This window comes from Kitasatospora sp. NPDC059673 (assembly GCF_042734215.1).
Classification (GTDB): domain Bacteria; phylum Actinomycetota; class Actinomycetes; order Streptomycetales; family Streptomycetaceae; genus Kitasatospora.
Genome location: NZ_JBHWEN010000004.1, coordinates 257,750 through 314,238, shown reverse-complemented (window position 1 = coordinate 314,238; position 56,489 = coordinate 257,750). Strand labels below are relative to the sequence as shown.

Below are 56,489 nucleotides of genomic sequence, written 5' to 3'. Positions count from 1 at the left end.
TCCGGAGCGTCGAGCAGCTTGATGCCGATGGTCCGCTGCTCCGGGCCCGGCTCCGGGGTCCGTTCCCCGTGCTGCTCGTGTTCGGCCGTGCCCACCGCCGGGGAGGGCATCCCGTCGGCCATGGCCGGCGTCATCGCGGCCGCCTGCACGACGGCCGCCAGCATCAGCGGCACCAGGTACCCGCGCGCACCTTTCATCGCGTCAGGCAACGGACTGGGTCAGCACGCCGGTGTACACCCCGCCGACGGCCGAGGCGGGTACGTGGACGCTGACGGTCGGATCCCAGGTCGCGGTGTTGTCCCCGACCCCGGCGGTCCCGGTGAGCACCGTCTGCGCGGAGTTGCTCAGCGTCACGTTGGTCGGGGTGACGGTGATGGTGCCGGTCGTCGTCACCGATCCGACCGCATAGGTGGAGTCGGTGGCGGGAATCGTCGACGGACCGTTCACGAAGTCTGTCTCCGACGCGGTCACCGTCCAGCTCGCCGAGGCCAGGGCGCGGTCGTCGACGACGGTGCAGGGGCCGATCTGTGCGCCGATCGTGGTGCCGGGCGCTCCCGAGCCGAGGGTGGCGGCCGCCGGTACCGACAGCGTCAGCGCGCCGGAGGTGACCGTGAAGGTGAGGGTGGTGCTGGGGTCGGCGTCCTCGACGACGGCGCCGGCAAGGCCGGGCTGGGTCATGGCGAGGGCGGCGGCCACGGCCGCGATGGACAGAATTCGTGCACGCACAGTAGCTCCTGGAGTAGTCCCCCGAGGACAGAGTTGCCGGGTTGGAACGCCTCTTGACGCGTGATCAGCCAATCCAGCGCGACCTGCCCCCGCAACCCGGATTGCGCCGATCCGCGCACCGGCGGGACCACCGTCCATGCCCCGCGTGTGCTTGTCCGCGGCCTGCGGCCGTCGCAGGATTGGCCGAACACAACCTGCGAGGAGCCGCAATGGGTGCAAGGCCGCTGCTGAACCGCCGGCTGGCGGGCATGGGAACGACGATCTTCGCGGAGATGTCCGCCCTGGCCACCGCCACCGGCGCGATCAACCTGGGGCAGGGGTTCCCGGACACCGACGGCCCCGAGGAAGTCCGGGAGGCGGCGGTGCGGGCACTGCGCGACGGCCGCGGCAACCAGTACCCGCCGGGCCCGGGGGTGCCGGAGCTGCGGCAGTCGATCGCCGAACACCAGTACCGCTTCTACGGATTGACGGTCGATCCGGACACCGAGGTACTGGTCACCGCCGGCGCCACCGAGGCCATCGCCGCCGCCCTGCTCGCCCTGCTGGAGCCCGGCGACGAGGTGATCGCCTTCGAACCGTTCTACGACTCCTACGCGGCCTGCATCGCGATGGCCGGCGCGGTACGGGTGCCGCTCACCCTTCGTCAGCCCGCGTTCCGCCCCGACCTGGACGAGCTGCGCTCGCTCATCACCCCGCGCACCCGGCTGCTGCTGATCAACACCCCGCACAACCCGACCGGCACCGTGCTGACCCCTGAGGAACTCGCCGCGATCGCCGAACTGGCCGTCGAGCACGACCTGTTGGTGATCACCGACGAGGTCTACGAACACCTGGTCTTCGCCGGCGCCCACCACCCCCTCGCCGCCCTCCCCGGCATGCGCGAACGCACCGTCACCATCTCCTCGGCCGGCAAGACCTTCTCCTTCACCGGCTGGAAGGTCGGCTGGGTCACCGCCGCACCCGAACTGGTCGCCGCCGTCCGCACCGCCAAGCAGTACCTGACGTACGTCTCGGCCGGCCCGTTCCAGTACGCCGTCGCCGAGGCGCTGCGCCTGCCCGACACGTACTACGCCGACTTCCGCGCCGAGTTGCGCCGCAAGCGCGACCTGCTGGCGGCCGGCCTGGCCGAGGTGGGCTTCCGGGTGTTCGAACCGCAGGGGACGTACTTCATCACCACCGACATCACCCCGCTCGGCGAGAAGGACGGCATCGAGTTCTGCCGCACCCTCCCCGAGCGCTGCGGCGTCGTGGCCATCCCCAACGTGGTCTTCTACGACAACACCGAGGCTGGCCGCTCGCTGGTGCGCTTCGCCTTCTGCAAGGGGGATGGGGTCCTGGCCGGAGCCGTCGAGCGACTGCAGCGCCTGAAGGTCTGAGCCCCTACGGGCAGGAGCCGGGCTACGGCTGTGCATTGCCCGGCCGACCGCCGGCCGGGGTGGCTGAACGGGTGATTTGGCCAAGGGGACGGCTGCGGCCATGGCAGGGCCCGGGAATTGGGGACTCGCGGTTCGAAGCCGCGTCTCTCCGCTCTCGCGGACAGCCATCGAACAGGAGTCTCATATGAAGCGACTCACCGCGGGTCTGGTCACGGTCCTTCTGGCCTCAGGCGCATCCGTGTTCGGCCCTGCTTCCCCGGCGCAAGCCGCCACTGTCCAGGTCACCCCCGCCGATCTCGGCCCCCAGGGTCCCTGGTTCCGTCTCCAGGATCAGCCTGGCAACGCGGGACGGCCCCACGGCGTCCAGGAGGTGTCGCCGTTCGCCGCGCCCGACAGCTTCAACGGCAGCCTCCACCTGGCTGTCGGGCCGGGTGAGCAGTCCCAGGCCGCCCACTACTTCGCGCCGGTGACGCTGAGTGAGATCGCCTCCTCCCCGCTGTCGTACGACACGTACGTCGACAGCGCCCACTCGACCGCCGCCGACACCGGCCCCAGCCTCCAGCTGCCGATCTACTGCCTGGGCACGTTCACCACGATGAGCTTCCAGCCGCAGCTGGCCACCGACGCGCAGGGCAACCACGGCATCGTGCCGGACACCTGGCAGCACTTCACCTCCGGCCCGGAAGGCGTCTGGCGCAGCTCGCAGACCATCCCGGGCACGCCGATCACGGCGGGCGGCGACTACCCGCTCAGCACCTACGTGGACACCTGCACCGGTGCCAACAGCGGGGCCCTCGGTGTCATCGCCAACGTCGGCAGGCTCGGCGACCCGAACGCCACCCTCGACACCTACGTCGACAACATCACGGCGGACGGCACCACCTACGACTTCGCCGTGGACGGCAGGGCCACCGGCGACGTCACGCTGCGGGGCGGCCAGAACTCACGGTTCGAGCGCACGGTGGACGGCACCGTGACCTTCGAGAGCCCCGCGGACGGCCCGCACTTCCAGCACATCGGCACCCGGATCACCCTCGATTCCCGGCGGCGCCTCGACCCGGCGGCCGTGGAACTGACCGCGAACGGAGTCCCGGTCCCGCTGACCCAGGGCGCCCGCGGCGAACTGACCGGCATCGTGACGGGCAGCAGCCCCACCGACCTGCTCCCCGGCCAGTCGGTGTCCACGGACATCCAGCTCACGTTCCTCGGCGAGACCGGGAGGCCAGGAGCTCGGGTCGGCAGGGTGACCGTGACCGCCGAACTCCTCGCCCAGGGCTTCACTCCGCTCCAGCCCACCGGCGTCACCGGGAGTGCCACCACCCGCAGCTGACCCAGCAACCCGCCCATCAGCTCCGGGCGACACCGTACGGGCGCCCTTCCGCACCGGGAAGGGCGCCCGTCGCGCCGTACACACCGGGCGTCCTGGCATGTCCGAATGCCCTTCGCTCCGAGCGCACTCCAGGAGTGCACGGCGCACGAGACCGGCGTAGCGGCACTCCGCGAACAGAGTGCAACCCGGGACCGATCACACCCAGTCGGGCACAGGCCTCAGAACAGTGAATGAGTGCCAAACATGGGTAAATCCCCGACGGACCCGGAGAATTCGTGCTTCTCTGCTGCTGAATCTCCAGCCGGAATTCCTCCTTCCACGGTCGGCCGCGCCCCGGATCGGACAGCCTCGAACAGCCTCACGCACTGAGGAGTGGACTCCGGCCGATGGGGCGCGTACGGAGCTGAAACGCGGAGCCGAGCATGCTCACCACCTTGCAGACCTCCTACACGGACACCCGCGCCGGCGACCTGGCCTGGCAGCTGGGCGGCGAACCGCTTCCCGCGCTGGCCGTCCGCGACATCGGACTCGACGACGGGACCGGCCGGTCCGGCGCCCCCGGCGGCACCCTCCAGCTGCGGCTGCTGGGCGCCTCCCACCAGGTCGTCCTGGCGGCCGGCCCGGGCGACTGCCTGGAGACGGTGGCCTGCCTGCCCGGCCGCCGCACCCCGCTGCCGGCCCGGGTCGCCGAGCAGGTGGCCGGCTGGGAGTACGAGTTCGCCGCCCGGATCGAGGAACTCCCGCCGCACGTGTTCGAGGCCCGCGCCCAGGAGTTGCTGGCCCTGGTCGAGGGGCACCCGCGGGCGCTGGCCGGGGTCTTCCCCGGCGACCCGAACGCCTTCACCGCCCTGGTCGCCCACTGCGGGGACCGCCGGGTGCACTGGCGCACCTGGCACGCCTACCCGCAGGAGGGCCGCCTGGTGTGCACCCGTTCCTCGCTCTCGCTGCGCCGCCCGGTCGGCGTCCCGGCCACCCCGGCCGCCCCGGGCGAGCTGGGCGGTCAGGGCGGGCACCGTAGCCCCGGGAGCGGCCCGGAACCGCAGGCCCGGTGGTGACCGGACGTCAACCGGACGCCGCCCGCTGTCCCCCGATTGGGCGCAGCCATTCACCCGGGCTCTCGCCTAGCGTTCATTCATGATCAACCATCCGGTCGGACGGTCCGCGCAGCCGGGTCCGGACGCCCCCGCTCCCCCGTTGGCGGCCGAGTCCCGCCCCACCGCCCCCCGCCCCGCGGGCCTCGGCGGCGCGATCCGGGCAGCGGGCGCCATACCGCTCGCCCTGCCCGCCCGGCCGGCCCGGATCCTGGTGCTGCTGGCCGCGTTCGTCTGCGCGGCCTGCGGCCTGGTGTACGAACTCGAACTGGTCGCGCTCGGCGGCTACTTGCTGGGCGACTCGGTCACCCAGACCTCCGTGGTGCTCTCCGTGATGGTCTTCGCGATGGGCATCGGCTCGCTGCTCGCCAAGAGCCTCACCCGCCGCCCGGCCACCTCCTTCGCGCTGGTCGAGTACGCGCTGTCGCTGACCGGCGGCCTGTCCGCGCTCGCCCTGTACTGCGGCTGGGCGTGGCTGCGCCAGCCGCACGCCACGCTGGTCGCGCTGGTCACCGCCACCGTGCTGATCGGGCTGCTGATCGGCGCCGAGATCCCGCTGCTGATGACGCTGATCCAGCGGATCCGGCGGGAGCACGCCGGCCGGGCCGTCGCCGACCTGTTCGCCGCCGACTACGTGGGCGCGCTGATCGGCGGCCTGGCCTTCCCGTTCGTGCTGCTGCCCGCGCTCGGGCAGACCGCCGGCGCGCTGGTGACGGGCGCCGTCAACGCGGTCGCCGGGGCGGTGGTGGTGCTCTGGCTGTTCCGCGCCGAACCCACCCGGCGGGCCCGCCTGCTGCTGTGGACCGGCTGCGGCCTGGTGCTCGCCGCCCTCGGGCTGGCCGCCGCCTGCACCGGAGCGATCGAGCGCGCCGCCCGGCACGCCCTGTACGGCGGTCCGATCCGGTTCGCGGCGCAGAGCCGCTACCAGGAGATCGTCCTCACCGGCGGCCCGGCGGAAGCGGTCGCCGGGCAGCGCACCCCACCGCCGCTGAAGCTCTTCCTGGACGGCCGGCTCGCCGTCTGCGGCCCCGACGAGTACCGCGAGCACGAGGCGCTGGTCCGCCCCGCGCTGGCCGGCGGCCCCAGCGGCCGGGTGCTGGTGCTCGGCGGCGACGGCCTGGCGCTGCGCGAGGTGCTGCGGCACCCGGCGGTGCGCAGCGTGCTGGTGGTCGAACGCGACCCGGAGCTGCCCGCGCTGGCCCGCCGGGACGACGCCTACGACACGCTGACCGAGCACGCCTGGGACGACCCGCGGGTGCGGCTGGTGACCGCCGAGCCGATGGGCTGGCTGCGCAAGACCCCCGGGCAGTTCGACGTGATCGTCTCCGACCTGGACGACGAGGCCGCGCACGGCAAGTACCGCTCGCGCGAGTTCTACGGCCTGGCCGCGCGGCGGCTGGCCCCGGACGGCCGGCTGGCGGTGCGCGGCGGCGCCCCGGACGGCGTGCTGTGGAGCTCCGAGGCGGGGCTGGCCGCCGCCGGGCTGGACGCCGTCCCCTACCAGGGCCTCGCGCCGGTCGCCGGGGACTGCGGGCCGGCCGGGCCCGCCCCGGCGTTCCTGCTGGCCGGTCACGCCGTCCCCGCGCTGGCGCTGGACCCGGCCGCGCCCGCGCCGCGTTCGCTCACCGTCGAGGGGCTGCGCGGCACGGCGGCCCGGCTGTCCGCGCACCGGCCGTCGCCGCTGCCGCCGCCGCACGCGCTGATCGGGCCCTGACGGGATCGCCGCCCGGCCGGGCCCGCGGCGGTCGAACCGCCGTTCGCCGTGCGCCCGTTCGCGGCACGCCCGGCCCGGCTTCGGGTGCGGGGCTCGGCACGGCGGCGGCCGGTCGGTAGGCTCGCCGGTATGGAGCATGAGGTTGTCGTCCCGGTGCCCGCCGAGGTGGTCCGGGAGGCGCTGGTGGACCGCGAGCTGGTGGCCCGCTGCGTGCCGGGGCTGAGCGCGGTCGCGTCCACGTCCGCGCCCTCGGCGGCGGACAGCCGGCTCAGGGTCCGGATCGCCGGCTCCACCATCACCTTCGCCGGCCGGCTGTCCGTGGGCGGCTGGCAGGACGGCGCGCTGGAGCTGCGGCTGACCGGCGAGGAGATCCGCGGCGCGGCTCCGGTGACCGCCGAGCTGCGGGTCACCCTGCGGGAGCGGCCGGGCGAGACCGTGGTGTGCTTCGCGACCTCGCTGACCGCCTCCGGCCGGCTGGCGGGCTTCGACGGCCCGGCGCTGGAGACGGCCGGCCGTCGGCTGATCGACCGGGCGGTGGCGGCTCTGGTGGCCGAGCTGTCCGGTCCCGGCGAGGACGCCGAGGACGACCCGGCGGACGGCGCGACCGTGGTGTTCCTGGACGAGCGGGCACAGGGCCCGGACTTGGACGACGACCTCTCGGACCTGATCGCGTTCAGCGAGGACGACCTGCCCGAGCCGGCGCCCTCGGCCCGCCCGGAGCCGGTGTTCGAGCAGGAGAGCGCCCCGGTGCGGCGCAGCATCGTCGGCCGCTCGGCGGAGGAGGTGGACCACGCCCCGCCGCACGGCCGGTACGCGCCCGCCCCGCCGGCGCACAGCGCGCGGGCCCGGGCGGCCACCCGCTGGGGCGGCGCGGAGCCGGCCCTGCTGCCGGGCGCGGGCGGCGAGCGCAGCGCGCTGCCGTGGGTGATCGGCGGCGGTGTGGCGCTGCTCGGCGGCGCGGTGGTGCTGGTCCGGGCCCTGCGGCGGCGCTGACGGGTCCGTTTCTGCACCTAAACTGGCTGTCCATGAGCAACGACCGGGACGCCCTGCTGGCGCAGATCAAGGACAAGGCCGTCGTGCACGGCAAGGTCACCCTCTCCTCGGGCCGGGAGGCCGACTACTACGTCGACCTCCGCCGGATCACCCTGGACGCGGAGGCGGCCCCGCTGGTCGGCAAGGTGATGCTGGACGCGGCCGCGGACCTGGAGTTCGACGCGGTGGGCGGCCTGACCCTGGGCGCCGACCCGGTGGCCGCGGCGATGCTGCACGCGGCGGCGGCCCGCGGCCGCAAGCTGGACGCCTTCGTGGTCCGCAAGGCGGGCAAGGCGCACGGCCTGCAGCGCCGGATCGAGGGCCCGGACGTGAAGGGCCGCCGGGTGCTGGCGGTGGAGGACACCTCGACCACCGGCGGTTCGGTGCTGACCGCCGTGGAGGCGCTGCGCGAGGCGGGCGCCGAGGTGGTGGGCGTCGCGGTTATCGTGGAGCGCGGCGCGGCCCCGGCGATCGCGGAGACCGGCCTGCCGTACATCACCGCGTACACCCTGGACGACCTGGGCCTGTGAGCCCCCGAGCCGGCGCCGTCCGCGCCGGTTCCACGTGGAACAAGCGCGAGGCCCCGGCCACCCGAAGGTGGCCGGGGCCTCGCGCGGTGCGTGCTCAGTGCTTGCGGTGACGGCCGCTGCCGACCACCTCGGCGGCCTCGGCCTCGGCGCCGCCGGCCTTCTTCTTCTTCCGCTCGCGCATCACCTCGACGATGATCGGCGAGACCGAGACCAGGATGATCAGCGCCATCGCGGGCAGCAGGTACTTGTCGATCACCGGGGCGAGCTGGTCGCCGGTGAAGTAGCCGATCAGCAGCATGGACTCGGTCCACAGCACACCGCCGACCACGTTCCAGACCAGGAAGGTCTTGGCGGGCATCTGCAGGGTGCCGGCCACCGGGTTGAGGAAGGTCCGCACGATCGGGATGAAGCGGGCCAGCACCACGGCCTTGGCCGGGCCGAACTTCTCGAAGTACTCCTCGGCCTTCTCCACGTACTCGGGCCGGAAGATCTTCGAGTTCGGCTTGTCGAACATCCTCGGGCCGACCTTGCGGCCGAGCAGGTGACCGAGCTGGGCTCCGGCGATCGCGCAGAGCGGGGCGCCGACCAGCAGCAGACCGATGTTCATCTGGGCGCCGTCGCCGAGCACCGCGGGAGCGGCACTGGAGGCGGCGACACCGGCCAGGATGAGCATCGAGTCACCGGGGAAGAAGAACCCGACCAGCAGGCCGGTCTCGGCGAAGATGATCGCCAGGATCCCGATGGCGCCGACGGAGGCGACGAGCGATTTGGCGTCAAGGACGTTGACGGCGAGCTGGATGTGTTCCACGCGCGCAGGATAGCCCGACTCGATTCGCGAAGGCTCGGCCGGAGGCCCGCGAAGCCCTTGCCCGAGGGCCCGCCGAAGCGGCTGTCCCAACCTGCGGGCCCTTGGGTGTGTCCGCCGGGCGAGTCTGGGAAGATGACCGAGGTGTCCGGCCCGCGGTCGAGCAACCACCCTCAGCTCGTACCGCATCCGTCGTGAACCACAGGCGTATCGAGCCTTCGGACAGCGTCGTCCGATCGCCCCACACCGACAGGAGCGGATTCGCATGCCCATCGCAACTCCCGAGGCCTACAACGAGATGCTCGACCGGGCCAAGGCGGGCAAGTTCGCCTACCCGGCCATCAACGTCACCTCGTCGCAGACTCTGCACGCCGCCCTGCGCGGTTTCGCCGAGGCCGAGAGCGACGGCATCATCCAGATCTCCACCGGTGGTGCGGAGTTCCTGGGTGGCCAGCACAACAAGGACATGGTGACCGGCGCCGTCGCGCTGGCCGAGTTCGCGCACGTCGTCGCGGCCAAGTACGACGTCACCGTCGCCCTGCACACCGACCACTGCCCGAAGGACAAGCTGGACGGCTACGTCCGTCCGCTGCTGGCGATCTCCGCCGAGCGCGTCGCCCGCGGCGAGAACCCGCTGTTCCAGTCGCACATGTGGGACGGCTCGGCCGAGACCCTGGCCGACAACCTGTCCATCGCGCAGGAGCTGCTGGCCCAGGCCGCCGCCGCCAGGATCATCCTCGAGGTCGAGATCACCCCGACCGGTGGCGAGGAGGACGGCGTCTCGCACGAGATCAACGACGAGCTGTACACCACCGTGAACGACGCGGTGCGCACCGCCGAGGCGCTCGGCCTGGGCGAGAAGGGCCGCTACCTGCTGGCCGCCTCGTTCGGCAACGTGCACGGCGTGTACAAGCCGGGCAACGTGGTGCTGCGTCCGGAGCTGCTGGCCGACCTGCAGGCCGAGATCGGCAAGCAGTACGGCAAGCAGAACCCGTTCGACTTCGTCTTCCACGGCGGCTCCGGCTCCACCGCGGAGGAGATCCGCACCGCGCTGGAGAACGGCGTGGTCAAGATGAACCTCGACACCGACACCCAGTACGCCTTCACCCGCCCCGTCGCGGACCACATGTTCCGCAACTACGACGGCGTGCTGAAGGTCGACGGCGAGGTCGGCAAGAAGAGCACCTACGACCCGCGCACCTGGGGCAAGCTGGCCGAGGCCGGCATGGCCGCCCGCGTGCTGGAGGCCGCGCAGCAGCTGCGCTCGGCCGGCAAGCGGATGAAGTAGGCACGGCGCGAACGGTGCCCCGTACCCGCCCGGGTACGGGGCACCGTCGTTTTCCCGCGCGCGGCGACCACGGGCGGCCCGAGTGGCAGACTGGCACACCATGGAGATGCACAAGAACCTGCTCGACGGACCGGAGCCGACCCTCCTGCCCGAGGAGGAGCAGCCCTACCGGATGCTGGCCGAGGAATCCGCCTCCCCGACCCAGGTGGCGGCCGAGTACCCGGCGTTCTGCCTGGCCTGGGCGATGCTGGCGGACGACTCCTTCGCGGCCGGCCGGACCGTCGAGTCCTACGCGTACGCCCGCACCGGCTACCACCGCGGCCTGGACCAGCTGCGCCGCGCCGGCTGGCGCGGCCACGGCCCCGTCCCGTGGGAGCACCGCGGCAACCGCGGCTTCCTGCGCTGCCTGGCCGCGCTCGCCCGGGCCGCCGGCTCGATCGGCGAGAGCGAGGAGGAGACCCGCTGCTGGCAGTTCCTGAAGGACAGCAGCGCCGAGGCGTACGCCGAACTCAAGCAGTAACGGCAACACCGAACGGGCCGTCCCCCACCGCGGGGGGCGGCCCGTCGCACCTCCGTCAACTCCCGTTCGCAGCAAGGGCATAGCCTGGCCCGGTGACCGCTGACCGCATATCCGGCCCGGCCGCCCGCCGGCTGCTCGTCCTGCCCGTCGCCGTGACCGTCGCCCTCGGGGCGACCGCCTGCTCGGGCGACAGCTCGGGCGACAGCTCCGGCACCGGCCTCTCGTACGCCAAGGTGCGCTCCACCGCCGAGCAGCTCCGCCAACAGCCTTCCACCGCCTGCCCGTTCGGCCTGGACGGGCTGGCAACCGCGCTCCGGGACGCCGGGATCGACCGGCCCGTCACCCCGGGCGCCAAGGACGCGAAGGCGGTCGAGGGCGAGCTCGGCGACGGCACCCCGCCCTACCCGTGGCCGTCCGGCATCAGCCCGTCGCCGACCACCGCCTCCGCGCCCGGCCTTCCGCCGCACGCCTGGGTGACCTGCACCTGGACGGCCGGCACCGCGACCGTCCGGCTCGACCTGGAGGCCGTGCCGCTGAGCGACGTCGGGGTGAGCGTGATGCTGCCGACCCTCCAGCGGACCGGGCAGCTGACCGCCGACCAACTCGGCGAGGTGGTTACCGGCCGGCCGAAGCCCGGCGGCAAGCCGGTGCTGCTGCCCGGCGCCGGGCTCGGAGCGATCGCCCGGGTCCCGCTCAAGGACGACGGCGACCTGGTGCTGCTGCTCTCCCAGGGCGACGCGGACCCGGCCGATCCGGCCCTGACCGGGGAGCCGCTGGCCAAGGTGCTGGAGCAGCTCCAGGGCCGGATCCACGGCTGAGACCCGGGCCGAGGGAACCAACCGCAGCCATACCGCGTATGTTCACGATGCAGCACAAGCGTGCGAAACGGGCCACCGGAGCGCACACCCGCCATGTCGTCGTCCCGAGGGAAACCAGATGCCCGCAGCCCGCAGGTCACCCGGCAGGTCCGCCCGGCGCCGCGCCCGCTCGCGCCGCCGACGGCTGACCCTGGCGCTGGGCGGCACCGCGGCGCTGGTCGTGCTCGGCGCGGCCGGATTCAGCCAGCTCGGCCCGGCCGACGGGCAGCCGCAGGACGCCGGATCCACCACCCAGGCCCGGCCCGTCCCCCCGGTCAGCGACTCCCCCGAGCCCGTCAAGTCCGCGGAGAGCAGCGCCCCCTCGCAGAGCGGGCCCCCGAAGAACGACCCGTCCAAGAACGACGCGCAGGTCGTCCAGCACGGCAACGGCACCTTCACCACCGCCGCCGCCAGCAGCGGCGCGGTCGGCACCGGCGGCACCGTGCGCCGCTACCAGGTCCAGGTCGAGGACGGCATCAACATCGATCCGAAGGCCGCCGCCGACGCGATCCACAAGGTGCTGGGCGACAAGCGCAGTTGGATCTCCAACAAGCGCGACAGCTTCAAGCTGGTCTCCTCCGGCCCCTACGACTTCACCGTCCTGATCGCCTCGCCCGACACCACCGACAAGATCTGCGGCGCCGGCGGCCTGGACACCAAAGGCGAGGTGAACTGCGACGTCGGCAAGCAGGTGGTGGTCAACTCCAAGCGCTGGCTGACCGGTTCACCCCAGTTCGACGGCAGCCTGGACGACTACCGGGCACTGATCGTCAACCACGAGGTCGGCCACCGGATAGGCCACGGCCACGAGGGCTGCCCCGGCCCGGGCAAGCCCGCCCCCGCGATGATGCAGCAGATCTACGGCCTGAACGGCTGCACCGCCAACGCCTGGCCGTACGACGCCAACGGCAGCTACCTCAAGGGCCCGTCGGTGCCCTGACGCCCGACCGGCCGGCTCACCCCGGCAGCAGGTCGACCGCGAGCAGACCGTCGGTGAGGCCGACCAGCAGGGCGCCGTTCGCGAAGCCGAGCGTTCGCACGTCCGATCCGAGCCGCAACTCGACCGGCCGACCGGGGAGTTCGAGTCGGCGGACCCGGATCAGACCGTCGGACCAGGCGGTCGCGAGCAGCAGACCGGCCGAGCCGTCCGAGGCCAGGGCGAGGGCGGTGACGGGAGCAGGCCGGCGGTCGGCCGGGCCGGGCATCGGATCGTCGTCCGGCCCCCAGAGACGCACCGCCCCGTCGTAGCCGCCGCTGGCGAGCAGGGGGAAGGCGTCCTGGCCCGTGCCGAGGGCGTGCGCGGCCAGGGCGGTGACCGGCCCGGTGTGCAGGGGAACGCTGCGCACCTCGCCGCCCTCGTACCAGTGGACGGCTCCGGCCGCGTCACCCACCGCGGGCGCGGCGGCGGGCAGTTGCGGCTCGGCGGCAAGGGCGGTGAGCGGGCCGGCGGCGGAGCGGAGCCGGGCCAGTGCCTCGTCCAGGTCGAACGGTTCGAGACCGGGGGCGGGACTGGTGGGGGCGAGGAGTTCGGTGCCCGACCAGGTGTCGAGCATGACGAGACTGCCACCCGCCGTGACGGTGATCGCCTGCAGCGGGCGTGGTTCGCCGACGGGAACCACGCCCACCATCGAGCCGTCAAAGGCCGCCAGTCTGCGGATGGTGCCGTTGCGGTCGGCGACCAGCCAGTGTCCGCCCTGAACCGCCGCGGCAACCGCGCCGGGCTCCCAGCGGGCCCAGCGCACGGCCCATGGGCTCGGGGCGTCGGCGAGCCTGGCGGCGGCGGCCGGGTCGGTGCCGAGCAGCCTGGCGCGCAGCAGGTGGGCGCGGCCCGGTGCATCGGGGATGTCGACCAGCGCGGGCCCGACCGCCGACCACGCGGTGGCGAGCGGATCGGTGCGCCCGGCAAGAGCGGTGGTGACACTGGTCGGCCGGGCGAGGGCGTAGAGCAGCGGGTCGGTGGCGAGCGGGCCGAGGTCGCCCGCTCGGGCGGCGGCCAGCCACAGGTCGCTGAGCAGGTCCTCGCCCGCGGCGGCCAGATCGAGTGCCCCGTCGGCGCCGCGCGGTACCCGGGCGATCAGTTCGGGTGCGCTCTGCGGGGTCGGCAGGGCGGAACCGGCGGCCCGGCCGGGGCTGGGGTAGCCGTTCGGGTCATGACCCTCCTTCGCGCACCAGGCCTCGAACCGGCCCCGGTCGGTCCAGGCCGGGTCGTCGAGGTCCAGGACAGCAGGGGCCGTGACGTTCGCGAACGCCACTTCCGGGGCGGCCTCCACGACCAGTCTCAGGTGCGGCAGTTCGAGCATCGGGTCCAGGAGTTCGGCGACCAGCCGGCCGGGGTCGGCGGCCCGGTCGAGCTCGGGCACGCAGATGACGGTGCGCCGATCGTCCCCGGCGAGCGCGGCCAGCAGTTCCGGAACCGTCCGAGCGGTGATTCCGAGCTGGCTGCCGAGCAACCACAGTGCCCCGCGCACGTCGATTCCGGCGGACGGCAGAGCCGCGTGGACGCGCCGCTCGACCGGAGCGCCGGGAGCGGTGCCGTGGGCGAGCAGCCAGCCGAGCAGGTGGCTCTTCCCGGCACCCGGCCCACCGGAGACCAGGCACAGCCGTGGTGCCCGCGGGTCCGCGAGCCAGCCGAGGAGTGCCGCACCGGCCGGCCGCCGTCCGGCATCCAGCGGCGGTGTCCACGGTCCCGTCCCCATACCCTGCCCCCCGCTTTCCGAACTGTCGCCCCGCAGGCGCCCAACGATCGCACACCGGGGCGATGCCGAGAGTTGACCCACCCTCACCGATCAATCGATAGTCATACAAGCATTATTCGGGGGAGGGATGTGCGACATGGGAGTGGTGCTGCCCGGGGAGCTGGTCTGGGTCCTGGACCTGATCGGCATCAACTGGCCGAACGTCGACGAGGACGAATACCGCGAGATGGCGGACGAACTCCGCGACCTCGCCGGCAGCCTGGTCGCCGACCGTGACTACATCTCCGCCGCCGCCCAGGACTTCCTCGGCATCAGCGCAGGCGCCGGAGCCGAGGCGTTCCAGGCGCACTGGGACAAGGTGGCCGGCACCCACATGCCCCAGGTCGCCGAGGCCATCCGGCTGTTCGCCACCGGGCTCGACGGCGCCGCCCTGGTGATCACCGGAGCGAAGCTCGCCGCCGTGGCCCAACTCGTGATCCTGGCCACCGAAGTGATCGCCGCCCAGGCCGCCGCCCCGTTCACCTTCGGCCTCTCCGAGGCCGGCGCGCTCGGCGCCACCCAGGCCACCCGAATGATCGTCAAACGCCTGCTCAAGGAAGCCGAGCAGCAGCTGCTGTCCGAACTGCTCTCGCTCGTCGAGGGCCCGGTCTTCGCCGCACTCGGCAACATGGCCCAGGACCTGGTCGTCCAGCTCACCCGCAACGCCCTCGGCGCGCAGCAGGGCATCGACTGGGGCGAGGCCGCGAACGCCGGCAAGGACGGCTTCAAGGACGGCGTCCAGCAGTCCGTCACCCAGGTCAAGGGCTACGCCGACAACCCGCTCGGCACGGCGAAGCAGTTCGCCGAGAACACCGTCACCGGTGCCGCACAGAACGGCGGCCGGCCGTCCACGACCCAGCGGAGCGGACGATGAGCGACACCGTCAAGCACGACTACGACGCCGCCGAGACCCTGGCCCGCCAGTTCGACAAGCACTTCGACACCATGCGGGAACACCACACCCGCACCACCCGCAACCGCACCCGCGCCGTCAGCGGACGCGGCGGCGACAAAATGGGCCAGATCGTCTCCAACATGGCGGACAAGGCACTCGGCGCGATCGAAACCGCCCTGGACGGCCTCGCCCAACACGCCAAGGACGTCTCCGGCGGCATCCGCAAGATGAGCGAGAACCACCGCCAGCTGGAGAAGAAGCTCGCCGACGACTACAAAAAGATCACCAAGGACCACGACACCACCCCGGTGTACCTGCTGGATCACAAGGGCGACCTGCACCGCCTGCACGCGGACGGCACCAAGACCAAGGTCGACCACACGGACGACAGTGGGATCAACGACTTCATCAAGAACGGCAACTACCCGCGGTTCCGCCCTGACCAGTCGAAGATCCCGCCGGTGGGCTCGCCCGCGGTGCACTCCCGCAAGGTCCGCGACGGTGGCACCGAGCTGGCCAGAGCCACCCAGCGGGCCAGGTACGCGGAGAAGGACTTCGGCACCCCGGTCTCCCCCAAGAACCCCGTCAACCGGGCTCGGAGCAACTACGCAGCACTCCATTACCAGGACGAGCAGCGGAGTTTCATCCTGGTCTCCCGCAGCGACTTCCTGATGAACGCGCACTCCGAACAGCGGATCGCCGCCCCCATCCTGGACAAGCTCAAGGGGCCCAACATCCGTGCCCTGTACACCGAACGGGCCCCCTGCGACCAGCCGAGGTCCAACTGCGGCTCCTGGCTCCACAAGACGTTCCCGCACCTCACGGACGTCAGTCACAGCTTCGACTACTCGAACGACCACACGCCGCACACGGAATACCTCGGCCGCCTCAAACAGCGCCGTAAGCAGATCTTCTAGGCCTGGCACTCCCGGCAACTGCCACCCAGCCCTGACGCGACACCGTCGCTACCCTGCGGCGGAGCTGCCCTCCGTCGTCACCGACCCCGGTGCCCGTGACTTCCGCACGGGGATCGGACTGCCCGACACACCAGGCCTGGTCGTCTTTCCCGAGGAGAAACTACGCGGCTTGCCCGAGACCTGCGCGCCGCACAGCCCCGCCGAGCTCTGGCCGGCCTGCCGGAGGACGGCGCGAACCTGGTGATGGTCGGCCGCTCCGGCTCGGGCGTCCTCGCGCTCGACGGGGCCACCGGCGAGGTGTACGCCCTGGCCGCGAACCGGCCCCTGAGCGTGGACGGCCGCCCCGCCCACCGCAGCCTGCACTCGCTGGCCCGCTGCCAACTCGCCTTCGCCGGACGGGCGATGTGGGCCGTGGTCGGCCTGCTCGACCCGGACGCCATCGAATAATGGTGCTGCGCCCACCTGCCGGAGTTCGCCACGCTGTACGCCTCCGTCGACGAGGAGCAGCAGCAGGAGAGCGAGGAGCAGACCGCGTTCCTGGACTGGCTGGCCGACGAGGAGGACATCCTCGCCGAGCTGCGCGCGGTCGAGCCCGGACTGCTCGACCAGCCGTTCTGGCAGGACGTCATGGAGGTCTTCCAGTACGGCGAATGACCGCGCAGCGCGCTTCCGGCCGGGCACCGGTTCCCCGGACGGACGCTGCACCCGCCGGATAGGCTGCCAGCATGACGTCCGACGATTCCCGGCCGCGGATCGCGCCCGTCAGCCGCGCCGAGTTGGAGCAGATCTACGGGCCGGACCACCTTCTCCGGGTACCCGTCGCAGATCTACCGGACGCGATCACCAACCCTGCCGCCCGTGCCTTCCTCACCGGGATCGGACTGCCCCGTGCCGTCAACGCGATCGTTCCGCCGGTGGATCCTCCGCTCATCAGCCTCTCCGAGGCCTGCGAGCCGGACGAGGCGGCGGCGTTCTGGGCCGGGCTGCCGGACGACGGTGCCGGCATGGTGGTGGTCGGTGCCTGGGGCCCCTCGGTCTTCGCGCTCGACGGCGCCAACGGCGAGGTGTACGCCCTGCTCACCGGTCAGAGCCCCACGGTCAACGGCCGCCCGGCCTACCGGAACCTGCACTCCTTCGTCCGGGCCCAGCTCGCTTTCGGGGCGAAGGAGCTGTACCTGCTGGCCGATCTGATGGACCCGGACAGCCTCAACTGGTGCCGGGAGCACGTGCCGGGGTTCGTCGAACTCGTCCCCGTTCCTGAGTACGACGAGGACGGCTTCGAGATCGACCCCGAGGACGAGTCCGAGGCGCCCGACCCCGACGAGATCCTCGCCGGGCTGATCGCCAAGCTCGACCGGATCGAACCCGACCTCTCCCACCACGCCGCCTGGCAGTTCATCCTCCAGCACTACCGCCACGGCTACTGACCCCGGACGCCGACTTCCCCGAACTCCCGTTTCCCTTCTCCCGACTAAGCTGTCGGCATGGCCCCCACAGCACTCCAGCCACCGATCCGCCCGGTGAGCCGCGCCGAGTTGGAGCAGGTCTACGGCGCTGACGGCCTGCTCCGCGTCCCCGACGCGGAGTTGCCCGCCGTCGTCACCGACCCGGGTGCCCGGGCCTTCCTCGGCGAGGTCGGTCTGATCGACGCACCTGGTTCGATGGTCCGGCTCTTCGGGCCGCCGCTGCGCGCCCTGGCCGTGGACTGCGCGCCGGAGGGCCCCGCCCACTACTGGCCCGGGCTGCCGGGCGACGGTGCCGGCATGGTGGTGGTCGGCAACTACGGCTCGGGCATCTTCGCGCTCGACGGCGCCACTGGCGAGGTGTACGCCTTGGGCGCGAACCGGCCGCCGACCGTTGACGGCCGGCCCGCCCACCGCAGCCTGCATTCCCTGGCGCGCTGCCAACTTGCTTTCGGCGGACTGGAACTGTCCGTCATGGTCGACCAGATGGACCCGGACACCATCGACTGGTGCCGCACCCACCTGCCGGAGTTCGCCGAACTGTACCCCCCGTTCCTCGATGACGACGAGGACGTGGACCCCGAGTTCTTCGCCGGGCAACCGGCCCTGGAGGACATCGTCGCCGGACTGACCGCGAAACTGCTCGCGGTTGAGCCCGGGCTGCTCGACCAGCCGGTCTGGCAGGACATCATGCACGACTTCCAGCACGGCTACTGACCCGACCCACGGAGTCCCCATGACCACCGAACTCACCCAGCGTCTGCTCGACCGTTTCGGGCCGGCCGGCCTGTACCGTCCCGGCCCCGCTGCCCTCGCGGGCACCGCGGCCTCCGCCGGGACGGTGGCGCTGCTCACCGGGGCGGGGCTGCCGCTGCAGGTCGGGCCGTACTTCGCGGCGGAGCCCGGGCAGCCGCTCCGGCTCGGTGACTGGGCGCGCGGCGTCGGGCTGTCCGCGGACGGGCGGCCGGAGGCGGACTGGGTGCGGCTGGGCAACGACCGGGGCGCGGAGCTGTGCGTGGACGGCGGCGGCCGGGTCTGGGCGGTGTACCTCGCCTTCCAGGGGCCGTCCGTCCCGGTCAACAGCTCGCTCGGCGCGTTCCTGGACAGCCTGTGCGACCTGGACGAGAACCTGCGGGCGCTGGCCGCCGCCGAGCGCCCGGAGGAGGTGTTCCAGCTGTTCTCGGCGGCGGAGGGCCGGCTCCGCGGCACCGACCTGCGGGCGTTCGAGAGCGACGAGCAGTGGTGGCCCCGGGTGCTGGAGGACATCCGGCACACCCGGGGCGTGCCCGGCTACGCGGCGTTCAAGGTGCGCGGCAAGGACGGTGAGCCGCAGATCATCACCGCCGACGGCTCGCTCGCCCTGCATGCCGAAGAGGCGCTCTGGCACCGGCTGTCCGCGGGCGGCCTCGACCCCGACGACGTGGTCGAGGTCTACACCGAGCTGCAGGCCTGCACCATGCCCGGCCACTACTGCGCGATGTGGATGGCCCGGGCGTTCCCGAACGCCGAGTTCACCCACAGCTACGACTACGGCGACACGGCGGCCGAACGCGACGCGGGCATCCGGGAGTTGGCCGCCGCACTGACCGAACAGCAGTAGCCGTCAGCCGAGGACGGGCAGGTAGCCGGACAGGTCGCTGCGTTCGCCGCTCGCGGTGAGCGTGGCGTCCAGGGCGTCGGACCAGGCGAGGCGGCCGGTGGCCAGGCGGATCCAGCTGAGCGGGTCGGTCTCGACCACGTTCGGCGGGGTGCCCCGGGTGTGCCGGGGGCCCGCCACGGCCTGCACCACGGCGGCCGGCGGGATCCTCAACTCGACCGCGCCGCCCGGCACCTGGGCCGCGAAGGCGTCGGCGAGCAGCCGGGTGGCGGAGGCCAGGGCGAAGCGGTCGTGCGGGAAGGCGTCGATCCCCAGCGCGTCGGCCAGGTCGTCGGCGTGCACCACGGTCTCCACCAGTCGGGTGACCAGGAAGTCGGCCAGCAGCATCGGCCCGAACCGCATCAGGATCACCCGGCCCGGCCGCTGCCCGTCCTCGCTGTCCAGGGCGCGCCACAACTCGCCGATCTGCCGGTCGAGTTCGCCGGACACCTGGGCGGCGTCCCCGGCGAACTGCTCGGCCACCAGCTCCACCGCCGTGGAGTTGATCGCGGCGGCCGCGGTGCGGGTGCGCGACGCCCAGTACAGCGGGGTGATCGGGGCCTGCGGCGGCAGCGGGTCGTGCAGGTGCAGCGGCACCCAACTGGCCACCATGCCGAGGTGGGCGACGAGTTCACGCACCCGCCAGTCGCCCAGCCGGGTCGGCAGGGCGAGCTGCTCGTCGTCCAGGGAACGGACGGTGGCGGCGATCGCGTCGAGCTGCCCGGTGAGTGCGGCACGCACCTTCACCGGGTCGTAGGTCCGGGGCTTCGCGGTGGGCATGCCCGCAGCGTACAAAACGCCGCAGGGCGGCCGGTCCGGAAACCACCGGAACCGACCGCCCTGGGTGGACGAACCGTCAGGCGAGCAGCGCCTCGATGACGCCGGTGTGGGCGTCACGCAGCTCGGCCAGGGTGACGGTGAACTGACCCTGGACCTCCAGGGCGTCGCCGTCCACCACGCCGATCCGGGCGGCGGGCAGGCCGCGGGCGCCGCACATGTCGTTGAACCGGAGTTCCTCGCTGCGCGGGACGGCCACCACGGCGCGCCCTGCGGACTCGGAGAACAGGAACACGAACGGGTCGATGCCCTCGGGCACGACCACCCGGGCGCCGTTGCCGCCCTTGAGGCAGCTCTCCACCAGGGCCTGCGCGAGGCCGCCGTCGGAGAGGTCGTGGGCGGCGTCGATCATGCCGTCGCGGGAGGCGGCGATCAGGATCTCGCCCAGCAGCTTCTCGCGCTGCAGGTCCACCTTGGGCGGCAGGCCGCCGAGGTGGTTGTGCACGACCTGCGACCAGGCGGAGCCGCCCAGCTCGTCGGCGGTGTCGCCGAGCAGGTAGAGCAGCTGGCCCTCTTCGGCGAAGCCGACCGGGGTGCGCCGGGTGACGTCGTCGATGACGCCGAGCACCGCGACCACGGGGGTCGGGTGGATGGCGACGTCGCCGGTCTGGTTGTACAGCGAGACGTTGCCGCCGGTGACCGGGGTGCCGAGCACCTGGCAGGCGTCGGCCAGGCCGCGGGTGGCCTCGGCGAACTGCCACATCACGTCCGGGTCCTCGGGGGAGCCGAAGTTGAGGCAGTCGGAGACCGCGAGCGGCTTGGCGCCGCCGGCCGCGACGTTGCGGTACGCCTCGGCCAGCGCCAGCTGGGCGCCGGTGTACGGGTCCAGCTTGGCGTAGCGGCCGTTGCCGTCGGTGGCGACCGAGACGCCGAGGTTGGTCTCCTCGTCGATCCGGATCATGCCGGAGTCCTCGGGGGTGGCGAGCACCGTGTTGCCCAGCACGTAGCGGTCGTACTGGTCGGTGATCCACGCCTTGGAGGCCTGGTTCGGCGAACCCGCGACCTTCAGCAGCGCGTCCTTCAGCTCGGCGCCACCCACCGGGCGGGCGAGCCGCTCGGCGGTCGGGGCGTCGGCCTGCAGGGCGTCCTGCCAGGACGGGCGGGCGTACGGGCGCTGGTAGGTCGGGCCCTCGTGGGCCACGGTGCGCGGCGGCACGTCGACGACCTGCTCGCCGTGCCAGAAGATCTCCAGGCGCTCGCCGTCGGTCACCTCACCGATGACGGTGGCGATGACGTCCCACTTCTCGCAGATCTCCAGGAAGCGCTCGACCTTGCCGGGCTCGACGATGGCGCACATGCGCTCCTGCGACTCGCTCATGAGGATTTCCTCGGGCGAGAGCGTGTGGTCGCGCAGCGGCACGGTGTCCAGCTCGATCCGCATGCCGCCGGTGCCGGCCGAGGCCAGCTCCGAGGTGGCGCAGGACAGGCCGGCGCCGCCGAGGTCCTGGATGCCCGCGACGAGGTCTTCCTTGAAGATCTCCAGGGTGCACTCGATGAGCAGCTTCTCCTGGAACGGGTCGCCGACCTGGACGGCGGGGCGCTTGGCCGGGCCGGTCGCGTCGAAGGTCTCCGAGGCGAGCACCGAGACGCCGCCGATGCCGTCGCCGCCGGTGCGGGCTCCGTACAGGATGACCTTGTTGCCGGGGCCGGAGGCCTTCGCGAGGTGGATGTCCTCGTGCTTCATCACGCCGACGCACAGCGCGTTGACCAGCGGGTTGCCCTGGTAGCAGGAGTCGAAGACGACCTCGCCGCCGATGTTCGGCAGGCCCAGGCAGTTGCCGTAGCCGCCGATGCCCGCGACGATCCCGGGCAGCACGCGCCGGGTGTCCGGGTGGTCGGCCGCACCGAAGCGCAGCGGGTCCATCACGGCGACCGGGCGGGCGCCCATCGCCAGGATGTCGCGCACGATGCCGCCGATGCCGGTGGCCGCGCCCTGGTAGGGCTCGATGTACGACGGGTGGTTGTGCGACTCGACCTTGAAGGTGACCGCGTAGCCCTGGCCGACGTCGACCACACCGGCGTTCTCACCGATGCCGACGAGCATCGCGTCGTTCTCCGGGGCCTTCTCGCCGAACTGCTTGAGGTGGACCTTGGAGCTCTTGTACGAGCAGTGCTCCGACCACATCACCGAGTACATGGCGAGCTCGGCGCCGGTCGGGCGGCGGCCCAGGATCTCGCGGATCCGGGCGTACTCGTCCTCCTTGAGGCCGAGTTCGGCCCAGGGCTGGGCCGCGTCCGGGGTCTGCTCGGCGTTCTTGACGGTGTCGAGGCTCATCAGGCGTTCACCAGCTGCTTCAGGACGGAAGTGAAGAAGCCCAGGCCCTCGGTGGTCGGACCGGTGAGCGGCTCCACGGCGTGCTCCGGGTGCGGCATCAGGCCGACGACATTGCCGGCGGCGTTGGTGATGCCGGCGATGTCGCGGTACGAACCGTTCGGGTTGACGTCGAGATACCGGGCCACGATGCGGCCCTCCGCCTCGAGTTCGTCGAGGACGCGCTCGTCGGCGACGAACCGGCCTTCGCCGTTCTTGAGCGGAACGACGATTTCCTGGCCGGCCGAGTAATCCCGGGTCCAGGCGGTGTCGGCGTTCTCGATGCGGAGCTTCTGGTCGCGGCAGATGAAGTGCAGCGAGTCGTTCCGGGTGAGCGCGCCGGGCAGCAGGTGCGATTCGCACAGCACCTGGAAGCCGTTGCAGATACCGAGGACCGGCATTCCGAGCTTCGCCTGCTCGATGATGGTGTCCATCACCGGGGAGAAGCGGGAGATGGCACCGCAGCGCAGATAGTCGCCGTAAGAGAATCCGCCGGGCAGGACGACGGCGTCGACCTGGTGGAGATCCTTGTCACGGTGCCAGAGGGCGACCGGCTCCGCGCCGGCCAGGCGGACCGCACGCTGGGCGTCGCGGTCGTCGAGGGATCCGGGGAAAGTGACGACGCCGACTCGGGTGGTCACTTGCCCTCCTCCTCGACGCGGACGGTGAAGTCCTCGATCACGGTGTTGGCGAGGAAGGTCTCGGCGGCTTCACGGATGCGGGCGAGCGCGGCATCGTCGACCGGCCCTTCCAGCTCCAGTTCGAAACGCTTGCCCTGGCGGACGTCGGCGATCCCGGCGAATCCGAGACGCGGCAGTGCACGCTGCACCGCCTGTCCCTGCGGGTCGAGGATCTCCGGCTTGAGCATGACGTCGACTACGACGCGTGCCACTGGCACTCCCGGTGGTGATTGCGTGAAGGCGGGGGACCTTCAGCCTACCTGTGCCGGAGGGCCGTCTTGCGGTCCACCTGCGGCAACGCGCGTAGACACACGCCCCTTACGCGGCAAGGCCTCGGGGCCTCCGCCCCCGGGAGCGGCGGCCCCCACCCGCATCCGATTTCGTCGGTTTAATCCCGTCTGTAACGAGGCTGTATCGGCATCCGAGGGAACCCCGTGAATATCCGGAAAAAAGGAATCCCGAACTCTTCGATTTCCACCGGTTCCGGGTGCAGAATAGGGCGACCGGCAGCCGAACGCGCCGCATCTCGGCGTGGGCTCTCCCTGCCCGCCGACGGATGCCGTGATCCCGGCCCAACGGACCGGCGGGGCATCCGAGACCTCCGTCGGCCGAATTGCCCGAGAGGATTGACACCCATGGCTCAGCGTGTAGTCGTCACGCTCTCCGACGACCTGGACGGCGGCGCCGCCGCGGAAACCGTCCACTTCGGCGTGGACGGGAAGTCGTACGAGATCGATCTGTCCGCCGACAACGCGGAAAAGCTTCGGGAGGCTCTCGCCCCGTTCGTCGCCGCCGGGCGCCGGCAGAGCCGCAGCGGAAAGTCCTTCCGCCGCACCGCGCTCACCCCCGACCCGGCCGCGGTCCGCGCCTGGGCGCAGTCGAACGGCATGGAGCTGCCCGCCCGCGGCCGCATCCCGAAGCACGTGTACGAGGCGTTCTCCGAGAACAACTGACCTTCCCCGGCGGCCCGTTGTGGGCCGCCGACCCTTCCCCGGCCACGCCGCCGGGGAAGGGTGGGGCGAGCAGGCCGATTGATGTTGTAGAGTTCTTCTTGTCGCCGCAACCGGGGAAACCCGAACGAGGCGGCCGGTGCCCAGGCACCGTGCGGACGTGGCTCAGTTGGTAGAGCATCACCTTGCCAAGGTGAGGGTCGCGAGTTCGAATCTCGTCGTCCGCTCGCAGCTAGCGTTACAGCTGTCACAAGTCAATATCCTGCGGACGTGGCTCAGTTGGTAGAGCATCACCTTGCCAAGGTGAGGGTCGCGAGTTCGAATCTCGTCGTCCGCTCCAGTTTCGAAGGCCCCCTCGATCGAGGGGGCCTTCGGCGTTTCCGGCTCCGCGCGGCACCCGGTGAACGGCCGGTGAGCGGCCTGACATTTGTCATCGCCGACCCGTGGAACTCCACCGGCACCCGGTGACGGCCCGCACTACTGGACGGCCCGGGCCGGCGGAAGGCTGGAGCCATGACCGACACCAGCCGTCACCGCCCCGCCGTCGAGGCCCGCGGACTGCACCGCCGCTACGGACCGTCCGGCGCCGCCGGGTTCGAGGCCGTCCGCGGCCTGGACCTCCGCGTCGCCCGCGGCGAACTGTTCGCGCTGCTCGGGACCAACGGCGCCGGCAAGACCTCCACCATGGAGGTGCTGGAGGGCCTGGCCGCGCCGAGCGCCGGCGAGGTCCGGGTGCTCGGCCTGGACCCGGCCCGGGAGCGGGCCGCGCTCCGGCCCCGGATCGGCATCATGCTGCAGGAGGGCGGTTTCCCCGGCGAACTGACCGTCGCCGAGACCGGCCGCTGCTGGGCCGGAATGACCAGCGACGCCCGCACCGTGGACGAGGCGCTCGACCTGGTGGGCCTGCTGCGCCGGCGCTCGGTGCGGGTCAAGCAGCTGTCCGGCGGTGAACGCCGCCGCCTCGACCTGGCGATGGCCCTGCTCGGCCACCCCCAGGTGCTGTTCCTGGACGAGCCCTCCACCGGCCTGGACCCGGAAGCCCGGGCCTCGGTGTGGCGGCTGATCCGGGAACTGCGGGAGGCCGGCACCACCGTGCTGCTCACCACGCACTACCTGGAAGAGGCCGAGGAACTCGCCGACCGGCTGGCCATCATGCACGGCGGCCGGGTGGTGGCCGGCGGCACCGTCGCCGAAGTTCTGGCCGACCACCCCGCCCGGATCAGCTTCGAACTGCCCGAGCGCACCGGCCCGCACGCCGCACTCGACCTGCCGGCCCTGCCTGGCGCCGACCCGCGGATCGACGGCCGCCGGATCACCCTGCGCACCACCGACCTGCAGGGCACCCTGACCGAGTTGCTCGGCTGGGCCGCCCACCACCGGGTCGAACTCGGCCGGCTGGACGCCCGCAGCGCCTCGCTGGAAGAGGCCTTCCTCGCCATCGCCGCGTCCGACGCGGCCACCTCGCCGCAGATCGGACGTGCCGCATGACCGCCGCGAGCTCCCCCGCCGCAAGCTCCCCGGCCGCGACCACTCCGGTCGCGACCACCGCCGCCGGACGCCTGCTCGCCCTCGGCCGCGCCGAGGCCACCCTGCTGCGCCGCAACCGCACCGCGATGTTCATGGCCCTGGCGCTGCCGCTGGTGCTGGTCAGCACGCTCCGCTCGATGCTCGACCGCCTCTCCGAGCACTCCCCCGGCCTGGACGTGAACGGCAACCTGGTGGCCGGCTCGATGGGCATCGTGCTGCTGATCGTCATTTACTGCAATCTGACCTCCGCCTACACCGCCCGGCGCAGCGAACTGGTGCTGAAGCGGCTGCGCACCGGCGAGGGCACCGACGCCGAGATCCTGCTCGGCACCGCCGCCCCGTCGGTCGCGCTGGCGCTCACCCAGTGCCTGCTGCTGGGTGTCGGCGGCGCGCTGCTGCTCGACCTGCCCACCCCGGTGAACCCGCTGCTGATGCTGGCCGGGCTGGCCCTGTCCGCGGCCCTGCTGACCGCGCTGGCCGCGCTGTCCAGCGCCTTCACCAAGACGGTGGAGAGCGCCGGCATCACCACTCTGCCGCTGCTGCTGGTGGCGCAGCTCGGCTCCGGCCTGATGGTCCCGCTGGAGTCGATGCCGGACTCGGTGGCGAACATCTGCCGCCTGCTGCCGACCACCCCGGCGATGCAGCTGCTGCGGATCGGCTGGTTCGGCACCGACGGCTCGGGCCCGGCCGAGGGCTTCGCCGGTACGCCATCGACATGGTCGCAGGGCGCGCTGCCGCTGCTGCTGGCCGTGCTGTGGACGGCCGCGGTGGCCTGGGCGGCCCGGCGCTGGTTCCGCTGGGAACCGCGCCGATAGATTCTCCGGAGTCGTTGATCAAGCCGGGAAGCGAGGGAACCACGCCGTGCGGGTGAGCAGGCCACGACCGATCCGCCGCTGGCAGTCGCTGTCCAAGCCGCAACGCATCGAGCTGTACGTGCGGTGGTCGCTGTACCTGGTGGCGGTGGCCCAACCGCTGCTGGCGATCGGCTCGGTGGCCGCCGCGGGCCGGCCGGACGAGCTGCCCGCCGGTTTCCGGTGGCTGGTGCTCGGCGTGCTGGTGGCGGGCGCGCTGAACATCGTCATGTTCCGCACCGGCCTGGCCGCCTACCTCGGCCGCCGCCCGCACCCGTACGGCTGGGCGGCGCTGTCGGCGGCGGTGTCGGCCGGCCTGGCACTGACGGTGCTGCTGACGGGGCCCCCGCTCTCACCGGACGCGCCGGACGCGGCCGCCGCCGGCGTCACCGCCACGATGGGGGCGACCTGCTGGATCACCGCCGCGTCGATCGCGCTGCCGACCCGCCGGGCCCTGCTGGGCGGGCTCGCCCTGCTGGCCGTGCTGACGGTGCCGTCGGCGCTCTCCGGCGCCCACCCGGGATCGGTGATCGCCATCGTCCTGGGAACCCTGATCGGCGCGACGGGGGCCGCGGCGGCCGCCCGCTGCTCGGCCTGGATGGCGAAGGTGGTCTGGGAGCTGGACGGGGCCCGGGAGGCCCAGGCCCGGCTGGCGGTCGCCGAGGAGCGGCTGCGGTTCTCCCGCGACCTGCACGACGTGCTGGGCCGCAACCTCGCCACCATCGCACTGAAGAGCGAGCTGGCGGTGCAACTGGCGCGCCGCGGGCGCCCGGAGGCGGTGGACCAGATGACCGAGGTGCAGCGGATCGCGCAGGACTCGCAGCGCGAGGTCCGCGAGGTGGTGCGCGGCTACCGCACCGTCGAACTGCACACCGAACTGATCGGCGCGGCCTCCGTGCTGCGCGCCGCGAACGTCGACTGCCGAACCGAACTGGCGGGCACGGACGCGCTGCCGACCGAGGCGCAGTCGGTGCTCGGCTGGGTGGTGCGGGAGGCGGCGACCAACGTGCTGCGCCACTCCGAGGCCGCCCGCTGCACGTTCCGGCTGCGGGTCTCGGGCGGCCTCGCGGTGCTGGAGGTGGAGAACGACGGGGTGCCCGCCGTCCCGCCGGCCCGCACCGAGGGCGCCGGCAGCGGCCTGCGCGGCCTGCACGAGCGCCTGGCCGCCCAGGGCGGCACCCTGACGGCGGCCCGCCCCGGCCCCGGGCGGTTCCGGGTGACCGCCGAACTACCGATGAAGGCAAGGGAGTCCGTGGCGTGAGCGACCGAGTGCGAGTACTGCTCGCCGACGACGAGCATCTGATCCGGGGGGCGCTGGCCGCGCTGCTCGCGCTGGAGGACGACCTGACGGTGGTCGCCGAGGCGGCGTCCGGCCCGGAGGCGCTGGCGATGGCCACCGCGCACCGCCCGGACGTGGCGGTGCTGGACCTGCAGATGCCGGGCCTGGACGGCCTGGAGGTGGCCTCGGAGCTGCGGCACCGGCTGCCGGACTGCCGGGTGATGATCGTGACCGGGCACGGCCGCCCGGGCTACCTGAAGCGGGCCCTGGAGGTCGGGGTGCGCGGCTTCCTGCCGAAGACCGTCTCCGCCTCCGACCTGGCGGGCATCATCCGCACCGTCCGGGCGGGCGGCCGCTACGTGGACCCGGAGCTGGCCGCGGAGGCGATCAGCGCGGGCGACTCCCCGCTGACGCCGCGCGAGACGGACGTGCTGGAGCTGGCCGCGGACGGCTCCTCGATAGCGGAAATCGCGGACCGGGCGTCGCTGTCCCAGGGCACGGTGCGCAACTACCTGTCATCGGCGGCGGGCAAGCTGGGCGCGGAGAACCGGCACGCGGCGGTGCGGATCGCCCGCGAGCACGGCTGGCTGTGACGGCGCGTCACAGCCAGCCGCGCGGGGGCCTCACTTCCAGTCGAGGCCGGTGAGCTTCTCGTACGCGTCGATGTAGCGCTGCCGGGTGTGCTCGACGATCTCGGCGGGCAGGGCCGGCGGCGGGTTGTCGCTCTTGCGGTCCCAGCCGGAGGCGGGCGAGGTCAGCCAGTCGCGGATGATCTGCTTGTCGAAGGACGGCTGGTCGCGGCCGGGCTGCCATTCGTCGGCCGGCCAGTAGCGGGACGAGTCCGGGGTCAACACCTCGTCGCCGATGACCAGTTGGCCGTCCAGCAGGCCGAACTCGAACTTGGTGTCGGCGAGGATCAGGCCCCGCTCGCGGGCGATCTCGCGGGCCCGGGAGTACACGGCGAGGGTGATCTGCCGCAGGGTGGCGGCGAGGTCGGCGCCGACCCGGTGGGCGGTCTCCTCGTAGGAGACGTTCTCGTCGTGCTCGCCGACCTCGGCCTTCAGCGCCGGGGTGTAGATCGGGGCGGGCAGCTCGGAGCCGTTGTCCAGGCCCTCGGGCAGCGCGATGCCGCACACCGTGCGGGAGACCCGGTACTCCTCCAGGCCGGAACCCGCCAGGTAGCCGCGGGCCACGCACTCCACCGGCGCCATCTCCAGGCTGCGGCAGATCAGCGTGCGACCGGCCCAGTCGGCGGGGGCGCCCTCGGGCAGCTCGGTGGAGATCACGTGGTTGGGCACCAGGTCGGCGATCCGCTCGAACCACCACAGCGACAGCTGGGTGAGGATGCGGCCCTTGTCGGGGATCTCGTTGGGCAGCACCCAGTCGTACGCGGAGGTGCGGTCGCTGGCCACCATCACCAGGTTGCCGTTGCCGTCCCGGTACAGGTCGCGCACCTTGCCGGTGTGCAGGTGGACCAGGCCGGGCACCTGGACCGGCTCGGGCTTGGTGACGAATCCGCTCACGGTCAGTCAGTCCTCACAGCTGGGGGGCTCTGCTGCGGGGAGTCTTTCACGGCGCCCGGGACCGGGGCGGATGCGCCCCCGCCCCGCGCGAGGAGACAGCACAGCACGGCGCCGGGGACCGGGGCAGGTGCGCCCCCGCCCCGCGCGGGGACATGGCGCAGCACGGCGCCGGGGACCGGGGCGGGTGCGGCCCTGCCCCGCACCGGGAGACGGCGCAGCTCAGGGGCGGGTACGCCCTTCCTTGCACAGGTGGTCGAGCAGGTTGGCGGTGGCCCGCTGGATCCGCTCGTCGGTGTGCCCGGGCCGGTCCAGCGCGGGCGACCAGGCGAACGTCCCGGACGCGAACACGTACGCCCCGCTGGGCGCCCGGTACAGCGAGGTCTCCTGGTGGGTGAGCCGCCCGGCGGCATCCCGGTACGGGGAGTGGGCGAGCAGGGTGCGCTCGGTGCAGGCGGGCAGCGCGACCTTCGGGTAGTAGCGGTCGGCCTCCCCCGCGACCATGCCGGGCAGTTCCTCGCCCTCCGCGAGGCCGGTGCCCTGCCACAGCCAGTGCGCGGTGTTCCGGGCCACCAGCGGCACCGGCGCGGGCACGCTGCCCGCGTACTGGATGCCCAGCAGGTGCTGCTCGGGCTCCCCGGCGTCCCGCCACAGCGCGCTCGCCGAACCCGCCGGGCCGGCCGCGGGGTGGTCGGCGGCGACCTTCTGCCGTTTGCGGCAGTTCAGCAGCCGGGACGGCTCGCCGTTCGCGCCGGCCGTCAGCTCCACCCGCCAGTACAGCGAGTTGGCGGACAGGAACACCAGCGAGGTGCCGCCGTCCCGGGCCCGCTCGGCGGCCCGGCGCATCGGCTCCGACCAGTACTCGTCGTGCCCGGGGAACACCAGCGCCTTGTACCGGTCGGCGTCGACCAGTCCGGCGTGCAGGTCGGTGGCGGTGGCGTAGCCCAGGTCGTAGCCGTACCGCTCGGCCCACCGGATGAAGTCGTACGCGTGCCCGACGTGCAGCGGCAGCCCGGCCCCGGCGTGCGGGCGGTCGAAGGAGACGGTGACGGCCGCCTCCTCCTCGTGCACCAGCCGCCCCGCCGCGTCCCACGCGTGGTAGAGGCTGGCCCCGAGGTGCCCGTCCTCCGGAAACAGGTTGTACGCCTGCCAGGTCACGTCCGGCAGCACCAGCAGCAGGTCCGCCGCGTTGAAGTCCCGGACGGTGAACGGGATGTGGCTGCGGTGCCCGCCGTCGGCGGTGGTCAGCACCGCCACGTACGCGCCGGGCCGCCAGTCGGTGGGGACCTGCAGCCGCCAGGACTGCCACCAGTGGTGGCAGGAGACCGTGCGGTCGGCGACCATCGGGGCGGCCTGGGCCAGACCGGCGATCAGCGGGCTGGAGGCGACCTGGCGGGCGCCGTCGCCGCCGTCGTGGCCGATCCGGTAGACGTCCACCTGGAACTCCTGCGGCGGGTGGACCGTCACCCGGAAATCCACCGAACCGCCCGGCCGGGCCACGCCCGAGGAGGCGAATCCCTTGATCTGCTGCCGCACGTCGTCGGAGTTGCGCGGGCCGCTCACCGCGGGCCGCGGCGGCCGGGCCGCGCCCTCCAGCGGCCGCTGCCCCGGGGCGTCCACGCTCACGTACCAGGGCACGGCGCCCTCGCCGTCCGCGAGGTAGTGGTCGGGGCTGCGCAGCCACGGCAGCGGGCCCTGGCCGAACGGATCGGACACCCCGTGCGCCAGCGTGCCGGACTCCCACCGGCGGTTGGATTCCGTTCCCACACGCCCTCCCCACACCCTTGCGCATCCGCCGAGGGTGGCAATTGCCATGCGGATGTGCGTGCGGACCAGCACACCACAGTTTGCTGGCGCAGTGTCACCCCACCGTAGCAATTTGTATCGACGAAACCGGGTTTCCCGGGATCTTTCGGAAATTCAGCCGAAAAGCCGTACCGGTCGCTCCAGCCGCACCCCGGCCCGCTCCAGCCAGGCCCGCAGCGGGCCGTCCTGGCCGGCCTCCGCGGCGGCCGCCACCGCCGGGGCCAGCCCCGCCCGGGGTGCCGCGCGGGACAGCAGGACCGGGCCGTCCAGCCAGTCCAGGCCGGGGCTCGCGGTGCCCGCGTCCACCGCGGCGCAGCAGACGGTGGCGGTGAGGTGCTCGGCCAACAGCTCGCGTCCGCTGCGCACGGGAGGCAAGGGGGGCGCGACCTCGGCGGCGCGCGCCACCCTTCCCGCCAGTGCGGCCGCCAGGGTCTCGGCCTCCCCGGCCGCCAGCCGGGCGAGCAGTTTGTCCAGCGCGGGGCCGGTGTGCGGGCGGTCGTCGCCGAGGGCGCTCTGCAGGGCGGCGGCGCTCTCCCGCCAGCCGTGGTCGACCACCTGTTCCGGGTAGTCCTCCCAGTCCAGCGGCTGCCAGCCGCCGGGCGGCTCCTCGTGGAGCAGTTCGGCGGCCAGCCGGGACACCCGGGTGTCCACCAGGCCCGGCTCCTCCAGCAGGTCGCAGGCGGGGCGGTCGCCGAGCCGGTTCTCGTAGCCGTCGGCGAGCCGGTCGCGGCGGGAGAGTTCGGTGAGCGCGGCGACCACGCCGGCGTTCAGGTGCGAGGGGTGCCGGCCGAGCCGCCAGGCGGGCAGCGCGACCCGGGTGAGCAGCCGGTCCCAGCCCGCGTAGGCGAGGCCGACCTGCTCCTGGGCGGCGATCCGCAGCCCGTAGTCGACGGCCTTGGCCTGTTCGGAGGCCCACGCGGCGACGGCGTGCTCCAACTCGGCGGAGTGCTCCCGGCAGGCGCCGAGCAGGCGCCGGTCGATGCGGTCGACCAGCGCGGCGGGGCCGCGGTGCCGGTCGCCGAGCGCGGCGTCCAGGGTGCGCAGCCAGCGGCGGGCGGCGGCGATGTCCGGATCGGCGGCGGCCGCGGTGCCGGCCACCACGGGGGCCAGCAGGGCGCGCAGCTCACCGGCCCGCATCCACCACAGGAACGGGGAGCCGATCACCAGCACCGGCGCGCCGGGCGCGGCCCGCCGGCCGGGCCGGTGCGGCTCCTCCAGCCAGCTGTCGCAGTCGGGGGTGAGCGCGATCGCGCCGGGCGCCGGAACGTCCAGCCGGTCGGCGAGCTCCTCGATCAGGCGGTAGAGCTCCGGCGCTTCCGCCCTGGTCAGCGGCACGGCGGGGGTGACCGGGGGGACGGCCCGGCGGTGCGCGCGGGCCACCACGGCGGCCAGCAGCAGCGTCAGCGCGGCGACCGCGCCGACCGCCCAGCGGATGCCGTCCCACAGGGGGGCGTCCGGTGCCCCGGGGGCGCCTATCCGCCCGGTGAACCGCCCGACCAGCAGCACCACCGCGCAGGCGGCGGGCAGCGCGGCGGCGGCCACGGCCCCTCCGCGCAGGCGCAGGACGGCCCGGGCTCGTGCGCGTGCGGTGTCCACTGCAGCCATCGCCGCGGCACCCCCTTCGCAGCCGACTCGACTCGATCAATTCCGGTACGGGAAGCGGCGGGTGCCGAACCCGGTGGTACGACTCGCGTGGCGCTTTCCTGCCAGTCTCGACGCCCCGGTACGGGAGGGTGTTCCGGAACTCCCGGGAGACCACCCGTCCTGGTGACACCGCGGCGGAACGCGCCACCGCTCCCAGCATCCCCCGGGCGCGTCGAGCCGACGAGCCGCGCCCGCGCCGGTGCCCCCGCCCCTGCACGATGCAGCGCACCCTACGGCGCCCGCTCCGGCCCCGTCAGCAGGATGACCAACAGATCACCCGAAGGACTGCTTTTTCGACCCGTGGCCCGCTCCGCCCCGACCCGGGAAACGCCGCGGGGCGCTGCGTCCGGACGGGTCGGTCCGGACGCAGCGCCCCGTGGACGGGCCTTCTTACTGCGCGGCCCTGGCCGCGATGTCCGTGCGGTGCTGGGCGCCCTTGAAGGAGATCTTCGACAGGCCCGCGTACGCCTTGGCCCGGGCCTCGGCGAGGTCGGCGCCGGTGGCGGTGACGGACAGCACCCGGCCGCCCGCGGTGAGCACCTCGCCCTCGGCACCGGCCTTGGTGCCCGCGTGCAGCACGAACGCGGTGCCGTCGGCCTCCGCCTCGTCCAGGCCCTCGATCGGGTCACCGGTGCGCGGGTTCGCCGGGTAGCCCTCGGACGCCATCACCACGGTGACCGCGGCGCCCTCGTCCCAGCGCAGCGGCTCCAGTTCGGCCAGCGTGCCGTTGGCGGCGGCGAGCAGCACGCCGGCCAGCGGGGTGCGCAGCCGGGCCAGCACCACCTGGGTCTCCGGGTCGCCGAAGCGGGCGTTGAACTCCACCACCCGGGTGCCGCGCGAGGTCAGCGCCAGGCCCGCGTACAGCAGACCGGAGAACGGGGTGCCGCGGCGGCGCAGTTCGTCGACGGTCGGCTGAAGAACCGTCTCCAGCACCTCCTCGACCAGGCCCTCGGGGGCCCACGGCAGCGGGGTGTAGGCGCCCATGCCACCGGTGTTGGGGCCCTGGTCGCCGTCCAGCGCGCGCTTGAAGTCCTGCGCGGGCACCAGCGGCAGCACCGTGGTGCCGTCGGTGATCGCGAACAGCGACACCTCCGGGCCGTCCAGGTACTCCTCGATCACCACGCGCTCGCAGCCCTTGGCGTGCTCCAGGGCGGCGGCGCGGTCCTCGGTGACCACGACGCCCTTGCCGGCCGCCAGGCCGTCGTCCTTCACCACGTACGGGGCGCCGAACGCGTCCAGCGCCTCGGCGGCCTCCTGCTCGGTGGTGCAGACGTAGGACCGCGCGGTCGGGACGCCGGCCCCGGCCATCACGTCCTTCGCGAAGGCCTTGGAGCCCTCCAGCTGCGCGGCCTCGGAGCTCGGGCCGAACACCGGGATGCCGGCCGCCCGCAGCGGGTCGGCGACACCGGCCACCAGCGGGGCCTCCGGGCCGACCACCACCAGGTCGGCGCCCAGCTCGCGGGCCAGCGCGGTGACCGCGGCGCCGTCCAGCTGGTCGACGGGGTGCAGGGTGGCCACCCGCGCGATCCCGGCGTTGCCCGGGGCGCAGTGCAGCTCGGTGACGGCGGGATCTTGGGACAGGGAGCGGCACAGGGCGTGTTCGCGGGCGCCGCCGCCGATGACGAGGACCTTCACGAGCCCAGAGCCTAGTCGGTGGCCGGTTCCGCACCGTCGGCGGCTCCGTCCGGCCCCCGAAAGCCGGACGAATCCGGCGGGCCCGGGCACGGAAAAGCACCGGGCCTGTTCGAACAGCCGCGCAGTCACACCGACAGCCCCGGTTCACCTCGCTCGGAAGGGTGAAATCCGGCCGGGCAGCACAACCCTCCGACCTTGGCTTCCGGAGGTGAAATCACATAACGATCACTGCGGAAGCGCCCCCACGATCAGCCATTTGGCGGTAAGAAGTGCTGTTGGACAAGGACCCGGCCGCAGACCGTGCACGGCACCATGGGCGGCTCCGCCGAACTCCGTCCACACCGGATCCCGATGTCCGCACCGTCAGTCCCGGTACCCGCCGGGCCTCCGCAGTCACCCCGCCACAGGGAGCGCCACAGGTGAGCCAGCCGGAAATGCAGCCCGAGGAGAGTCCTTGGGGCAAAGAGGTCGCCGATGACGACCAGAGCGCCCCGGGCTCCGGCGGACGGATCCCCACCCGCCGCCGCACCGACCTGAGCGCGCGTCAATTCCCGCTCGGCGACTGGGGCGAACCGGCCGAACGCCTCGAAGAGCTCTACCGCTGGTCGGAAGAACGCGCCGTCGAGGCCATCGAGTGGTACCGCCGCGACCGGGTCTGGAAGCGCCGCTGGGCCCGCCTCCTCCGCAAGGCCGCCGCCGTGTTCACCGTCGGCGGCGTCACGGCCCCCATCATCTCCCTCACCGGCGTCCTTCCGCACGCCCTGGAGTGGGGCTACGCCGGCCTCGCGCTCGCCGCCGCCTCGCTGGTCGCCGACCGCGCGTTCGGACTCACCTCCGGCTGGATGCGCGACGTCTCCACCTCACAGGCGCTCCAACGCCGCCTGGAAGCCTTCCAGTTCGACTGGGCCTCGGAGTGCGTCCGGGAAGTCCTCGGCCCCACCGAAGGCACCGCCGGCGAGGCCGCCGAACGCTGCCTCGGCGTGCTGCGCCGCTTCTGCGAGGACGTCTCCGAGATGGTCCGCACCGAGACCTCCGAGTGGATGCTCGAATTCCGCGCCGGCATGACCCAACTCCCCACCCAGGCCCCCGGCACCTGGGGCGGCCGAACCGAGAGTGGCACCGGCGCACAGGTCCGCGTCCTGCCCCCTCCGGGCACCCGGCCCACGATGCCACGACAGCGTCCCCCGGAGGGGCCCCTGCGCTAGTGCACGTGTCAGTGAGGTCGCACGCACATGCAGGTCATTGTCCTGCGTCGCGACCTTACTGACGGGTGCCTTCCGCTTCGCGCAGTTCCCCGCGCCCCTGGTTGTGCTCTCCCTGGTTTCGCAGCTCCGCCCTTCCCTGATCCCTTACGCGAAGACGATCATCGAGGACTGCGCCACGCTGCGTGTCGCCGCCGAGTAGAGACCGGCCCAGGCGTGGCGTTCCCTTGCGAAGGGGTGCTGGAAGTCGTCGATCGGGGGGCCGAAGGGCTGTTCCAGCTGGGTGGGGCCCAGGGGGCGGGTGGGGGCCGGGGGGTTGAGGGGGTCGATGCCCAACAGGGGGGCGACCGCCTGGAGTTCGCGGAGCAGGCCGTGCGAGGATCCCAACGGGCCGCCCGCGGCAAGGAGTTCGTCGGCGACCAGCGGAATCGCGAAGTCCACCGGGATGTACGCCCCGGCGTGGTCGAAGTGCCAGACCAGGTGCGACTGTTCGGCGGTGGCCTCGAACATTTCCAGCAGCTGTTCGTAGTCGGAGCCGAGCGCGTCCACCGGCGCCACCTCGAAGCCGGTGAGCCCCAACAGGTAGGCGCGGCGCAGGAAGTGGAGCGAGTCGTAGTCGAACGCGGCTATCGTCTCGACGTCGCCGGTGAAGCCCGGTACGTAGGGGTTGACCGGAACGGGCGGCAGGCCGTGCTGGGCGAGCACCCCGTTGTAGCGGTCGAGGTCGTCCCGGAACGGGTTCTCGGGGCTCTGGGTGAGCACGTCCACGAGCGGGACGAGCCAGAGGTCGCAGGCCATGGGCCGGCTCATCCTCTCGGGTGGCGGGGCAATGGGCCCCAACCCTACCGGCCCGTGGCGGGCTCTCCGCGCCCCGGTCGGAAGGACCGGGTGAAGCGGCCGGGTGGTACGAACCTGGGCAGTGGCACCCGGCCCAATCCGACGGCGCCGTGCGGCGGTTGGGGGGCGTCCTCGCTGGTCTCCTGGGGAGCTGCCGGCGCGTCGGCCGGCGCCGTCTCGCGCAGCAGTCGTAGGACGGAGAACCCGTCGAGCGGCCGCCCGAGCAGCCGGGCGAGCAGTTCGATGGTGAACAGGTTGTAGTGGTTGACCAGCCGCCGGGCGCCGTCGTGGTCGCGGGCCTCGATCCGGTCGACGAGTTCGCCGTGCCGGTCCCACAGGGCGCCGACCAGTCCGTCGGCGGCCCGCAGGTGCGGGGCGGCGAACATCCAGGACTGGACGCGGAGCCGGCCGAGGTAGTCGGCGATCCGCTCGTTGCACAGGATGACCGCGGCCTCCTCCCAGAACCGCAGGTCACAGCCGACCAGGACATCGAGGTGGGCGGCCCGGGCGGCGCGGGTGGCGGCATCGGCGCGGCGGCGCAGCGAGACGGTCCGCGACCAGTCGTAGGAGTCTTCCCGGTTGCCGAGGTGACGCAGCGCGTTGTCGGTGAGCAGGGCCCGGGCCTCGAAGATCTCCAGGTAGTCGTCCCAGTCGAACTCGGGGACGGTGAAGCCGCGGTGGGGTTCGCTGACCAGCAGGCCCTGGGCGGAGAGATCGACCAGGGCTTCCCGGGCGGGGGTGGCGGAGACGCCGTAGATGTCGGCGATCTCCTTGACGGTGAAGTTGCGGCCGGCGGGCAGCCGGCCAGTCATCATCTCGTCGCGCAGGGCGTCGGAAATCTGTTCACGGAGACTGTTGCGCCGGATCAGGGCGCGGCCGCTCCCGGCTCCCGCAGCGTTCATCGCCGCTCCCCCTCTCCGGGTCGTGCCGACCGCGGCCAAACCCAGTTCCCAAAACGGGCACAGATTACCCCGGAATGGTCAATCCGGACCAAGGTACGGCAAAATGCGGCGAAATGTCAGCGTTGTACGGGTGCCGGAATTCCGAGCAGCCGGTCCCGGTGGACCGGGAACTCGGTGCGGCACTTGGCGACTTCGGCCGGGTCGAATTCGACGCTGAGCACCTGCTCGTCGGGCCCGGCCTCGGCGAGCACCCGGCCCCACGGGTCGACGGCCAGGCTGCGGCCGGCCTGTTCGACGCCGCCGTGGGTGCCGGCGGTGTTGCAGGCCAGCACGTAGGCCTGTTCCTCGACGGCGCGGGCGCGGGCCAGCAGATTCCAGTGCTCGGCGCGCCGGGCGGGCCAGGCGGCGGGGATCACCAGCAGTTCGGCGTCGGCGTCCAGCAGGGCCCGGAACAGTTCGGGGAAGCGCAGGTCGTAGCAGGTGGCCAGGCCCAGGGTGGCGAAGCCGGCGTCCACGGTGACGATCTCCTGGCCGGCGCCCATCACGACGGCCTCGCCGGCGTCGAAGCCGAAGCGGTGGATCTTGCGGTAGGTGCGGACCAGTTCGCCGTCGGGGGCGAACAGCAGCGAGGTGTTGTAGATCGGCCCGTCGGGGTCGCGTTCGACGATCGAGCCGGCGTGCAGCCAGCAGCCGACCGCCCGGGCGGCGGCGGACATCGTCTCGGCGGTGGGCCCGTCGAGCGGTTCGGCGCCCTCGGACCAGGCGTCGTGGGCGAAGCCGCCGACCGGCCACAGTTCGGGCAGCACGACCAGATCGGCGCCGTCCTGGGCGCGGACCAGCGCCGCGGCCCTGGCCCGCCGCTCGGCGGCCGGCTCGGCGTCCGAGACCGCGAGTTGGATCAATGAAGCGCGCACAGTACCACCGTCCACGACAAGAGTCCTACGATCGTCACCCGAAAGCGCTGCCTTGCTCTCACCCGGCAGCGTAACGTGCCGTATGCGCGTCCGTGCGGAGGTCTCGGCAGCCCGGGCGACGTGGGACGACGCAAGCCGACGGAGGGCCGGAGATACCCGTGACGGACAACCAGACCGTGCAGGCGTACACCGATGCGTGGACGCAGTCGATCGAGTCCATATCCGAGCTGCTCGCTCCCTTGCCGACCGACGCGTGGAACCGGGCCACCGAGTGCCCGGGCTGGTCGGTGCGCGACGTGGTGTCGCACATCATCGGCGTCGAGTCGGACATGCTCGGCGACCCCCGGCCGATCCACGCGCTGCCGCGCGACCTGCGGCACGTCACCAACGACTTCACCCGGTACATGGAGCTGCCGGTCGACAAGCGCCGCTGCTGGACGCCGGTGGAGATCACCAGCGAGCTGGAGTACACGGTGATCCGCCGCTCCCGGGCGCTGCGCAACTCCCGCCACGGCGCGGAGGACCTGGTGCGCTGGCCGGCCGGCCCGCTGTCCCGGGAGCTCCCGTACGCGACGGTGCTGCGGCTGCGCGCCTTCGACGTGTGGGTGCACGAGCAGGACCTGCGCCGCGCGCTCCAGGAGCCCGGCAACCTGGACTCCCCGGCCGCCCTGGTGACCCGCGACCTGCTGATCGAGACGCTGCCGAAGCAGGTGGCCAAGGAGGCGGGCGCGCCGATCGGCAGCACGGTGGTGTTCGACGTGGCGGGTGCGATGCCGTTCCAGCGCACCGTGCGGGTCGGCGCGCACGGCCGGGGCACCCTGGACGAGTCGGTGGCACCGGAGCCGGACGTGCGGCTGGCGATGGACTGGCAGACCTTCGTACGGCTGTGCTGCGGCCGGGTCCGCCCGGAGACGGCGCTGGTCAACGTGATCGGCGACCAGGAGCTGGGCCTGCGGGTGCTCGCCCATCTGACGAGCACCCCCTGACTCAGGCCGCGGCCACCTTGCGCCGCAGCCGCAGGATCATCGCCGTCCCGAGCAGCAGCGGCACCAGCTGGAAGCAGAACGCCAGCTGGTAGGCGTGCGCGCCGTAGCTGTCGCTGCCCGGGTCGGCCAGCGCGTCCAGCAGTACGCCGATGCCCAGCAGGGTGATCATCGAGCCGAGGAAGCCGCCCATGTTGGCGATGCCGGACGCGGTGCCCATCCGCTCGGGCGGGTTGTGGGCGCGGGCGTAGTCGAGGCCGATCAGCGAGGCCGGGCCGTTGCTGCCCATCACCAGCACCAGCACCACCAGCAGCCACAGCGGCGGGTGGCCGTGCGGCCAGGCCAGGGTGACGGTCCAGCAGAGCGCGGTGGCGCCCAGCACCGTGAAGGTGACGGGCAGCCGCAGCGCGGCCGAGCGGGAGATCAGTCGGCCGAACAGCAGGCCGAACGCCATGCTGCTGAGGACCAGCAGGCTGAGCAGGCCGCCCGCGCCGGCCCGGGACATGCCCTGGCCCTCGACCAGGTAGGGCAGCCCCCACAGCAGGCCGAACGCGTTCGCCGGGAACGCCGTGGTGAAGTGCACCCACAGGCCGAGCCGGGTGCCGGGCTCGGACCAGGCGGCCCGGATCAGCCGCCCGACCGGCAGCCGCCCGCCCTCCCGCGGCACCGGGGCGGGCGCCCCGGGCGGGGCCTCCCGCAGCAGCGCCAGCACGGCAACGAACACCAGCGCGCCGGTCACCGCGATGGCGCCGAAGGTGGTGCTCCAGCCGGCCGTGTGCAGGGCCTGCGCGAGCACCACGGTGGTGAACAGGTTGCCGCCCATGCCGGCCAGGCCGGTGAGCTGGGCGACGAACGGGTTGCGGGCGGCCGGGAACCAGCGGGCGGCGATCCGCAGCACGCTGATGAAGGTCATCGCGTCGCCACAGCCGAGCACCGCGCGGGAGGCCAGTGCGGGCCCGAACGCGGTGGAGAACGCGAACGCCAGCTGGCCGGCGCTCATCAGCGCCACGCCCAGCAGCAGCACCCCGCGCGGGCCGATCCGGTCGACCAGCAGGCCGACCGGGATCTGCATCCCGGCGTACACCAGGACCTGGAGGATGGAGAAGGTGGACAGGGCGGAGGCGCCGATGCCGAACCGGGCGGCGGCGTCCAGGCCGGCCACGCCGAGGCTGGTGCGGTGCACCACGGCGAGGACGTAGACACTGACACCGACCGACCAGGCGACCCAGGCGGCGCGGCCGCCGGGCGGGTGCGGGAACGCGGATCGGGGGGCGGCGTGGGGCTCGGCTTGCCGATCGGCTTGGGCGTCGGCGGTCTGACGGGGAGCGGGTACGGACAGGGACGGTGCGCTGGGGGCGGGGTCCACGCTCATAGTGGAACCAGGCTAGTCATCCCATCACCTGACCTTTTGGTCAGGGTGCGAACCTGGCGCGAAACCGCCGCCGCCCTTCGCTCAGCCGGTGATCGTCCAGCTCACCGACTCGGTCATGTACTGGGCGCGGAACGCCTCGTCGCGGACCCAGTCGGTGGTGTCCTGGACGGTCGCCGTGACGGTGTGCCGGTGACCGGGCGTCAGCGCCAGCGTGGCGGTGTCCAGCCAGGTGCCGTCCGCAGTGCCGGCGTCCACCGGCTTCCCGTCCAGCGACCAGGTGATCCGCAGCTGCCGCGGGCCGGTCAGGGCCAGCGGCCGCACGTGCAGCTTGGGCCGGCCGGACACCTGACCGGGGGCCGGTTCGGGGTCGTCGGCGGGCTTCACCCGGCGGTACAGCTGCTCGATGATCGCCTCCCGGGAGGGCAGGTTGTACGCCCCGCCGAGGGTGCGCATCACCGAGTCCTCGGTCGGCCGGTACAGCCCGTTGGCGCTGCGGTAGGCACCCACCGGGCCGCCGCCGTCCGGGGAGAGGGCGCCCAGCCAGCGCCACCACTTGACCTTGTCGCGCGCCATCTCCTCCGCGTCCACCAGGGAGAGGTTCGGGTAGTCGGGGTCGCTCGGGGCGCTGTCGTACTCGTCGCCCAGCAGGCCGATGGTGTGGCCGATCTCGTGCTGGATGATCCGCCCGGCGTCCGGGCTGCCGCCGGCCAGGGTGGTCACCCCGGTGCCGCCGGCCCCGCCGTACTCGGTCGAGTTGGCCAGCGCTATCAGGTACTGCGGGCCCTCGCCCTGCCCGGCCCAGCGGGCGGTGGCGTCCTCGTCCGCGCACAGCAGGCGGGCGGTGCCCTCGCACCAGAAGTGCATGCCCAGCGGGGTGTCGGGGTTCTTCCCGGCGCTCTCGGTCTCGGCTATCCCGGAGACCGGGGACACCACGTCCACCCGGCGTATGTTGAACAACCCCTGGTAGGTGCGGAACGGCTCGATGTCCAGCAGCGCGTGCCAGGCCCGGTCCGCCTGCTCGTGGAACAGCTGCAGCTGGGCCTCCGTGTAGCCGTCGCCCAGCAGCACCAGGGTGATCCGGTTGGCCGGGTCGCCGGAGGTCCGCAGGTCCACGGCGGGCGCGCCGGGGGCCCGCAGGTCGGGGCGGGCGGCGGGCGGCGCGGGCCGGTCCGGTCCCGGCAGCGGCGGGCCGATGACGGTGGACGGCGAGGGCGAGGCCAGCTCCACCACGACGGGCAGCACGGCGGTGGCGACCAGCGCCAGGGCGGCCGCGGAGCGCATCACGGGGCCGGGAGCACCAGGCGGCATACGCGGGAATCCTCGCTGCGACGACACCCGGCCTGACTGCGCGGGTGGCTGGTCGCACAGACGTACCCATCGCCGCCCGGGGCCCGGCGGGGACGGCGCGAAACTCCCTCGGGCGGCGCAATGCACGCCCTGCCCCGAGGGACCTCGAAAATCACCGGAGAATCACCGGAGGAGAACGATCGGAGCAGTCAATTCCGAATGCCCGCACCGCAGTTGAAAACGGCGAACGATCCGCCGCCCGGCGGGATACCCTGCCGAACGTGAACCACCCAGGGGGGAAGGCGGCGGACATGGAGAACGGGCCGGACACGGATCCGCGCAGGGCATTCGGACAGGCCCTGCGGACACTTCGACAGGGGGCCCGGCTCACCCAGCAGGAGCTGGCCGTCAAGGCGGGGCTGGGCATCCGCACCCTGTCCGACCTGGAACGCGGCACGGCCGGCCCGCGCCCGGCGACCGCCGTGCTGCTGTCCGCCGCGCTCGGCCTGGACCGCCCGGGCACCGAGGCCTTCCACACCCTGGCGCACGCCGCCTGGCGGACCGCCCGGGGCTGATCGCCGCTCAGCAGGCCGGAACGCGCCTGAACGCGCCTGAACGCGCCGGGCCCCGCTCCGCGGACGGAGCGGGGCCCAGCGGCCGGGGCGGATCAGCCCCAGGTGATTCAGCCCCAGGTGATCAGGCGCTTCGGGTACTCCAGGATCGCGGCGACGTCCGCCAGCACCTTGGAGCCGAGCTCGCCGTCCACCATCCGGTGGTCGAAGGACAGCGCCAGCGTGGTGACCTGCCGCGGCACCACCTTGCCCTTGTGCACCCAGGGCAGTTCCCGCACCGCGCCGAAGGCCAGGATGGCGGCCTCGCCGGGGTTGAGGATCGGGGTGCCGGTGTCCACGCCGAACACGCCGACGTTGGTGATGGTGACGCTGCCGCCGGACATGTCCGCCGGGGAGGTCTTGCCCTGCCGCGCGGTCTCCACCAGCTCACCGAGCGAGACGGCCAGCTGGGAGAGGGTCTTGGCGCCGGCGTCCTTGATGTTCGGGACGATCAGCCCGCGCGGGGTGGCCGCGGCGATGCCGAGGTTCACCGCGCCCCGGATGACGATCTCCTGGGCGGCCTCGTCCCAGCTGGCGTTGATCTCCGGGTGGCGCTTGATCGCGGTGAGCAGCGCCTTGGCGACCAGCAGCAGCGGGCTGACCCGCACCCCGGCGCCCAGTTCGCCGCTCTCCTTGAGCTTGCGCACCAGCTTCATCGTCCGGGTCACATCGACCTGGACGAACTCGGTGACGTGCGGCGCGGTGAACGCCGAGGCCACCATCGCCTGCGCGGTGGCCTTGCGGACGCCCTTGACCGGCACCCGGACGTCCCCGGCGGCGGTCGGCACCGGCAGCACGGGCTGCTCGGCGACCGGCTCGGCCACCGGCGCGGCGGCCGGCTCGACGACCGTCTCGGCGGCGGTGGCGGCCGCGGCGTGCACGTCCTCGCGGGTGACCACGCCGTTCGGGCCGGTCGGCCGTACGGTGCGCAGGTCGATGCCGAGGTCCTTGGCGAGCTTGCGCACCGGCGGCTTGGCCAGCGGGCGCTCGCCCTCCGCGACCACGGCCACCGGAACGACCGGTGCGGCGGGCGCGACCGGCGCTGCGGGAGCGGCCGGCGCTGCGGGAGCGGCCGGAGCCTCCGGAGCGGTGGCCGCCGTGCCGTTGGTGCGGCGGGCCCGGCGCTGCACCGAGCCGGTGCGCGGGCCGTAGCCGACCAGCACCTCGCGGCGCTCGGGCTCGGGCTCGGCCTCCGCCTCGGCGGCGGGCGCGGCGGCAGCGGGTGCGGCCTCGGCCGGGGCGGCACCGGCGACGGCCACCGCGATGATCGCGGTGCCGACGTCCACGGTGGCGCCCGCCGGGAAGTGCAGCGCCTCGACCACGCCGGTGAACGGGATCGGCAGCTCGACCGCGGCCTTGGCGGTCTCCACCTCGCAGACGACCTGCCCGTCGGTGACGGTGTCGCCCGGCTTGACGTACCAGGTGAGGATCTCGGCCTCGGTGAGTCCCTCGCCCACGTCGGGCATCTTGAACTCGCGGAGCACGGTGGTTCCGTTGGTCATCTTCGTTCCCCGCTCAGTACGCGAGCGCGCGGTCGACGGCGTCGAGCACACGGTCGAGGTCGGGCAGGTAGGTCTCCTCGACCCGCGACGGCGGGTACGGGGCGTGGTAGCCGCCGACCCGCAGGATCGGCGCCTCCAGGTGGTAGAAGCAGCGCTCGGTGAGCCGGGCGGCGAGCTCCGCGCCCAGGCCGAGGAAGACCGGGGCCTCGTGCACCACGATGCCGCGGCCGGTGCGCTTGAGGGACTCCTCCAGGGTGGGGAAGTCGATCGGCGACAGCGAGCGCAGGTCGATCACCTCCAGCCGGCGGCCGTCCTCCTCGGCGGCCTGCGCGGCCTCCTGGCAGACCTTCACCATCGGCCCGTAGGCGATCAGCGTGGCGTCGGTGCCGGGCCGGACGATGCGCGCCGAGTGCAGCGGCAGCATCGGGTCCTCGCCGACCTCGCCCTTGTCCCAGTAGCGACGCTTGGGCTCAAGGAAGATCACCGGGTCGTCCGACTCGATGGCCTGGCGCAGCATCCAGTGCGCGTCGTGCGCGTTGGACGGGCTGACCACCCGCAGGCCTGCGGTGTGCGCGAAGTACGCCTCGTGCGACTCGCTGTGGTGCTCCACCGCGCCGATGCCGCCGCCGAACGGGATGCGGACGGTGACCGGCATCTTGACGTGGCCGAGCGCGCGGGCATGCATCTTGGCGAGCTGGGAGACGATCTGGTCGAAGGCGGGGTACACGAAGCCGTCGAACTGGATCTCCACCACCGGGCGGTAGCCGCGCAGCGCGAGGCCGATCGCGGTGCCCATGATGCCGGACTCGGCGAGCGGAGTGTCGATCACCCGGTCGTCGCCGAAGTCCTTCTGCAGGCCGTCGGTGATCCGGAAGACGCCGCCGAGCTTTCCGATGTCCTCGCCCATCAGGACGGTCTTCGGGTCGCTCTCCAGCGACTTGCGGAGCGCGTCGTTGAGCGCCTTGGCAATGCTGAGCTGACCGGCCATCAGTGGTGCTCCCCACCCTCGAAGGAGGCGGCGTACGCCTCGTACTCGGCGCGTTCCTCGTCCACCAGCGGATGCTGCTCGGTGTAGACGTGGTCGAAGATCAGGGTCGGGTCGGGGTCGGGCATCGACCGGACGCCCTCCCGGACGCGCAGGCCCAGCTTCTCGCTCTCGGCCTCGACCTCGGCGAAGAACGCCTCGTCGGCGAGGCCCTCCTTCTCCAGGTGGGCCTTCAGCCGCAGGATCGGGTCCTTGGCCTTCCAGGCCTCGGCCTCCTCGGACTGCCGGTAGCGGGTCGGGTCGTCGGAGGTGGTGTGCGCGCCCATCCGGTAGGTGAACGCCTCGACCAGCACCGGGCCCTGGCCGGTGCGGGCGTGGTCCAGCGCCCAGCGGGTGACCGCGAGGCAGGCCAGCACGTCGTTGCCGTCGACCCGGACGCCGGGGAAGCCGAAGCCGGAGGCGCGGCGGTACAGCGGGATGCGGGTCTGCACGGTGGTGGGCTCGGAGATCGCCCACTGGTTGTTCTGGCAGAAGAACACCACCGGCGAGTTGTAGACCGAGGCGAAGGTGAAGGCCTCGTTGACGTCGCCCTGGCTGGAGGCGCCGTCACCGAAGTAGGCGATCACCGCGTCGTCCGCGCCGTCCTTGGTGATGCCCATCGCGTACCCGGTGGCGTGCAGGGCCTGCGCGCCGATCACGATGGTGTAGAGGTGGAAGTTCTTCTCGTTCGGGTCCCAGCCGCCGTTGTTCACGCCGCGGAACATGCCGAGCAGGTTCAGCGGGTCCACGTCGCGGCACCAGGCCACGCCGTGCTCACGGTAGGTGGGGAAGGCGTAGTCGCCGGGGCGCATCGCCCGACCGGAGCCGACCTGGGCGGCTTCCTGGCCCAGCAGCGAGGCCCACAGGCCGAGCTCGCCCTGCCGCTGGAGTGAGGTGGCCTCGGCGTCGAAGCGCCGTACCAGCACCAAGTCCCGGTAGAGCGCACGCAGCTCCTCGGGCGTCACGGTGAGCGGGAAGTCCGGGTGCTCGACCCGGTCGCCCTCCGGGGTGAGCAGCTGGACGAGCTCCGGTGCGGCGGAGCCGGCACTGGTTTTGTCAGAGACGCCGGGGGCGGCCTTCTTGCGCGCCCTCGCCGTGCTTTTGACGGTCACGTTCACTCCCTCGGTCTGTCCGGCCGCCCGGGGTCGCCGGTGGCCGGTCCGGTCGCCCTCCCGGCTCGCGCGCGTGGGTGTGCGCGCCAGTACGGGCAGGCGGTGTTCCCTTTCCGACGGCGTCCCTCACGAGAACGTTACCCAGCGGCACCCCTTGGCGCTCTTGCGCTAGGACGTCCTAGTTGTTCTCCGGTGGGGAAACCGCCTGTGACGCGGCTTACCGCCCGGTCAGGACACCAGCGCACGGTATCCGGGCGCGGCCCGCTGCGAAAGGGGGTAACGCCCATCGATTTGTGCGAGGCTTTGCAAATGACTGATAACGGACATATCAGGGTGTTTCTCCTCGATGATCACGAAGTGGTCCGTCGGGGCGTGCACGAGCTCCTCTCGATGGAGGGCGACATCGAGGTGGTCGGCGAGGCCGGCACGGCCGCCGAGGCGCTCAACCGGATTCCGGTGGTCCATCCCGACGTGGCGGTGCTGGATGTCCGACTGCCCGACGGAAACGGGGTCGAGGTGTGCCGGGAGATCCGCTCCCGGTACCCGTCGGTGAAATGCCTGATGCTCACCTCCTTCTCCGACGACGAGGCACTGTTCGACTCGATCATGGCGGGCGCCTCCGGATATGTCCTGAAAGCGATCCGCGGCACCGACCTGCTCTCCGCGGTCCGCGACGTCGCGGCCGGCAAATCCCTGCTCGACCCGGTCGCCACCAGCCGGGTGCTGGCCCGGCTGCGCGACGGGGGCGAGAAGGAGGACGAACGCATCGCGCAGTTGACGAAACAGGAGCGCCGCATCCTCGATCTGATCGGCGAGGGGATGACGAATCGGCAGATCGGCAATGAGCTGCACCTGGCCGAAAAAACCGTAAAAAACTACGTCAGCAGCCTGCTGGCGAAGATGGGCATGGAGCGCCGCACCCAGGCCGCCGCGTACGTCGCGCGCCGCCGCGCGGGCGGGCAGCACTGAGATCACACCGAACACGCTGTGTCAAGTCGCTATCACGCCGAGTAATACGCTCTGCTCCGTGACGTACGGTCAGACCATCTCCCTCGCGCCGGCCCGCCCGGACGCCACCGCTCCCCCCATCGGCACCCTCAGCCCCCCGGTCGCGCACGCCGCGGTGGCCGGGGTCCTGCGCGCCTACCCCACCGCACCGCCCGGCGCGGTCACTCCGGTGGCCGAAGGACTGCTCAACCGGGGCTACCGGATCGCGGCCACCGACGGCGCCACCTACTTCCTGAAGTGCTACGTCGACCGGGCCACCGCCAACCGGCCCGCCGTCCTCGCCCAGCACCGCGCCACCACCGAGCTGGCCGCGCTCGGCCTCCCGGTGCCGCCGCCACTCGCCAACCGGGACGGCCGGACCGTCACCGCGTACGGCGGCCGGCTGTTCGCGCTCTACCCGTGGGTGCCCGGCAGCCACCGGCACGGCACCGAACTCGCGCCCGCCCGGTGCGGCGAACTCGGCACCCTGCTGGGAGCACTGCACGGCGCACTCCGCGAGGTCTGCGCCCCCCTGCGGCAGCCGGACCGGGTGCTCAGCGCCGAGGCCGAGGAGACCGAGCGGATCGTCGCCGAGCTGCGCGACCTGGCCCGCGCCCACCGCCCCTGCGGGCCGTTCGACCGGCTCGCCGAGCAGCGCCTGACCGAGCGACTGGACCTGCTCGCCGCACACCGGCACCGCCGCCCCAACCCGACCGCCGCCCCGCCCACCGGCTGGACCCACGGCGACTTCCACGGCCTGAACGTGCTCTACCGGGGCGACACCGTCAGCGCCGTCCTGGACTGGGACAAGCTCGCCCCGCACCCGGTCGCCGAGGAGGCGGTGCGGGCCGCCACGCTGCTGTTCAACGACCGCACCACCGGCGTCCTCGACCTGGTCCGGGTCCGGCGCTGGGCCCGCGCCTACCGGGCCACCGGCGCCGCGGACGCCGAACAGGTCGCCGCCGCCGTGCACCGGGTGTGGTGGGAGCGGCTGAACGACCTGTGGATGCTGCAGTGGCACTACCAGCGCCACGACCACCGGGCCGACCCGCTGTTCCCGGCCTCCGCCGGGCAACTCACCTGGTGGTGCCAGGACTACGAGCAGGTCATGGACGCGTTCGCCAACTGACCTGCCCGTGGCCCGTCCTGGCCTCCGCTCAGCCCGTCTGCGGCTGCGCCCCGACGCCCGGGCTGGTGCTCGGCCTGGTCACCGGCGGGGCGCTGGAGCTCGGGCTGGCCGGCGGCGAGCTCTTGTCGCCGGACGCGCTCGGCGAGGGCGACGGCTTCGTCGAGTGCGAGGGGCTGGCCGAGGCGGACGCGGACGCGCTGGCGGAGGCGGAGGCACTGGCCGAGGGCGACCAGCTCGGCTGCTCGCTCTGGCGGCCGGTGCCCTGGCTGCGGGTCGGCGGGGGGCTGGTGGGCCGCTCCGTCTGCTCGCCGGGGGACGGGCTGCCGGTGGAGTGCACCTGGGTCTTCGGGTCCTGATCCTGGGACTTGTTGTTGTCGCCCCCGTTCGCGGTCAGCGCCAGCGCCACCCCGATGGTGGCGGCCAGCACCAGGGCCACCGCGCCCAGCACCAGGCCCCACGGGTTGCGGCGGGGCCGCTCCTTCACGTCCTCGCCGCCGTCGTGGTCCCCGCCGCCGACGGCCGGGTACGGGCGCGCGGGCGTCTGGTAGCCCGAGGCCATCGGATACGGCAGCGCCTCGGTCCGGGCGGCACCGTCGCCGACCGCGCCCAGCACCGTGGTCGGCGCGGCGGAGCCGCCCGCCGGGGTGCTGTCCCAGCCGCCGGCCCCGAGTACGGCCGTCTCGGCCGGGTAGCCCGCTGCGGCCGCGCCGTGCAGCTGCCGCAGCGCGTGCTGCACGTGGGCGCGGAACTCGTCGGCGCTCTGGAACCGGTCGTCCGGGTTCTTCTCCAGCGCCCGCAGCACCAGCGCGTCCAGCTGCGGCGGCACCCGGTCGTTCGCCCGGGACGGCGGCACCGGCGCGTCCTGGACGTGCTGGTACACCACCGACAGCGGGGTCTCGCCGACGAACGGCGGCCGCAGCGTCAGCAGTTCGTACAGCATGCAGCCGGCCGCGTACAGGTCGGAGCGGTGGTCGACGGCCTTGCCGAGGGCCTGCTCCGGCGACAGGTACTGCGGGGTGCCCATCACCATGCCGGTCTGCGTCATGGTGGTGGCCGCGCCGGTCAGCGCCCGGGCGATGCCGAAGTCCATCACCTTGACCGCGCCGCCGTTGGTGATGATGACGTTGGCGGGCTTGATGTCCCGGTGCACGATCCCGTGCTGGTGGCTGTACGCCAGCGCCTCCAGCACCCCGGCGGTGATGATCAGCGCCTGGTCGACCGGCGGTGCCTCCTCGTCCACCAGCAGCTCGCGCACCGTCCGGCCCTCGACCAGCTCCATCACGATGTACGGGGTGGACTCCCCGCCGTGGTGCTCCTCGCCGGTGTCGTAGACCGCCACGATCGAGTGGTGGTTGAGCGCGGCCACCGAGTGTGCCTCGCGGGTGAAGCGCAGCCGGGCGGTGTCGTCCTCGGCGAGTTCGGAACGCAGCAGCTTGACCGCCACGGTGCGGCCCAGCCGCAGGTCCTGGGCGGCGAGCACCTCGGCCATGCCGCCGCGGCCCAGCCGGCCGGTCAGCCGGTAGCGGCCGTCCCCGACGGTGGGGAAGGGAAGTGCGCCGCCCCGCCCGGACGTGGCCGCCCCGACCGGCAGTGCCTCGGTCGGTCCGGTGACCTCGGCGGCCCGGCCGTCACCCTCGTCCCGTGCGTCCCGCGCCGGGACGTCCCGCTGGTCCGCCCCGCCGTCGTCCGGTCGTTCGCTCTGACCCATCGCTCCTCGCCCCGGGCATTCGCTCGGCGCGCGTTCGCCCTGTCGGTTCCGTCCTCAGAACGCTACCGTCTCGCGCCCGCCGGTGTGGCACGGGAGGGCGGGTGCGGGGGCTCACAGCGGGCTCCGCGAGCCCACCCGGGGCGGAGTTCGAGCACGGAGCACTGCCCGGGCTCAGTAGGTCGAGGTGCTCGCTCCGGCCGCCGCGATCGCCACGATGATGACCGCAAGAATCACCACGCCGACAATCACACCGACCACGATCAGCGCGGTCGAACAACCATTGCTGTTGTTCGCCGGCGGCGGGTACGGCATCGGCATCGGAGCCGTCATCGGACCGGGCATCGGCGGACCCGGCATCGGCTGCTGCGGGAACGGCGGCGGCGTGGTCTGCGGGAAACCCTGCTGGAACTGCGGCTGCGGGAACGGCTGCGGCGTCTGCGGCGCCTGCGGGAACGGCGGCGGCGTCTGCGGGAACGGCGCCGGGGTCTGCGCGTACGGCGGCGGCGTCTGCGGCCCGGGCGCCGGCTGGTACGGCTGCGGCGGCGGAGTGCCGCCGCCCACCGGCGGGAAGTTGGTCAGCGACGGCGAGGCGTGCACCGACCGCGGCCCCTCGCCGATCACCAGCGGGGTGGACGCCTGCAGCGGCGTGTTGCCCTGCTCCCCCGCCGCGACCCGCTCCACCTCCTCGCGCATCGCCTCCGCCGTCGCGAACCGGTGCGCCGGATCCTTGCGCAGCGCCTGCGCCACCAGCGCGTCCACCGCGGGCGCGACCGCCCCGTTCAGCGTGGACGGCGCCGGCGGGGTCTCCTGCACGTGCTTGTACGCGATCGAGAACGCCGAGTCGCCGTCGAACGGCAGCTGCCCGCTGAGCAGTTCGAACAGCATGCAGCCCACCGAGTACAGGTCGGACCGGGCGTCCACGCTCTTGCCGAGCGCCTGCTCCGGCGACAGGTACTGCGGGGTGCCGACCACCATGCCGGTCTGCGTCATCGACGTCACCCCGGACTGCAGGGCGCGCGCGATGCCGAAGTCCATCACCTTGACGACGCCCTTGGTGGACACCATCACGTTCGCCGGCTTGATGTCGCGGTGCACCAGCCCCTGGTCGTGCGAGGCCTCCAGCGCCGACAGCACCGCCGCGGTGATCTTCAGCGCCTGCTCGGTCGGCATCGCGCCGCGGTTGGTCACCTGCTCGTCCAGCACGTCCTTCAGCGAACGGCCCTCGACGAACTCCATGACGATGTACGGCGTCGCCGTCCCGTCCGGCCCGACGTCCTCACCGGAGTCGAACACCGAGACGATGTTGGTGTGCTGGAGCCGGGCCACCGCCTGCGCCTCGCGCCGGAACCGCTCCTTGAACGAGGCCTCTCGGCCCAGTTCGGTGTGCAGCGTCTTCACCGCGACCTGACGGTCCAGCACCGTGTCGTAGGCCAGGTGGACGGCCGCCATGCCGCCCTGCCCGAGCAACCGCTGCAGCACGTACCGGCCGTGGCCGAGCGAGTGGCCCTCCGTGGTGCCCTCAGTCATGGTCCAGCTCCCCCTCGGCGTGCCGTACTTCCGGACAGGGGCCAGGGTAGCGGTTCGGGGCCGCGCCGCAGCGCGGCCCCCGAAGCCGTTACAGGTACGGGCCGGAACGGATACCGCGGCCCGGGCCCGGCTCCTCCAAGTCCCCCTCCACGCCGTGCAGTCCCGGCGGCAGCGCCCGGCGCATCTGCTCCAACTGCGCCCGGGCCGCCATCTGCTGGGCGAACAGCGCGGTCTGGATGCCGTGGAACAGGCCCTCCAGCCAGCCCACCAACTGGGCCTGGGCGATGCGTAGTTCGGCCTCGGTGGGGATGGTGCCGTCGGCGAACGGCAGCGACAGCCGCTCCAACTCCTCGACCAGCTCCGGCGCCAGGCCCAGCTCCAGCTCCTTGATCGAGCTGGCGTGGATGTCCTTCAGCCGGGCCCGGCTCGCCTCGTCCAGAGGCGCCGCCCGCACTTCCTCCAGCAACTGCTTGATCATGCTGCCGATCCGCATCACCTTGGCCGGCTGCTCGACCATCTCGGTCACCGGCAGCTCACGCGGCTCGTCGCCCTCGTCGCCCCGGCCGAGCCCGCCGACCGGCGCGGTGCCCACCGCCATGCCGTCCGGTCCGACGATCAGCACCGTCGGACTGTCCTCGGACTTCCCGCTCGACGCCTGGTGAGGCTCCTGCTCCGACCGCTCGTTCATCGGGTTGGTCATAGCTCCTTCATATGCTTCGTCCACCGCGAAGGTCAACGCGCCTGGTACCCGGATCGTCCCACCCGGCGGGTACCCGCGTCGCACGGCCTCACCGCCGGCGCAGCTTCACTCCGACCAGGCCGAGGCCCAGCCCGATCATGCCCAGTCCGACGCCCAGCGGCAGCTGATTTGCGGACGGATCGCCCGACGGCAGCGGCCCCACCGGAAGCACCGGGCCGGCCATCGGCGCCCCGCCCGCGACCACCGCGTCCTCCCCGCCCGGCCCGGCCGGGGGCAGGGCAGCTTCCTCTTCACCTCCCCCGACCGCCCTCGACCCGGCCTGCGCGCCCGCCACGTCCGGTGTGCCCGTCCCGGGCACCGCCTGCTGCCCGCCGTCCCCGCCCGGCCCGTCCGCCGACGGCTCCGGCTGCGCCGCGGCAGGGGCCGGGGGTGAGGTCCTGGCCGGGGCCGGGGGCATCACCGGCTGGTGATGGTGCGCCCACCCGGGCCGGCCCGGCTCCGGGGAGTCCGTCGGTTCCTCGCGCGGCGGCGCCGGGGACTCGGCGGAGGGTTCTTCGGACGGTTCGGTGGCCGACGACGGCTCCGCGGAGGCCGAGGGCTCGGGCGACGCGGACGGCTCGGGCGGCTCCGCGACGGGCTTCGGGGGGTGGGACGGCCCGGCCGGTTCTGCGGGGACGGGGGCGGGTGCGGGGCTCGGGGTGGGGCTCGGCGAGGCTGCCGTCCGGGTCGCGCTCGGGACGGCGGGCACCGGGACCGGCACGGGAACGGCCGGCTGGACCGTCCCGGATATCGCGCCGTCGGTCGGCGCCTCCGGCTGCACGGACTGCCCGGACTGCCCGAACTCCCCGGCCGGGACGGTCTGGGCGACCTGCTCCGCCGCCTGTTCGCGCGCGGCGTCGAACTCCGCCTGCACCTGCTGCCCGGCGGCGTCCAGCCGGGCCTGGATCTGCTGGCGGGTATCGGCCGCCGGATCGACGGCGAAAACGGGGGCGGACAACAACAGCGGCAGCGCCAGGCCGGTCAACGCCGCTCTGCGGAGCAGCACGCCGGGGCGGGCGGTGGGGGTGCGGCGCGGGGCCGGGGGCACGAGGCAGCGGCGAGCGAGCATCGAAAGCAGGTCCTCCCGACGGCCGTCCGCACTCGGTGCGGACGGAGGCGGAACAGCTTCCCACCAGACTCACACACCGGGACATTCCGGGCATTTCCGCCGCCTCGGAGCCCGGGCTCACACCTCCAGGACGACCTTTCCGACCTGGGTACCGGCCTCGACCACACGGTGCGCCTCGGCGGCATCGGTGATCGGCAGGACGCGGTCCACCACGGGGCGGACCACACCCGCCTCGACCAGTGGCCAGACATGCTCGCGCACCGCGGCGACGATCGCCGCCTTCTCGGCCAGCGGGCGCCCGCGCAGGTTGGTCGCGATCACTGCGGCTCGCTTGGACAGCAGGGTGGCCAGGTTGAGCTCGGCCTTGATGCCGCCCTGCATGCCGATCACCACCAGCCGGCCGTTGACCGCGAGGGCGTCCACATTCCGCTGCAGATACTTGGCACCGACGATGTCGAGGATGACGTCGGCCCCGCCGAGCGCGGCGATCTCCGCCACGAAGTCCTGCCGGTGGTAGTCGATCAGCACGTCCGCACCGAGTTCGGCGCACCGGGCGAGCTTCTCCGGGCTTCCGGCGGTGACCGCGACCCGGGCACCGACCGCCTTGGCCAGCTGAATCGCCATGGTGCCGATGCCGCTGGCCCCGCCGTGCAGCAGCACCGTCTCGCCGGGGCGCAGGTGCGCGACCTGGAAGACGTTCGACCACACCGTGCAGGCCACCTCGGGCAGCGCGGCGGCCTGGATCAGCGTCAACCCCTTGGGAATCGGCAGCAGTTGACCGACCGGGACGGCCACCTGCCGGGCGTAGCCGCCACCGGCCAGCAGCGCGCACACCTCGTCGCCGACCGCCCACCCGGCCACGCCGGGGCCGAGCGCGGCGATCCGGCCCGCACACTCCAGCCCGGGATAGGGCGAAGCTCCGGGCGGCGGGTCGTAGAAGCCCTGACGCTGCAGCAGATCGGCCCGGTTGACCGCAGTGGCGGCGACCTCGACCAGCACTTCGCCGGCCGCCGGAACGGGATCGGGCACCTCGGCCCAGACCAGCCGTTCGGGACCACCGGGCTCGGGAATCGTGATGGCTCGCATGGCCGCCACGCTACGCCCCCACCCCCGGGACACCCCGCCCACCCGCCGTCAACAGGCAGTCCGTCAAAGGCCGGCGCCCGGGCTGGACAGGCTGGCGACACTCCGCCCCCGGGGTCCGTCGGGGGCGCCCGCACCCCCCATCCTTGTGCCTGTGTCGAACTCCAACCCGCCCGACGACCCGGGTGCCCGACCGTCCCGTCTGACGCTCAGCCGTTTCCGGGACCAGGGCACCGAAGACACCGACCCCGCCCGCCGAATCGCGCTGCCCGCCCGCCGGACCCGTCCGCCGACGCGGCAGGTCGCCCGCCGCCTGCTGCTGGCCCTGGGCGTGCTGGTGGTGACCACGCTGATCGTGTACCTGGACCGCGACGGCTACAACGACAACGCCGACACCTCGGTCAGCTTCCTCGACGCGGCCTACTACGCCACCGTCACCCTCTCCACCACCGGCTACGGCGACATCACCCCGGTGAGCGACAGCGCGCGGCTGGTGAACATTTTCGTGATCACGCCGCTGCGCGTGGTCTTCCTGATCATCCTGGTCGGCACGACGCTCGAAGTGCTCACCGAACGCACCCGCCTGCAATGGCGGATCGAACGCTGGAGGCACACCGTGCGGGACCACACCGTCGTCATCGGCTACGGCACCAAGGGCCGCAGCGCCGTGGACACCCTGCTCGGGCAGGGCGTCCCTAAGGACTCCATCGTGGTGGTCGACCCGCAGGCCCGGGCGATCGACCAGGCCACCCACGACGGCCTGGTCGGCGTACTCGGCGACGCCACCCGCACCGCGACCCTGATGCGCGCCGAACTGCCGCGCGCCGCCCAGGTGGTGGTCGCCCCCGAACGCGACGACACCGCCGCGCTGATCACCCTGACCGCCCGCCAGCTCAACCGGGGCGCCACCGTCGTCGCCGCCGTCCGCGAGGACGAGAACGCCCCACTGCTCCGCCAAAGCGGCGCCGACGTGGTGGTCACCTCCTCCAGCTCGGCCGGCCGCCTGCTCGGCATGTCGATGCTCAGCCCCAACGCGGGCGCCGTGATGGAGGACCTGCTCACCTACGGCAACGGCCTGGACGTCGCCGAACGCCCGGTCACCAAGGCCGAAGCCGGACTGAGCCCACGCGAACTGCCCGACCTGGTGGTGGCCGTGGTCCGCGGACGCCGGGTACTCAACTACACCGAACCGGAGGCGGCGGTACTCCAGCTCACCGACCGCCTGATCGTCATCAAGCCGGGCACACCCGTCGTCCCGCAGTGACCTGACGGTTCCACGTGAAACACCCGCCCGGTCGGGTCCCGGCAGCGCCCCGACGCGTTCCCCCGCCACCGGACCGCCGGGCGACAGCGCGGCAAGCCCGGCCGTGAGTGCCGAACGGGGCGGAGCCGGATGCCCGGGCAGCCCGGCGATCCGACCGACCGGACACTGCACGATTCCACGGCCGAGGTCCACTGGCCGGTTCGCTGCTCGACTCTCACGCGGAACACCCGCCCGGCCGGTCAGGGCAGCGGCAACACCTCGACGCACTCCCCCGCTGCCAGACCGCCGGGCGACAGCGGGCAAACCCGGCCGTGAGTGCCGGACGGGGCGGAGCCGGGTGCCCGGGCAGCCCGGCGATCCGACCAGCCGGACACTGCACGGTTCCACGGCCGAGGTCCACTGGCCGGTTCGCTGCCCGGCTCTCACGCGGAACACCCGCCCCGCCGGTCAGGGCAGCGGCAGCACCTCTGCACGCTCCCCCGCCGCCAGACCGCCGGGTGGCACCACGGCAAGCACCTCCGCCAGGGCCAGCACGCGCAGCATCGCCGGGCCGTCATGCGGCAGCGGGGCAAGGCCAGCCGGGGTTGAACCGGATACCCGGCCCGGCGCCAGCGCCCGGATCGCCCTGGCAGCCCCTCCGGGCAGAACCCGCGCCATCCTGACCACCGGTTTCACGTGGAACATCCGCCCGGCCAGTCACGGCAGCAGAACCTCCGCACGCTCCCCCGCCGCCAGACCACCGGGCGGCACCACAACCAACGCCTCCACCAGAGCCAACCCACGCGGCATCGCCGGGCCGTCGTGCGACAGCGGGGCCAACCCGGCCGAGGTGTGCCGAGCGGGGTGGAGCCGGGTGTCCGCCGGGTGCCCGGGGCAACGAGGCAGCCACGCCGCAATCGATCCGGCGAAGCTGCGCGATCCGACCGGTCAGGCAGCGCGCGGTTCCGCGGCCGAGGTCCACCGGCCGGTTCGCTGCCCGGTTTTCCCAGCGCGGGTTCCACGTGGAACATCCGCCCCGCCGGTCAGGGCAGCGGCAGCACCTCTGCACGCTCCCCCGCCGCCAGACCACCGGGCGGCACCACGGCAAGCACCTCCGCCGGGGCCGCCCGCGCAGCATCGCCGGGCTGTCATGCGGCAGCGGGGCAAGCCCGGCCGGGGTGTGCCGAGCGGGGTGCAGCTGGGTATCCAACTGGTGCCCGGACAGCCTGGCGGCCAGCATCCCGATCGCCCCGGCAGCCCCTCCGCACGCTCCCTCCGCCGGGGCCGCCCGCGCAGCATCGCC

The 56,489-nt window shown here is 73.0% G+C and carries 51 protein-coding genes, 2 tRNA genes and 2 pseudogenes (1 of these 55 cut by a window edge); 29 read left to right on the top strand and 26 right to left on the bottom strand.

Translation table 11 applies throughout. The features are described from left to right. Together ACFV18_RS07890 and ACFV18_RS07885 are read right to left on the bottom strand one after the other, a co-directional pair. Positions 1-197, bottom strand: the 5' end (the start) of a protein-coding gene (locus tag ACFV18_RS07890) for a peptidase (RefSeq protein ID WP_380480390.1). Its footprint begins 901 nt before the window's first position; the window shows 197 of its 1,098 coding nt (coding positions 1-197); it begins with the start codon at positions 195-197; its stop codon lies off the left edge, out of view. Positions 198-201: 4 nt separating this feature from the next. Further along, entirely contained in the window at positions 202-726 is a 525-nt protein-coding gene (locus tag ACFV18_RS07885; RefSeq protein WP_380480388.1) for a hypothetical protein, read from the bottom strand. Between the two features lie 209 nt (positions 727-935). Here ACFV18_RS07885 and ACFV18_RS07880 point away from each other — a divergent pair, with 209 nt between their 5' ends. The 6 genes from ACFV18_RS07880 (at position 936) to pyrE (ending at position 7,799) form a co-directional block, all read left to right on the top strand. After that, positions 936-2,102 carry a pyridoxal phosphate-dependent aminotransferase gene (locus ACFV18_RS07880; RefSeq protein ID WP_380480386.1) on the top strand — a complete coding sequence of 389 codons (1,167 nt, stop codon included), beginning with the start codon at positions 936-938 and terminating at the stop codon, positions 2,100-2,102. A 370-nt stretch (positions 2,103-2,472) separates the two neighbouring features. Continuing rightward, complete coding sequence (locus ACFV18_RS07875) at positions 2,473-3,432, top strand: hypothetical protein (RefSeq protein ID WP_380480384.1); 960 nt, start codon at positions 2,473-2,475, stop codon at positions 3,430-3,432. 422 nt (positions 3,433-3,854) lie between these two features. Continuing rightward, complete coding sequence (locus ACFV18_RS07870) at positions 3,855-4,487, top strand: DUF2617 family protein (RefSeq protein WP_380480382.1); 633 nt, start codon at positions 3,855-3,857, stop codon at positions 4,485-4,487. A gap of 79 nt (positions 4,488-4,566) precedes the next feature. Next, on the top strand, positions 4,567-6,237 hold the full coding sequence (locus ACFV18_RS07865) for a spermidine synthase (RefSeq protein ID WP_380480380.1): 1,671 nt from the start codon (positions 4,567-4,569) through the stop codon (positions 6,235-6,237). A 129-nt stretch (positions 6,238-6,366) separates the two neighbouring features. After that, positions 6,367-7,230, top strand: coding sequence for a carbon monoxide dehydrogenase subunit G (locus ACFV18_RS07860; RefSeq protein WP_380480378.1), 864 nt, complete (start codon positions 6,367-6,369; stop codon positions 7,228-7,230). A gap of 32 nt (positions 7,231-7,262) precedes the next feature. After that, the gene (gene pyrE, locus ACFV18_RS07855) at positions 7,263-7,799 is read left to right on the top strand and encodes an orotate phosphoribosyltransferase (protein ID WP_043915296.1); all 537 of its coding nucleotides are present in this window, start codon (positions 7,263-7,265) and stop codon (positions 7,797-7,799) included. A 94-nt stretch (positions 7,800-7,893) separates the two neighbouring features. On the opposite strand, the gene ACFV18_RS07850 is transcribed toward pyrE, so the two are convergent. After that, positions 7,894-8,607 carry a DedA family protein gene (locus ACFV18_RS07850; RefSeq protein WP_380480376.1) on the bottom strand — a complete coding sequence of 238 codons (714 nt, stop codon included), beginning with the start codon at positions 8,605-8,607 and terminating at the stop codon, positions 7,894-7,896. 262 nt (positions 8,608-8,869) lie between these two features. On the opposite strand from ACFV18_RS07850, the gene fbaA reads away from it, so the two are divergent. From fbaA to ACFV18_RS07830, 4 genes are all read left to right on the top strand, one after another. Beyond that, positions 8,870-9,892: a class II fructose-bisphosphate aldolase gene (fbaA, locus tag ACFV18_RS07845; RefSeq protein ID WP_380480374.1), complete on the top strand. Its 1,023-nt coding sequence runs from the start codon at positions 8,870-8,872 to the stop codon at positions 9,890-9,892. Positions 9,893-9,992: 100 nt separating this feature from the next. Beyond that, a complete protein-coding gene (locus ACFV18_RS07840; protein ID WP_380480372.1) occupies positions 9,993-10,412 on the top strand; it encodes a DUF3151 domain-containing protein in 420 nt (139 codons plus the stop codon). Between the two features lie 92 nt (positions 10,413-10,504). After that, the gene (locus ACFV18_RS07835) at positions 10,505-11,230 is read left to right on the top strand and encodes a hypothetical protein (RefSeq protein WP_380480370.1); all 726 of its coding nucleotides are present in this window, start codon (positions 10,505-10,507) and stop codon (positions 11,228-11,230) included. Between the two features lie 118 nt (positions 11,231-11,348). Next, positions 11,349-12,209 carry a DUF3152 domain-containing protein gene (locus ACFV18_RS07830; RefSeq protein WP_380480368.1) on the top strand — a complete coding sequence of 287 codons (861 nt, stop codon included), beginning with the start codon at positions 11,349-11,351 and terminating at the stop codon, positions 12,207-12,209. A 16-nt stretch (positions 12,210-12,225) separates the two neighbouring features. Here the strand turns inward: ACFV18_RS07830 and ACFV18_RS07825 are convergent, their stop codons facing one another. Continuing rightward, the gene (locus ACFV18_RS07825; protein WP_380480366.1) at positions 12,226-13,965 is read right to left on the bottom strand and encodes a hypothetical protein; all 1,740 of its coding nucleotides are present in this window, start codon (positions 13,963-13,965) and stop codon (positions 12,226-12,228) included. A gap of 127 nt (positions 13,966-14,092) precedes the next feature. Between ACFV18_RS07825 and ACFV18_RS07820 the strand changes: the two genes are divergently transcribed. The 6 genes and pseudogenes from ACFV18_RS07820 to ACFV18_RS07795 all read left to right on the top strand — a co-directional run bounded on the left by ACFV18_RS07820 (position 14,093) and on the right by ACFV18_RS07795 (position 18,879). After that, positions 14,093-14,878, top strand: coding sequence for a hypothetical protein (locus tag ACFV18_RS07820; protein WP_380480364.1), 786 nt, complete (start codon positions 14,093-14,095; stop codon positions 14,876-14,878). Beyond that, positions 14,875-15,816 (top strand): nucleic acid/nucleotide deaminase domain-containing protein, encoded by a 942-nt coding sequence (locus ACFV18_RS07815; RefSeq protein WP_380480362.1) that lies wholly within the window; start codon positions 14,875-14,877, stop codon positions 15,814-15,816. Before ACFV18_RS07820 ends, ACFV18_RS07815 begins: the two co-directional genes overlap by 4 nt. A gap of 174 nt (positions 15,817-15,990) precedes the next feature. Beyond that, positions 15,991-16,263, top strand: a pseudogene (locus ACFV18_RS07810) (SUKH-4 family immunity protein); the annotation flags it as partial. 278 nt (positions 16,264-16,541) lie between these two features. Then, positions 16,542-17,243, top strand: coding sequence for an SUKH-4 family immunity protein (locus ACFV18_RS07805; RefSeq protein WP_380480360.1), 702 nt, complete (start codon positions 16,542-16,544; stop codon positions 17,241-17,243). A gap of 57 nt (positions 17,244-17,300) precedes the next feature. Further along, the gene (locus ACFV18_RS07800) at positions 17,301-17,996 is read left to right on the top strand and encodes an SUKH-4 family immunity protein (protein WP_380480358.1); all 696 of its coding nucleotides are present in this window, start codon (positions 17,301-17,303) and stop codon (positions 17,994-17,996) included. A 19-nt stretch (positions 17,997-18,015) separates the two neighbouring features. Further along, complete coding sequence (locus tag ACFV18_RS07795) at positions 18,016-18,879, top strand: nucleic acid/nucleotide deaminase domain-containing protein (protein ID WP_380480356.1); 864 nt, start codon at positions 18,016-18,018, stop codon at positions 18,877-18,879. 3 nt (positions 18,880-18,882) lie between these two features. On the opposite strand, the gene ACFV18_RS07790 is transcribed toward ACFV18_RS07795, so the two are convergent. The 4 genes from ACFV18_RS07790 to purS all read right to left on the bottom strand — a co-directional run bounded on the left by ACFV18_RS07790 (position 18,883) and on the right by purS (position 22,955). Continuing rightward, positions 18,883-19,695 carry a sterol carrier family protein gene (locus tag ACFV18_RS07790; protein ID WP_380480354.1) on the bottom strand — a complete coding sequence of 271 codons (813 nt, stop codon included), beginning with the start codon at positions 19,693-19,695 and terminating at the stop codon, positions 18,883-18,885. A gap of 76 nt (positions 19,696-19,771) precedes the next feature. Next, positions 19,772-22,027, bottom strand: coding sequence for a phosphoribosylformylglycinamidine synthase subunit PurL (purL, locus tag ACFV18_RS07785; RefSeq protein ID WP_380480352.1), 2,256 nt, complete (start codon positions 22,025-22,027; stop codon positions 19,772-19,774). Beyond that, on the bottom strand, positions 22,027-22,704 hold the full coding sequence (purQ, locus tag ACFV18_RS07780; protein ID WP_099901020.1) for a phosphoribosylformylglycinamidine synthase subunit PurQ: 678 nt from the start codon (positions 22,702-22,704) through the stop codon (positions 22,027-22,029). Before purQ ends, purL begins: the two co-directional genes overlap by 1 nt. After that, on the bottom strand, positions 22,701-22,955 hold the full coding sequence (gene purS / locus ACFV18_RS07775) for a phosphoribosylformylglycinamidine synthase subunit PurS (RefSeq protein WP_033250393.1): 255 nt from the start codon (positions 22,953-22,955) through the stop codon (positions 22,701-22,703). Before purS ends, purQ begins: the two co-directional genes overlap by 4 nt. Before the next feature lie 423 nt (positions 22,956-23,378). Here purS and ACFV18_RS07770 point away from each other — a divergent pair, with 423 nt between their 5' ends. From ACFV18_RS07770 to ACFV18_RS07740, 7 genes are all read left to right on the top strand, one after another. After that, on the top strand, positions 23,379-23,696 hold the full coding sequence (locus tag ACFV18_RS07770) for an Lsr2 family protein (protein ID WP_073807183.1): 318 nt from the start codon (positions 23,379-23,381) through the stop codon (positions 23,694-23,696). A 151-nt stretch (positions 23,697-23,847) separates the two neighbouring features. Beyond that, positions 23,848-23,920 (top strand) — tRNA-Gly (locus ACFV18_RS07765). Between the two features lie 37 nt (positions 23,921-23,957). After that, a tRNA-Gly gene (locus tag ACFV18_RS07760) sits at positions 23,958-24,033 on the top strand. Positions 24,034-24,206: 173 nt separating this feature from the next. Continuing rightward, entirely contained in the window at positions 24,207-25,181 is a 975-nt protein-coding gene (locus tag ACFV18_RS07755) for an ABC transporter ATP-binding protein (protein WP_380480350.1), read from the top strand. After that, positions 25,178-26,035 (top strand): ABC transporter permease, encoded by an 858-nt coding sequence (locus ACFV18_RS07750; protein ID WP_380480348.1) that lies wholly within the window; start codon positions 25,178-25,180, stop codon positions 26,033-26,035. The genes ACFV18_RS07755 and ACFV18_RS07750 overlap by 4 nt, the downstream gene beginning before the upstream one ends. A gap of 52 nt (positions 26,036-26,087) precedes the next feature. Next, a complete protein-coding gene (locus ACFV18_RS07745; protein ID WP_380480346.1) occupies positions 26,088-27,332 on the top strand; it encodes a sensor histidine kinase in 1,245 nt (414 codons plus the stop codon). Further along, positions 27,329-27,943 (top strand): response regulator, encoded by a 615-nt coding sequence (locus ACFV18_RS07740; RefSeq protein WP_380480344.1) that lies wholly within the window; start codon positions 27,329-27,331, stop codon positions 27,941-27,943. The genes ACFV18_RS07745 and ACFV18_RS07740 overlap by 4 nt, the downstream gene beginning before the upstream one ends. Before the next feature lie 30 nt (positions 27,944-27,973). On the opposite strand, the gene ACFV18_RS07735 is transcribed toward ACFV18_RS07740, so the two are convergent. The 4 genes from ACFV18_RS07735 to purD all read right to left on the bottom strand — a co-directional run bounded on the left by ACFV18_RS07735 (position 27,974) and on the right by purD (position 33,955). Further along, positions 27,974-28,873 carry a phosphoribosylaminoimidazolesuccinocarboxamide synthase gene (locus tag ACFV18_RS07735; protein WP_380480342.1) on the bottom strand — a complete coding sequence of 300 codons (900 nt, stop codon included), beginning with the start codon at positions 28,871-28,873 and terminating at the stop codon, positions 27,974-27,976. A 219-nt stretch (positions 28,874-29,092) separates the two neighbouring features. After that, positions 29,093-30,637, bottom strand: a complete 1,545-nt coding sequence (locus ACFV18_RS07730) for a N,N-dimethylformamidase beta subunit family domain-containing protein (RefSeq protein ID WP_380480340.1) — start codon at positions 30,635-30,637, stop codon at positions 29,093-29,095. Between the two features lie 153 nt (positions 30,638-30,790). Continuing rightward, positions 30,791-32,281: a hypothetical protein gene (locus tag ACFV18_RS07725; RefSeq protein WP_380480338.1), complete on the bottom strand. Its 1,491-nt coding sequence runs from the start codon at positions 32,279-32,281 to the stop codon at positions 30,791-30,793. A gap of 429 nt (positions 32,282-32,710) precedes the next feature. After that, positions 32,711-33,955 (bottom strand): phosphoribosylamine--glycine ligase, encoded by a 1,245-nt coding sequence (purD, locus tag ACFV18_RS07720; RefSeq protein WP_380480336.1) that lies wholly within the window; start codon positions 33,953-33,955, stop codon positions 32,711-32,713. A gap of 419 nt (positions 33,956-34,374) precedes the next feature. On the opposite strand from purD, the gene ACFV18_RS07715 reads away from it, so the two are divergent. Continuing rightward, positions 34,375-35,160 (top strand): SLATT domain-containing protein, encoded by a 786-nt coding sequence (locus ACFV18_RS07715; protein WP_380480335.1) that lies wholly within the window; start codon positions 34,375-34,377, stop codon positions 35,158-35,160. A 144-nt stretch (positions 35,161-35,304) separates the two neighbouring features. On the opposite strand, the gene ACFV18_RS07710 is transcribed toward ACFV18_RS07715, so the two are convergent. The 3 genes from ACFV18_RS07710 to ACFV18_RS07700 form a co-directional block, all read right to left on the bottom strand. Beyond that, the gene (locus tag ACFV18_RS07710; RefSeq protein WP_380480333.1) at positions 35,305-35,955 is read right to left on the bottom strand and encodes a hypothetical protein; all 651 of its coding nucleotides are present in this window, start codon (positions 35,953-35,955) and stop codon (positions 35,305-35,307) included. A 44-nt stretch (positions 35,956-35,999) separates the two neighbouring features. Then, positions 36,000-36,896 (bottom strand): GntR family transcriptional regulator, encoded by an 897-nt coding sequence (locus ACFV18_RS07705; protein WP_380480331.1) that lies wholly within the window; start codon positions 36,894-36,896, stop codon positions 36,000-36,002. Positions 36,897-37,012: 116 nt separating this feature from the next. Further along, positions 37,013-37,810, bottom strand: a complete 798-nt coding sequence (locus ACFV18_RS07700) for a carbon-nitrogen family hydrolase (protein ID WP_380480329.1) — start codon at positions 37,808-37,810, stop codon at positions 37,013-37,015. Positions 37,811-37,968: 158 nt separating this feature from the next. Here ACFV18_RS07700 and ACFV18_RS07695 point away from each other — a divergent pair, with 158 nt between their 5' ends. After that, positions 37,969-38,796, top strand: coding sequence for a maleylpyruvate isomerase family mycothiol-dependent enzyme (locus ACFV18_RS07695; RefSeq protein WP_380480327.1), 828 nt, complete (start codon positions 37,969-37,971; stop codon positions 38,794-38,796). A 1-nt stretch (position 38,797) separates the two neighbouring features. Here ACFV18_RS07695 and ACFV18_RS07690 read toward each other — a convergent pair whose 3' ends face one another. Both ACFV18_RS07690 and ACFV18_RS07685 read right to left on the bottom strand, forming a co-directional pair. Further along, positions 38,798-40,165: an MFS transporter gene (locus ACFV18_RS07690; protein ID WP_380480326.1), complete on the bottom strand. Its 1,368-nt coding sequence runs from the start codon at positions 40,163-40,165 to the stop codon at positions 38,798-38,800. An 81-nt stretch (positions 40,166-40,246) separates the two neighbouring features. Beyond that, positions 40,247-41,473 (bottom strand): M64 family metallopeptidase, encoded by a 1,227-nt coding sequence (locus ACFV18_RS07685; protein ID WP_380480325.1) that lies wholly within the window; start codon positions 41,471-41,473, stop codon positions 40,247-40,249. Between the two features lie 260 nt (positions 41,474-41,733). Here ACFV18_RS07685 and ACFV18_RS07680 point away from each other — a divergent pair, with 260 nt between their 5' ends. Further along, positions 41,734-42,027 carry a helix-turn-helix domain-containing protein gene (locus ACFV18_RS07680; protein ID WP_380480323.1) on the top strand — a complete coding sequence of 98 codons (294 nt, stop codon included), beginning with the start codon at positions 41,734-41,736 and terminating at the stop codon, positions 42,025-42,027. Between the two features lie 107 nt (positions 42,028-42,134). Here ACFV18_RS07680 and ACFV18_RS07675 read toward each other — a convergent pair whose 3' ends face one another. From ACFV18_RS07675 to pdhA, 3 genes are read right to left on the bottom strand one after another with little or no spacing between them, the layout of a single operon-like run. Next, the gene (locus ACFV18_RS07675) at positions 42,135-43,565 is read right to left on the bottom strand and encodes a dihydrolipoamide acetyltransferase family protein (protein WP_380480321.1); all 1,431 of its coding nucleotides are present in this window, start codon (positions 43,563-43,565) and stop codon (positions 42,135-42,137) included. Positions 43,566-43,578: 13 nt separating this feature from the next. Then, positions 43,579-44,553 carry an alpha-ketoacid dehydrogenase subunit beta gene (locus ACFV18_RS07670; protein ID WP_380480319.1) on the bottom strand — a complete coding sequence of 325 codons (975 nt, stop codon included), beginning with the start codon at positions 44,551-44,553 and terminating at the stop codon, positions 43,579-43,581. Further along, on the bottom strand, positions 44,553-45,701 hold the full coding sequence (pdhA, locus tag ACFV18_RS07665; protein WP_380480317.1) for a pyruvate dehydrogenase (acetyl-transferring) E1 component subunit alpha: 1,149 nt from the start codon (positions 45,699-45,701) through the stop codon (positions 44,553-44,555). Before pdhA ends, ACFV18_RS07670 begins: the two co-directional genes overlap by 1 nt. A gap of 309 nt (positions 45,702-46,010) precedes the next feature. On the opposite strand from pdhA, the gene ACFV18_RS07660 reads away from it, so the two are divergent. Beyond that, entirely contained in the window at positions 46,011-46,670 is a 660-nt protein-coding gene (locus ACFV18_RS07660; RefSeq protein ID WP_380480418.1) for a response regulator, read from the top strand. Positions 46,671-46,728: 58 nt separating this feature from the next. Beyond that, the gene (locus tag ACFV18_RS07655; protein WP_380480315.1) at positions 46,729-47,817 is read left to right on the top strand and encodes a phosphotransferase enzyme family protein; all 1,089 of its coding nucleotides are present in this window, start codon (positions 46,729-46,731) and stop codon (positions 47,815-47,817) included. 28 nt (positions 47,818-47,845) lie between these two features. Here the strand turns inward: ACFV18_RS07655 and ACFV18_RS07650 are convergent, their stop codons facing one another. From ACFV18_RS07650 to ACFV18_RS07630, 5 genes and pseudogenes are all read right to left on the bottom strand, one after another. Next, positions 47,846-49,525 carry a protein kinase gene (locus tag ACFV18_RS07650; RefSeq protein ID WP_380480313.1) on the bottom strand — a complete coding sequence of 560 codons (1,680 nt, stop codon included), beginning with the start codon at positions 49,523-49,525 and terminating at the stop codon, positions 47,846-47,848. A 192-nt stretch (positions 49,526-49,717) separates the two neighbouring features. Further along, positions 49,718-51,052: pseudogene (locus ACFV18_RS07645) on the bottom strand (protein kinase); the annotation flags it as partial. An 88-nt stretch (positions 51,053-51,140) separates the two neighbouring features. Beyond that, a complete protein-coding gene (locus ACFV18_RS07640) occupies positions 51,141-51,752 on the bottom strand; it encodes a bacterial proteasome activator family protein (protein WP_380480311.1) in 612 nt (203 codons plus the stop codon). A gap of 88 nt (positions 51,753-51,840) precedes the next feature. Continuing rightward, on the bottom strand, positions 51,841-52,860 hold the full coding sequence (locus ACFV18_RS07635) for a hypothetical protein (RefSeq protein WP_380480309.1): 1,020 nt from the start codon (positions 52,858-52,860) through the stop codon (positions 51,841-51,843). Positions 52,861-52,977: 117 nt separating this feature from the next. Continuing rightward, complete coding sequence (locus ACFV18_RS07630) at positions 52,978-53,946, bottom strand: NAD(P)H-quinone oxidoreductase (protein WP_380480307.1); 969 nt, start codon at positions 53,944-53,946, stop codon at positions 52,978-52,980. A gap of 151 nt (positions 53,947-54,097) precedes the next feature. Between ACFV18_RS07630 and ACFV18_RS07625 the strand changes: the two genes are divergently transcribed. Continuing rightward, positions 54,098-55,207, top strand: a complete 1,110-nt coding sequence (locus tag ACFV18_RS07625) for a potassium channel family protein (RefSeq protein WP_380480305.1) — start codon at positions 54,098-54,100, stop codon at positions 55,205-55,207. A 447-nt stretch (positions 55,208-55,654) separates the two neighbouring features. Here ACFV18_RS07625 and ACFV18_RS07620 read toward each other — a convergent pair whose 3' ends face one another. Beyond that, the gene (locus ACFV18_RS07620; protein ID WP_380480303.1) at positions 55,655-55,882 is read right to left on the bottom strand and encodes a hypothetical protein; all 228 of its coding nucleotides are present in this window, start codon (positions 55,880-55,882) and stop codon (positions 55,655-55,657) included. Between the last annotated feature and the right edge of the window lie 607 nt (positions 55,883-56,489).

Bases quoted from the DNA above. Each gene is read 5' to 3' on its own strand.
- ACFV18_RS07880 (WP_380480386.1), top strand. From the start codon at position 936: ATGGGTGCAAGGCCGCTGCTGAACCGCCGGCTGGCGGGCATGGGAACG.
- ACFV18_RS07870 (WP_380480382.1), top strand. From the start codon at position 3,855: ATGCTCACCACCTTGCAGACCTCCTACACGGACACCCGCGCCGGCGAC.
- ACFV18_RS07865 (WP_380480380.1), top strand. From the start codon at position 4,567: ATGATCAACCATCCGGTCGGACGGTCCGCGCAGCCGGGTCCGGACGCC.
- ACFV18_RS07860 (WP_380480378.1), top strand. From the start codon at position 6,367: ATGGAGCATGAGGTTGTCGTCCCGGTGCCCGCCGAGGTGGTCCGGGAG.
- pyrE (WP_043915296.1), top strand. From the start codon at position 7,263: ATGAGCAACGACCGGGACGCCCTGCTGGCGCAGATCAAGGACAAGGCC.
- fbaA (WP_380480374.1), top strand. From the start codon at position 8,870: ATGCCCATCGCAACTCCCGAGGCCTACAACGAGATGCTCGACCGGGCC.
- ACFV18_RS07840 (WP_380480372.1), top strand. From the start codon at position 9,993: ATGGAGATGCACAAGAACCTGCTCGACGGACCGGAGCCGACCCTCCTG.
- ACFV18_RS07830 (WP_380480368.1), top strand. From the start codon at position 11,349: ATGCCCGCAGCCCGCAGGTCACCCGGCAGGTCCGCCCGGCGCCGCGCC.
- ACFV18_RS07825 (WP_380480366.1), bottom strand. From the start codon at position 13,965: ATGGGGACGGGACCGTGGACACCGCCGCTGGATGCCGGACGGCGGCCG.
- ACFV18_RS07820 (WP_380480364.1), top strand. From the start codon at position 14,093: ATGTGCGACATGGGAGTGGTGCTGCCCGGGGAGCTGGTCTGGGTCCTG.
- ACFV18_RS07815 (WP_380480362.1), top strand. From the start codon at position 14,875: ATGAGCGACACCGTCAAGCACGACTACGACGCCGCCGAGACCCTGGCC.
- ACFV18_RS07805 (WP_380480360.1), top strand. From the start codon at position 16,542: ATGACGTCCGACGATTCCCGGCCGCGGATCGCGCCCGTCAGCCGCGCC.
- ACFV18_RS07800 (WP_380480358.1), top strand. From the start codon at position 17,301: ATGGCCCCCACAGCACTCCAGCCACCGATCCGCCCGGTGAGCCGCGCC.
- ACFV18_RS07795 (WP_380480356.1), top strand. From the start codon at position 18,016: ATGACCACCGAACTCACCCAGCGTCTGCTCGACCGTTTCGGGCCGGCC.
- ACFV18_RS07790 (WP_380480354.1), bottom strand. From the start codon at position 19,695: ATGCCCACCGCGAAGCCCCGGACCTACGACCCGGTGAAGGTGCGTGCC.
- purL (WP_380480352.1), bottom strand. From the start codon at position 22,027: ATGAGCCTCGACACCGTCAAGAACGCCGAGCAGACCCCGGACGCGGCC.
- ACFV18_RS07770 (WP_073807183.1), top strand. From the start codon at position 23,379: ATGGCTCAGCGTGTAGTCGTCACGCTCTCCGACGACCTGGACGGCGGC.
- ACFV18_RS07755 (WP_380480350.1), top strand. From the start codon at position 24,207: ATGACCGACACCAGCCGTCACCGCCCCGCCGTCGAGGCCCGCGGACTG.
- ACFV18_RS07750 (WP_380480348.1), top strand. From the start codon at position 25,178: ATGACCGCCGCGAGCTCCCCCGCCGCAAGCTCCCCGGCCGCGACCACT.
- ACFV18_RS07725 (WP_380480338.1), bottom strand. From the start codon at position 32,281: ATGGCTGCAGTGGACACCGCACGCGCACGAGCCCGGGCCGTCCTGCGC.
- ACFV18_RS07710 (WP_380480333.1), bottom strand. From the start codon at position 35,955: ATGGCCTGCGACCTCTGGCTCGTCCCGCTCGTGGACGTGCTCACCCAG.
- ACFV18_RS07705 (WP_380480331.1), bottom strand. From the start codon at position 36,896: ATGAACGCTGCGGGAGCCGGGAGCGGCCGCGCCCTGATCCGGCGCAAC.
- ACFV18_RS07690 (WP_380480326.1), bottom strand. From the start codon at position 40,165: ATGAGCGTGGACCCCGCCCCCAGCGCACCGTCCCTGTCCGTACCCGCT.
- ACFV18_RS07685 (WP_380480325.1), bottom strand. From the start codon at position 41,473: ATGCCGCCTGGTGCTCCCGGCCCCGTGATGCGCTCCGCGGCCGCCCTG.
- ACFV18_RS07675 (WP_380480321.1), bottom strand. From the start codon at position 43,565: ATGACCAACGGAACCACCGTGCTCCGCGAGTTCAAGATGCCCGACGTG.
- ACFV18_RS07670 (WP_380480319.1), bottom strand. From the start codon at position 44,553: ATGGCCGGTCAGCTCAGCATTGCCAAGGCGCTCAACGACGCGCTCCGC.
- ACFV18_RS07660 (WP_380480418.1), top strand. From the start codon at position 46,011: ATGACTGATAACGGACATATCAGGGTGTTTCTCCTCGATGATCACGAA.
- ACFV18_RS07650 (WP_380480313.1), bottom strand. From the start codon at position 49,525: ATGGGTCAGAGCGAACGACCGGACGACGGCGGGGCGGACCAGCGGGAC.
- ACFV18_RS07640 (WP_380480311.1), bottom strand. From the start codon at position 51,752: ATGACCAACCCGATGAACGAGCGGTCGGAGCAGGAGCCTCACCAGGCG.
- ACFV18_RS07635 (WP_380480309.1), bottom strand. From the start codon at position 52,860: ATGCTCGCTCGCCGCTGCCTCGTGCCCCCGGCCCCGCGCCGCACCCCC.
- ACFV18_RS07630 (WP_380480307.1), bottom strand. From the start codon at position 53,946: ATGCGAGCCATCACGATTCCCGAGCCCGGTGGTCCCGAACGGCTGGTC.